The following is a 55,710-nucleotide window of genomic DNA, read 5'->3' on the forward strand; positions in this document are numbered from 1 at the left end:
GATCACGGCCAGCAGCGGCAGCACGCCGACCGTGATCCGGGCCGGCACCGAGCGGAGGACGTCGGGCACGACGGGCAGGCAGCCCGACCCGGGGGCCAGGCACTGCGCCGCGAGCAGGTCGAGCGCGATGGTCGCGAGCTGGGCCATCAGCAGCATCGTCAGCAGCAGGGCGCCGACGCGCAGCAGGCCCCGGCACACGGCGCCCAGCACGCGCGGGAGGCGACGGCCGGGCGGGGCCGGTGGCAGCATCCAGAAGGCCACGTTGGCCAGCGAGAACGGGAACAGCAGCGCCCAGGTCGCCTTCGCGGCGCCGCCGGACGTCATGCCGTGCCACAGGTAGCCTTCGAGGGTCCGCGGGATCGTCCGGCCCAGCGCCGGCAGCACGGGACCCGGCGCCGGGCGCCGCAGCCGGTCCGCCGGCCGGATCACGCGGCCCAGCCCGTCGCCGGCGACGTCGACGGTCGCCACCGCGTCGAGCAGCGTCTCCCCGCTGGTGCCGACGAGCCCGGCGACGCGGATTTCGACTACGCGGGTGTCCGGGCCGGGCATGGGCACGGTAAGGGTCTCCTAACCGTTCTAGGGAAGGTCGAGCGGACAACGGTAGTGTTCCGGTGTCATCGAGTCTTGGAGGAATCGCCACTATGCCCCCCGAAAGCGTTGCGAAGCGGCACGAGACCCGCAACGGCGTCGAGTTCGCCGTCGCCGACCTCGAGGCCGCCGAGTTCGGCCGCAAGGAGATCCGCCTCGCCGAGCACGAGATGCCGGGGCTGATGGCGCTGCGGCGCGAATACGCCGAGGTCTACCCGCTGCGCGGTGCGCGGATCTCCGGTTCGCTGCACATGACCGTGCAGACGGCGGTGCTGATCGAAACCCTGGTCGCGCTGGGCGCGGAAGTGCGCTGGGCCTCCTGCAACATCTTCTCGACGCAGGACCACGCGGCGGCCGCGGTCGTCGTCGGCCCGCACGGCACGCCCGAGGAGCCCAAGGGCGTCCCGGTGTTCGCGTGGAAGGGCGAGTCGCTCGAGGAGTACTGGTGGTGCACCGAGCGGATGCTCACCTGGGACGGCGAGGGTCCCAACATGATCCTCGACGACGGCGGTGACGCCACGATGCTGGTCCACAAGGGCACCGAGTACGAGAAGGCGGGCGTCGTCCCGTCGCCGGACGACAACGACTCCGACGAGTGGAAGGTCTTCCTCGAGCTGCTCCGCAACTCGGTGGCGGCCGACACCGGCAAGTGGACGAAGATCGGCGAGGGCATCCGCGGCGTCACCGAGGAGACGACGACCGGTGTCCTGCGGCTCTACCAGCTCGCGGCGGCCGGTGAGCTGCTGTTCCCGGCGATCAACGTCAACGACGCGGTGACGAAGTCGAAGTTCGACAACCGCTACGGCATCCGCCACTCCCTGATCGACGGCATCAACCGCGGCACCGACGTGCTGATCGGCGGCAAGGTCGCGGTGGTCTGCGGCTACGGCGACGTCGGCAAGGGCGCGGCGGAGTCGCTGCGCGGCCAGGGTGCCCGCGTGATCGTCACGGAGATCGACCCGATCTGCGCCCTCCAGGCGGCGATGGACGGCTACGCGGTCCGCAAGCTCGAGAGCGTCCTGCCCGAGGCCGACATCATCATCACCACGACCGGCAACAAGGACGTCGTGCTGGTCGAGCACATGGCGAAGATGAAGCACCAGGCGATCCTGGGCAACATCGGCCACTTCGACAACGAGCTCGACATGGCGGGCCTGGCGCGGTACCCGGGCATCCGCAAGATCAACATCAAGCCGCAGGTCGACGAGTGGGTCTTCCCGGACGGCAAGAGCATCATCGTGCTGTCCGAGGGCCGGCTGCTCAACCTGGGCAACGCGACCGGGCACCCGTCGTTCGTGATGTCGAACAGCTTCTCCAACCAGGTGATCGCGCAGATCGAGCTGTTCACCAAGCACGAGGAGTACGACAACGAGGTGTTCCGGCTGCCGAAGAAGCTGGACGAGAAGGTGGCCCGCATCCACCTGGAGGCCCTCGGCGGCGAGCTGACGAAGCTGACCAAGGAGCAGGCGGAGTACATCGACGTCGACGTCGAAGGACCGTTCAAGCCGGAGCACTACCGGTACTGAGTTTGTCGGTTTTCGCAGGTCAGGGCCGCCCCGGAAGTGTCGGGGCGGCCCTGCTGTCTTGCGCACGCGATCGACGGCGAGCTGCCCGCCCGGCTCGAGCCCGCAAACGCCGAGCCGCGGCGCGGACTGGCCCGCGCCAAAGCCCGCGCGAAACATCGAGGCCGCCGGAGAGACGGCCGCGGCTCAGTTCCACTCCACCGCGACCCCGGCCAGCCCCGGCCCGGCGTCGCTGAAGAACGCGCTGCTCACCCCGCCCATGTCGCACGCCAGCTCCTCCGCGACCACCGGCAGCGCGTCATCCCGAGCCCGGACCTGACGCGTACACCGGGCCGGCAACGCGTTCCGGTCGAACCGCAGCTGGACGAGATAGCTCGCACACCGGTCCCGTAGCATCCGGTAGTACCCCGGCGACGCCGAGCCCGAGTCGTCGCGGACCTCGAAGCAGAACACGTGGATGTCACCCTCCGCGAGCTTGCGGTCGAACAGCAGCTCCGTCGCCATCGTGTCCGCGTCCGGGTTGCGGCGCATCCGGCCCACCCGGCAGCCCTCGTCGGTGATCAGCTCCACGTCGTCGATGCGGCAGCCCGGGTCGCCGTTGTACACCGTCAGGTAGCGGTCCGGGCCGTGGCGCCGGGCGCGCGTCACCAGCCGCGTGCGCAGGCTGACCTGGCGGTGCTCGGCGTCGAACGTGATCGTGTCGTGCACCGACAGCAGCTCGAGGTCGGCGTTGTAGTGGTTCGACGACGGGTACGCGCCCAGCTCGGCCAGCAGGTCCTCGACGATCGACCCCATGTCGCCGGAGCGCAGGTCGTGGAACGACGCCGCCGGCTGGTGGCCACGGCGGACCAGCCGGGGTCCGATGAGCACCACCAGCGCGTCCGCGGGCAGCTGGAGCACCGACTCCAGGGCCCGCACCGCAGGCAGCGCCTTCGGCACCTCGGGCTGGCGGAGCCCGCGCTGCCAGTAGCTCAGCGTCGACTGTCCGATTTGGACGCCGCGTAACGCCAGGTGGGCGCGCAGGCGAGCCAGCGAGAGGCCGCGGTAGGCGATGGCCAGCCGCAGGGCGTGGTGGAACTCGCCGGTGCGGAGTGCCTCGGTCAGCTCTTTCGGCAGTTCGGCGACCGATGCCCGGGTCGTGCGCGCGCCATCGATGATCAGTGGGAGGTTCCCGTCTTGTGCCACCGCTCGTCCCTTCACCCGACCAGTGTGTGCGCTGGGCGTGAACACCGCGGAACGTTCACGTTAGCAGCGTAGAGTGGCCCTGCCGACCCCCGTTCAGGGTGGTTGGCCTCGTTGTGGTGACTGTTCCGCGTTCCGGCTGTGACCCGGAACGGTCCGTTCCTCCGGATGGCGTTCTTGCTCCGGGTGACCGCGTTGTTCACCGTTGTGACCACCGCTGGTTCGCCCCACTTCTCGGCAGGAGGCCGTCCGTGCTGGTGAAGTCGAGCCAGGCTCACGTCGTCCTGGCCGTGAGCCTGATGTTGTGCCTGGTCGCGCCGGTCACCGCCGGAGCCGCGCCCGGAGTACCGCCGACCTACCGCAACCCGATCGTGTCGCAGCTCCAGCAGAAGAACCAGTGGTGCTGGGCGAGCTCCGGCGCCACCATCGCGGCCTTCCACGGCGCCGCGGTCAGCCAGACGCGCTTCTGCCAGCTCGCGCACGGCGAGAGCGGCCAGGACTGCGCGAACCTGCCCGGAACGCTCGCCGACCCCCAGCGCGCCTTCGCCCGCCTCGGGTTCACCTCGCCCGGCCGCTACCTCGACCGGCGCATCTCCTACGCCGACGTCCGGACGCAGACCGCGGCGGGCCGTCCGGTCGAGACCCGCGTCGGCTACCGCTCGGGCGGCGGCCACACGCACGTCGTCTACGGCTACGACACCAGCGGCGGCTGGGTGTACTGGGCCGATCCCGGGCCCGCCAAGCGCTACAACTGGGCCACCTACGGCTTCTACGCGCAGAACTCGTCGTTCACCTGGACGCACACGCTCACCGGGATCGCCCGATGAGCAGGCGGGCGCTGGTGCTCGCCGTGCTGACCGGCGCGGCGCTGCTGATGACGGCTCCGGTGTCAGGCGCGGCCCAGGCCGCCGGCATCAGCAGCGCCGACGCCGCGGCCGCGCACGCCGCGGCGGTGCGCCTCCAGGACACTCTGGTCGGCTTCTTCGCGCAGGCCCCGGACGCGCGCGGTCCGGTCACGGTCCAGGTTTCACCGGACGCCTACCCCGTGTACGAGCTCTCGCCGGACTTCGTCGGGGGCAAGCCGGGCGCGGCTCCCGGTGACTTCGCTTACTTCGCGGTGCCGGCCCGCGCGTCCGACGGCCGGACCGCGACGCTGTGGTCGGTGCGTGGCGACAACGGCACCTGGCAGGTCGGCAACATCGCTTCGGGCGACGTCGAAGGCGCGTTCGCCCGGCAGCTGCCGCCGGGCGCCCAGCTGCTGCACGAACCGCAGGTCGACGCCTGGTACGCGGTCCGCGACGGCCGGGTCACGCCCCTGTCGGAGGCCAAGCCCGCCGTCGCCGTGGCCGACTACCAGCGAACCGTCGAAGCGCGCTACGCCGACAAGCTCCCCGGTTCCGCGTACGCCCGCGAAGGCGAGGCCGGCGGTTACGACGCGACGTCCCAGGTGATGCCCCGCGGTGACGGCAGCCCGGCGCCGGCCGGCCACGACACGGGCTGGGTGCCGTTGCTGATCCTCGCCGGCGTGCTGGCGGTCAGTGGCGCCGGTTACGTCCTCCACCTGCGGCGGCATCCCGCCTGAGCCGTACCGGTGGGCCCGGTGTCGATCCCTTCCGCCGGGCCCGCCGGTCCACCACCGATAATGGCGCCCGTGGGTCGACTGGTGGTCATCGAAGGGCTCGACGGCGCGGGCAAGCGCACGCTGGCCGACGGGCTGACGGCGCAGCTGCGCGCGAAGGGCGCGAGCGTCGCTTCGCTGGCGTTCCCGCGTTACGGCAAGAGCGTGCACGCCGACCTCGTCCGGGAGGCGCTGCACCGCGGCCACGGCGACCTCGCCGACTCCGTGTACGGCATGGCGGTGCTCTACGCGCTGGACCGCAGCGGCGCCGCCGACGACATCCGCGCGCTGCGGGACACGCACGACGTCGTCCTGCTCGACCGCTATGTCGCGTCCAACGCCGCGTACGCGGCCGCGCGCCTGCGGCAGGACGCGGCGGGCGAAGTCGTGAAGTGGGTGTGGGAGCTGGAGGTCGACCGCTTCGGCCTGCCGCGTCCCGACGCGCACCTGCTGTTGCGCGTCGCGCCCGCGGTGGCCGCCGAACGTGCCGAACGCCGCGCGGAGGCCGAAGCCGGCCGCGACCGCGACAGCTTCGAGACCGACGACGGCCTGCAGCGACGCTGCGCGGCGGTGTACGACGAGCTGGCCGCTTCGGGCTGGCTCGCGCCGTGGCACGTCCTGGACGGCGTCGCGGGCGTCGACCATGAAGCCCTAGCGGCGACATTGCTGGGGTAGCACGAACACGATCCGCGCGATGGCGTGTCCCCTAGTCCCGGAAGTACCCCAGCTGCGCGGAAAGCTCGTCGGCCGCTTCGGTCATCGGCCGCACGATCTGCTTCACCCGCTGCCGGGACAGCCGGTAGGACGGCCCGGAGGCGCTCATCGCGGCGACGACGTCCCCGCCCGGGCCGCGGATCGGCACGGCGACCGCGTGCATGCCGACCTCGAGCTCTTCGTAGCAGGCCGCGTAGCCGTCTTCGAGCACTTGCTTCAGCTCGGCCAGCAGCTCTTCCGGCTCGACCGTCGTCTGCGGCGTGTACCGCTCGAGCTTCCGCTTCAGCACGCGCTTGCGCTCGGACTCGCCCATGTGCGCCAGGAGCACCTTGCCGCTGGAGGTCGCGTGCAACGGAGTCCGCTGGCCCGTCCAGTTCTGCGTCGTGATGGCCGCCGAGCCGCGGGCCTGGCTGATGTTGATGGCGACGCCGTCGTCGGCGATGGCGATGTTCACCGTCTCGCCCAGCTCTTCGGCGAGCGCCAGGCAGGTGGCGCGGCCGAGCTTCGCCAGGTCCATCCGGCCGGTCGCGGCACCGGCCAGCCGCACGACGCCGAACCCGATCGCGTACTTCCCGCGTTCGCCGAGCTGCTCGACCAGGCCTCTGGACTCCAGGACGCTGAGCAGCCGCGACGCCGTGGACTTGTGGACGCCCAGCTCGCCCGCGATCTCGGTGATGCCGGTTTCGCCGTTGCGGGCGAGCAGCTCCAGCACGCTGATGGCCCGGTCGACCGACTGCACCTGGCTCTGAGTTGCGTTGCCCGAGTCCTGGTTCCGCATGGCGCAACACTATCCGGAACGCGGCCTTCGCATCGGCTGAGCGGGCGAATCCCCGGACGGCCGGAGGCGGGGGAACGCCCCGGTACCGGCACCCGGATGGAGCAGGGCGGGTCGCGATCTTGATCTTTCTGGAGGTCAAACACGCGGGTCGTGCGTGCGGGTGCCGGAACTAGTGCGAATATGTGGACATGAAGGCACGTGTTCTCGTGGTCGACGACGACCCCGCCCTCGCGGAGATGCTCACCATCGTGCTCCGTGGGGAGGGGTTCGACACGGCCGTGGTCGCCGACGGTTCGCGCGCGCTGCCCGCGCTGCGCGAGCTGAAGCCCGACCTCGTCCTGCTCGACCTCATGCTGCCCGGGATGAACGGGATCGACGTCTGCAAGGCGATCCGCGCCGAGTCCGGGGTGCCGATCGTCATGCTCACCGCCAAGAGCGACACCGTGGACATCGTCCTCGGCCTGGAGTCCGGCGCGGACGACTACGTCGTGAAGCCGTTCAAGCCGAAGGAGCTGGTGGCGCGGGTCCGGGCGCGGATGCGCCGCACCGAGGCCGAGCCCGCGGAGTCGCTCACGATCGGCGACCTGGCGATCGACGTGCCGGGCCACGAGGTCACGCGCGAGGGCAAGGCCATCCCGCTGACCCCGCTGGAGTTCGACCTGCTGGTGGCGCTGGCGCGCAAGCCGCGCCAGGTGTTCACCCGCGAAGTGCTGCTCGAACAGGTGTGGGGCTACCGGCACGCGGCCGACACCCGGCTGGTGAACGTGCACGTCCAGCGCCTGCGTTCCAAGGTGGAGAAGGACCCGGAGCACCCCGAGGTGGTGTTGACCGTTCGCGGTGTCGGGTACAAGGCCGGCCCGCCGTGATGAGTCGATGAGCACGGAGACCGGCAGACGGCTCCCCGCCTTCGCGCGTTCGACGGCACGCCTGGTGCGGCGTGTCGTCGTTTTCGCGCGCCGCCGCGCGGTCGCGTTCAACGAGCTGTGGAAGCACTCGCTGCAGTTCCGCGTCACCGTGTCGACGCTCGCGCTGTCCTCGGCCGTGGTCTTCGTGCTCGGCATGGTGCTGCAGAACCAGATCACCGAGCGGCTGCTGGACACCAAGCGCGAAGCCGCCATCGCCCAGACCCGCGCGGCCGCCGACACCGCCGCCGGTGAGCTGGTCGGCCTCGGCGGCGAGACGCCGGAAGCGATGGGCAACCGGCTCGAGAACGCGCTGAAGAAGATCGCGATCACGCCGACCAGCCAGGACGCGGCCGGTTCGGCGGCGGGCACGTTCGTCCCGGTGCTCGCCAGCGGCGGGCACGACCAGTCCGGCGACGAGCCCGCGTTCGCCGGCCCGTTCGAGAACGTGCCGCCGCGGCTGCGCCAGTTCGTCGAAGCCGACCAGATGAGCTGGCTCGAGCACACCGTCACCGACGCCTCGGGCGCGCGCACGACGTACCTGATCGTCGGCACGCCGCTCAACACGGTGGCCAGCCCGCTGCAGCTGTACCTGCTGTTCCCGCTGACGACCGAGCAGAACACCGTCTCGACCGTGCAGAACACGTTGCTGGTCGGCGGGCTCGTGCTGCTGTTGTTGCTGGCGGGCATCACGAACCTGGTGACCCGGCAGGTGGTGCGGCCGGTCCGGCAGGCCGCCGCGGCGGCCGAGCAGTTCGCCGGTGGCGATCTCGACCAGCGGCTCGCCGTGCTCGGCGAAGACGACCTGGCGAAGCTCGCCGTCTCCTACAACGAGATGGCCGCGAGCATCCAGCGCCAGATCCGCCAGCTCGAGGAGTTCGGCGGGCTGCAGCGGCGGTTCACCTCCGACGTCTCGCACGAGCTGCGCACGCCGCTGACCACCGTCCGGATGGCCGCGGACGTGCTGCACGCGTCGCGCGAGCAGTTCCCGGCCGGGCTCGCCCGCTCGACCGAGCTGCTGGTCGACGAGCTCGACCGGTTCGAGGCGCTGCTCGGCGACCTGCTGGAGATCAGCAGGCTCGACGCCGGTGTCGAAGAGCTGGCGGCGGAGTTCATCGACGTCCGCCCGATCGCCACCCGCGCGGTCGAGCAGGTGCGGGTGATCGCCGGCAACGCGGGCAGCTCGGTGGAGCTCGTGCTGCCCGACGAAGAGGTGATCGCCGAGGTCGACGCGAGGCGCGTCGAGCGGATCCTGCGCAACCTGCTCGGCAACGCCGTCGACCACAGCGAGGGCAAGCCGGTCGTGCTCACGCTGGCGGCCAACGAGACGGCGGTCGCCGTGACGGTCCGGGACCACGGCGTCGGCCTGCGGCCCGGCGAGGCCGATCTGGTGTTCAACCGGTTCTGGCGCGCCGACCCGTCGCGCAACCGGCGCACCGGCGGCACCGGGCTCGGCCTGGCGATCAGCCAGGAGGACGCGCGCCTGCACGGCGGTGAGCTCGACGCGTGGGGCGAGCCCGGCCAAGGCGCCTGCTTCCGGCTGGTGCTGCCGCGCCGCCAGGAGGTCCCCGCGGGCGAACCGCCGCTGACGCTGCCGCCGCCCGACCACGTCGCGGCCGAGGTACCGCTCGGCCTGCTCGAGGTCACGCCGGCGCCGGAGGCGATCTTCGCCGAACGTGAGGAAATCGGTCAGTGAAACAACGGGCTTTCCGGCTTCTGCTCGCGCTGGTGTGCGTGGGGCTCGTGGCCGGCTGCGCGAACGTCCCGCTGGAGTCCCAGCCGGTCGTCGTCTCCGGCGAACGCCAGGGCCAGGGCTCCGGGGACGTCGTCCCGGAGCCGGAGAAGGACATCGACCCGCTGACCCTCGTGCGCGGGTTCATCGGCGCGACGCTCAAGCCGGGCCAGAACAACGCGGCCGCGCGCGCCTACCTGGACGACCAGAGCCGGGCGGCGTGGCGGCCGAGCCGCAGCCTGACGATCATCCAGAACACGTTCGGCACGGTCTACGACCCGTCGCCGCCGCCCGACCCGAACACGCTGGTCGTGAACGTGCGCGGGCTCGACGTCGGCACGCTCGACCAGAACAGCGCGTTCGTGCCGGACTACAGCCCGGTGGCGCTGAAGGTGAAGGTGCGCAAGCAGGCGAACGGCCAGTGGCGGATCACCGACCCGCTGCCGGACCTGTACGCGACCGAGTCCGACTTCAGCGAGAACTACACCGCGGTGCCGGTGAACTTCTATTCGGAGCAGTCGGCCACCTTCGTCCCGGACCGGCGTTACGTCATCGCGAAGCCGCAGTCGGGGCTGCCGAGCAAGGTGCTGAACCTGCTGGTCAGCGGCCCGTCGGCGAGCCTGGCGGGGTCGGTGCGGAACTTCCTCGCCGAGCCGGTCGAGGTGGACACGAACGTCAAGAGCCTCGACGACGGGACGCTGGTGGTGCCGCTGTCCGGGCTGTCGGGGGCCAGTGACGACACCCGCAACCTGATCGCCGCGCAGATCGTCCTCTCGCTGCAGTACGTCACGTCGGCGCGGATCCGGATCCTCGCCGACGGCGCCTCGCTGGTGGCGAATCACCCGGACTGGCGCCCGAGCGACCTGCCCGCGTACGGCGCGGCGCTGTCACCGAGCCGGGAGCTGCCGGGCCTGATGACGGTCGGCGGCCGGGTGCGGTCCCTGGACGACGGCCAGCCGGTCCCGGGCCCGGCGGGCAACGGCGGCTACAACGTCGTGAGCGCGGCCCAGTCGGTGGACGGCAGGCGCCTGGCGGTGGTCGAGCGCGACGGCGACCGGGTCCGGCTGCGGATCGGCGACCTGGGGCACGACCTCCCGCTGACGTCGTTGTCCGGGGGCAGCACGCTGAGCCGCCCGACGTGGCGCCCGGGCACCGGCGAGGTGTGGACGGTGGTCGACCAGTTCTCGGTCGGCCGGATGGTGCTGGGCCCCAACGGCCAGTGGACGGCGCTGACGGTGAACGCGGCGGACCTGACCCAGCAGGGCGGCATCACGGAGCTGCGCTTTTCCCGCGACGGCGTCCGGGTGGCGGCGGTGGTGAACGGCCAGCTGTGGGTGGCCTCGGTGGTCGGCGGCGGCGATTCGGTGGCGCTGCGCGAGCCGCGGCTGCTGCAGCCCCACGACCTGCGCGACGTGGTGGACGTGGACTGGCTGTCGCAGGACACGCTGGTGGCGGTGACGGCGTCGCCGTCGCAGCCGGTGGTCCGCGTCACGGTGGACGGCCAGCGCATGGACGCGTTCAACAGCTCCAACCTGACCCCGACGGTCCACGGAGTGACGGCGGCGCCGAGCAGGCCGATCGTGGTGGCGGACGCGAGCGGCCTGTGGACGGCGTCGGTGCTGGGCGAGGTCTGGCGGCCGCAGAGCCATTCGATGAAGGACGCGGACCCGTTCTACCCGGGCTGATTCGCCGGTGTGGGTGACGTCAGCGCGTCCGGAACTGTCGGTGGTGGTCGCGACACTGTCCGTATGTTGCTGGATTTGCTGATCCCGAGCCGGTGTGCCGGGTGTGGTGCCCGCGGGAAGCCGTGCTGCGGCGAGTGCGCGGCGGTGTGGCGTGGGGTGGTCGAGGTCGTCCGGGTCCCGACGGCGGGGTTGGTCAGGGTGTTCGCGCTGGCCAGGTACCGCGGCGTGGGGCGGCGGTTGCTGCTCGCGTACAAGGAGCGGGGGAGAAGGGATCTCGCGCCGGCTTTGGGGCGGGCGCTGGCGGAGGCTCTGGCGGTGCTGCCGCTGAGGGCCGCGGTTTCGTCCAGTGCGGGTGCGCCGGCGGGCCCTCCGGACGCCGCAGCGCACCCCGCGGCGGCGCGCTCGTCGGTCCGGCGGCAAGCCGACCCGAACCCGCCACCGGCCAGCTCGCCGTTCGGCGCCGAGCCGACCCTCGCGAGGCCCGGCCGGGCCTCCCGGCCGACCCTCGCGAGGCCCGGCCCGGAGGGCGCCGATGCGTCGGCCGTCTCGCGGATGGAGACCTTCGCGCCGCTGCCCGCGAAAGCCGACCCGATCCGGCCTTCCGTTGGGCCGAACCCGCTATCGATCCAGCGGGAAACCGGTTCCGGCCGGCGGGCGATCTGCCTGGTCCCGGCGCCAAGCCGCCGATCGGCGGCGCGGGTCCGCGGTGGCCCCCACGTCGAGCGCCTGGCCGACGCCGCGGCCCGCTTCCTCGCCGCGCGCGGGTTCGAGGTCACGGTGGCCCCAGCGCTGGAACTGGCCGGCGGAGCCCGCGACGCGGTCGGCCTGAACCACGCCCAGCGAGCGGCGAACCTCGCCGGCCGGCTGCGGTTCCGCCAGGCGGGCCGCCCACCGCCGGACGTCCCGGTGGTGGTCCTGGACGACGTGGTCACCACCGGCGCCACGGCAGCGGCCTGCGTCCGGGCGCTGGCGGCGGAGGGCATCGCGGTCGCCGCCGTCGTCGCCCTGCTCACGGCCGGGTGATTCCCGGCCCGCTGCCACGTACCTCGCCGGTGATGCCGCGCCGCGGCTCTCGGCGGTGGGGGTACCGCGCGAGACGGTGGTCGAACGCCCTGCGGGCGGCAGCTGCCTGCGCTCGCGCGTGTTGCCCCAACCCCGTCGCGACCGCTGCCGAATCTCCTCGCGGAGCGCCCCACTGCTTCGACCGGCGCAGGCCCGCCTGGCTACCGCGGGGCCCACCGTTGCAGGTAGCCCACCACTCCCGGCGCAGGCCGCCTGCTGCAACCCCCGCAGCACGATCGCCAATCGCACCACCGCAACGCCAACCGCCTGACCTCATCCCGAGGAGGTGACCCACCCACCACCCACACGAGTGACATCCGCCGGGAACGCTGCCGAGGCCCCGGCCGTTGACCGGGCATGAGGGTGTCGACCACGACCACTCGGCCGCCACACCACTCCACCGGAGTGGCGGCTGCGCCCGGCCGGGCCGTCACCCTCGGCGTCCACCAGCCGGCAGCGATGCGCCGTCCGTGTGAAACCGAGCTGCGCGGACCGCGTCCGACCAGCGGGTGTTTTCTGCTGTTCACCCTCCGCTCACTGCGCGGGGTGACGGAGTCTCATTCCCCGACATCCCCCGGCTCGGGGGCTGTTGTAACGGGCGTGAGGAAGCTAACGTGCTCCGCAATCAGCAATCCCCGCAGGCAGGGAGGTGACGAGCCCATGTCCCTGGCGCCGGAGGTGCGCTGAGTCCGCGCTCGGGCACCGGCACGAGACGTCGTGAACCGCTCCCGAGTTCTTCTCAGCCCGCGATCCGGGCTTCCGTCCCCGCAATACCGGCGCCGTGTGAAAACACAACAGCTCGCAGTCATCTCAGCGAGGGAGGTCGTGTATGGACATCGTCGTTAAGGGCCGCAACGTGGAGGTGCCCGACCACTATCGGGCACTCGTCAGCGAAAAGCTGGCCCGGCTCGAGCGCTACGACAGGAAAGTCATCCGGTACGACGTGGAGCTGTTCCACGAACCCAACCGGCGCCAGGCCAAGAGCTGCCAGCGCGTCGAAATCACCGGAAAGGGGCGAGGTCCGGCCGTCCGCGCCGAAGCGTGTGCCGCCGACTTCTACGCAGCGCTCGATTCCGCAGTCACCAAGCTGGAAAACCGGCTGCGGAGGACGCACGACCGGAGGCGCGTGCACTACGGGCGCAGCCGCCCGGAATCGGTCGCCGAAGCGACCTCGGTGCTGCCGGGTGGTGGATCCCCGGCCGCAGCCAGTCCCGCCGCGCGTACCGCGGTGTTGGACGCACCCGAAGCCGAGCCGCAGACGAACGGCTTCGCGAGTGCCGAAGAGATCGACCTGCCCCAGCAGCAGAGCTGGGCCGACGACGACCTGGGTCACCAGCCCGGCCGCGTCGTTCGCGAAAAGCAGCACAGCGCGGAACCCATGACGGTGGACCAGGCTCTCTACGAGATGGAGCTGGTCGGCCACGATTTCTACCTCTTCAATGACTCCGAAGCGGGCCGGCCCAGCGTGGTCTACCGGCGGAAAGGCTTCGACTACGGCGTGATCCGGCTCGGCTGAGCCGGCTCGAAGGAGGCCCGACGGATGGCCCGCACGCGGCTCGCGTGCGGGCCATCCGCACGCCCACGTCGTACGGCGTGTGCACACGGCGGCCCAGGTTCCCTACGATGGGGGAGGACGGTGGCGCCGACCACGGCCGCCGCCGCGGGAGAACCTGCCCGGGACCGGCCTGGGCGCGCTCATGATCAGCTAGTGAGGTCGACCGGATGGTGCTGAACCGCCTGCTCCGCGCGGGTGAGGGCAAGATGGTGAAGCGGCTGCGCAACATCGCCGATCACATCAACACCCTCGAAGACGACGTCAAGGACCTGACCGACGCCGAGCTGCGGGCCAAGACCGAGGAGTTCCGCAAGCGGAACGGCGACGGTGAATCCCTCGACGAGCTGCTGCCCGAGGCCTTCGCGGTCGTCCGCGAGGCGGCCAAGCGCGTGCTCGGCCAGCGCCACTTCGACGTCCAGCTGATGGGCGGCGCGGCCCTGCACCTCGGCCAGGTCGCCGAGATGAAGACCGGTGAGGGCAAGACCCTCACCTGCGTGCTGCCCGCCTACCTCAACGCCATCCCCGGCAAGGGCGTGCACGTCGTCACCACGAACGACTACCTGGCCAAGCGCGACGCGGAGTGGATGGGCCGCATCCACCGCTTCCTCGGCCTCGAGGTCGGCGTCATCCTTTCGGAGCAGCAGCCGGACGTCCGGCGCGCCCAGTACAACGCCGACATCACCTACGGCACGAACAACGAGTTCGGCTTCGACTACCTGCGCGACAACATGGCGTGGAGCCTCGACGACTGCGTGCAGCGCGGGCACAACTTCGCCATCGTCGACGAGGTGGACTCGATCCTCATCGACGAGGCCCGCACGCCGCTGATCATCTCCGGCCCGGCGGACCAGTCGTCGCGCTGGTACGTCGAGTTCGCCCGGCTCGCGCCGCTCATGCAGGGCATCGACACCACCACGATGGGTTCGCGGGAGCGCGTCGAGAAGACGAACCTGATCAACTCGAAGTACCACTACGAGGTCGACCAGCGGAAGCGCACCGTCGCCGTCACCGAAAAGGGTGTCCGGTTCGTCGAGGACCAGCTCGGCATCGACAACCTCTACGAGGCCGCGAACACCCCGCTGGTCGGGTACCTGAACAACGCGCTCAAGGTGAAGGAACTCTTCCACCGCGACAAGGACTACATCGTCCGCAACGGCGAAGTCATGATCGTCGACGAGTTCACCGGGCGCATCCTGCACGGCCGCCGCTACAACGAGGGCATGCACCAGGCGATCGAGGCCAAGGAAAAGGTCGAGATCAAGGCCGAGAACCAGACCCTCGCCACGATCACCCTGCAGAACTACTTCCGGCTCTACGACAAGCTGGCCGGCATGACCGGTACGGCCGAGACCGAGGCCGCCGAGTTCCACCAGACCTACAAGCTGGGTGTGGTGCCGATCCCGACGAACCGGCCGATGATCCGCCAGGACCAGCCGGACCTGATCTACAAGACCGAGCAGGCCAAGTTCGAGGCCGTCGCCGAGGACATCGCCGAGCGGCACGAGAAGGGCCAGCCGGTGCTGGTCGGCACGACGAGCGTCGAGAAGTCCGAGCACCTGTCGAAGCTGCTGGTGAAGCTGAGCGTGCCGCACGAGGTGCTGAACGCGAAGCACCACGACCGCGAGGCGCTGATCGTCGCGCGCGCCGGCCAGAAGGGCGCGGTCACGGTCGCCACGAACATGGCGGGCCGCGGTACCGACATCGTGCTCGGCGGCAACCCGGACATCATCGCCGACCAGGTGCTGCGCGAGCAGGGCCTGGACCCGGTCGAGCACTCCGAAGAGTACGAGGCGGCGTGGCCGGCGACCCTCGAGAAGGTCAAGGCGGAGTCCAAGGCCGAGGCCGAGGAGGTCCGCGCGGCGGGCGGGCTGTACGTGCTGGGCACCGAGCGGCACGAGTCGCGCCGCATCGACAACCAGCTGCGCGGCCGGTCGGGCCGTCAGGGCGACCCGGGCGAGTCCCGCTTCTACCTCTCGCTGGGTGACGAGCTCATGCGCCGCTTCAACGCGACGATGGTCGAGCGCGTCATGACCACCATGCGGCTGCCGGACGACGTGCCGATCGAGCACAAGATGGTCTCCAAGGCCATCAAGAGTGCGCAGACCCAGGTCGAGCAGATCAACATGGAGCAGCGCAAGGACGTCCTCAAGTACGACGAGGTCATGAACGAGCAGCGCAAGGTGATCTACGCCGAGCGCCACCGCATCCTCGCCGGCGAGAACCTGCGCGACCAGATCGAGGGCATGCTCGAGGACGTCGTCAACGCCTATGTGGACGGTGCGACGGCCAACGGCTACGCCGAGGACTGGGACCACGAGAAGCTGTGGTCGGCGCTGAAGACGCTGTACCCGGTCGGCATCGAGTGGGACGACCTGATGGAGGACGGCGACCTCGACGCGGACAGCCTGCGCCAGGCGCTGCTCGAGGACGCCCGCCGCGCCTACGACAAACGCGAAGAGGAGATCAACGCGCTCGTCGGCCCGGACGGCATGCGGACCCTGGAGCACCAGGTGATGCTGACGGTCCTCGACCGCAAGTGGCGCGAGCACCTGTACGAGATGGACTACCTCAAGCAGGGCATCGGCATGCGGGCGCTGGCGCAGCGCGACCCGCTGATCGAGTACCAGCGCGAGGGCTTCGACATGTTCCGCGCGATGCTGGACTCGCTGAAGGAGGAAGCGGTCGGCTTCCTGTTCAACCTGCAGGTGGAGCGCGCGGAGGCGCCGCCGGCCGAAGCGGCGGCCGCGGTACCGACGGGCGTGGCCCCGGGCAACGGCCAGGCAACGGAGGGCAGGCACGCCCGCCCAGCACCCCCGCAGCCGCCGACAACGGACTCGGAGTCGGTCCCGGCAGCCCTGCGCGGCAAGGGCCTCGGTGGCGGCCAGCAGTCGGGAATGACGCTGTCGGGCCCGGGCGAGGACGGCGAGGTCGAGTCCCACGCGGACGGCGCCCCGCAGTCGGCGGCGGGTTCGGGCGCGACGCGCCGCGAGCGCCGAGCCGCCCAGCGCGACGCGCAGAAGAAGGGCAAGAAGGGCCCGCGCCGCTGACTTAGGCCAGAGGCCGGGGTGCTCGCGGGCGATCCGCGCGCACCCCGGCCTTTTGCATTCCGCGCAGGTCAGACCCGGCCGAGCCGCCGTGAATGCCACCTTCACGGACACTTGGTCCCTCAATGTGGCATTCACGGAGTTGAGCCGAGCGGTGCCGCGCGCGAGCCTCGGCCGGGCCGCGGGGGCCGAGCGCAAAGTCGCACCGCTTTGGCACAGCCACCCGCGGCGCCGGTCAGCCCACCTCGCGGACGGCCAATTGAGCAACGTTGCACCGCGTTGGCCCGGCCACCCGCGGCGCCGGTCAGCCCACCCAGCGCGTGGCCCAGTTACGGTCGGCAGCGCCGGTCGGCCCACCTCGCGGCGGCCGAGGCGGCAACCTTGCACCGCCTTGGCCCTGCCGCACGCAGCGTCGAGCAACTCGACCGACCGGAGGGCGACCCACGCCGCCGCCGGTGAGGCGGTGCGCGTGCCGGCTGGGTGCGGCTCACGCCGCCGCCGGGCGGTGTGCTCGTGGGGCCGGGCGCTGGGGCTTCAGCAGCGCGAACCGCACGCACTGCCAGCCCGACGGTGTCCGGGTGAAGCGGGCCGCCAGTGCGATCGACCGGCCCTCCACCTCCACCCGGGCGCACGCCTCGATCACGTCCGGCACCGCGGTGCACGTGTGGACCCGGCAGATCCGGTGCCGCGGCCTGGCCAGGCGTGGCCCGCTCAGGCCGGCGAACACCTCCGGGGCCACCAGGCCGCGGATCTGCGGTACCGGGCGCCGTCCGTCGTAGGCCTCCAGCAGCATGCTCAGCAGGCGGCCCACCTCGGCCTTCTCGAGCTGTCTCGGCACCGGCCACCGGCCCTCGCCCCGGCGGTGTTCCTGCGCGGTCACCGTCGGCGGGCGCTCGGCCCGGCGCGGTACTTCGCAGTGGATCAGCGTTCTCACGCGGTGTTCCTCGGTCATTTCCTCCCCTCCCGCGCACGGCATTTCGCCGTCGCCACCGCTTAGAGGCCGGAACCGGTCCGAAAGGCGCTGGGAATCGCCCGATTCGGGAAACAACCGCCGAAACCGTGGATTCACCCGCGCCCGTACGGTAGGCGCGACACCGGCTATGGTGTGCCGGGTGCTGAAGGGGTTATTGGTCGATTTCGCCGGAGTTCTCACCGATCCCGACGCCGGCCGCTTCTACGACTACCTGCTGGCCGCGCGGGAACGAGGCGTCCGCACCGCGCTGCTGTCCAACGCCCCCGGGGCGTCGGACGAGGTCAAGAACACCATGTTCGACTATTTCGACGCGCTGGTGTTTTCCGGTGAGGTCGGCGTCGCCAAACCCGACCCCGCGGTCTACCTCATCGCGGCCGAGCGTCTCGGCCTGCCCGCGACGCGGTGCGCGTTCGTCGACGACTCCGCCGCGAACATCCGCGGCGCCGTCGAGACGGGCATGGTCGGCGTGCACCACCGCTCGGTCGAGGAAACGCTCACCGAGCTCGGCGCGCTGTTCCCGGAACCGTGACCGTCACCGGCCGCGGCGGACCAGTTCGAACGACAGGACCGCCGCCGCTGCCGAGACGTTCAGCGACTCGACGTCACCCGGCATCGGAATCGACACCCACTCCGTGACGAGCTCGCCGACGTCCGCACCGACCCCGGCCGTCTCGCCCCCGAGCACGAACGCGGCGCGCTGCGGCAGCTCGACCTCGAACACCGTGGTGCGCGCCGACGCCCCCAGCGCGAAGAGGCCGTAGCCCGCTTCGGTGAGCAGTTCGGCCGCCTCACGCGCCGAGCCGCAGCGCAGCACCGGCGCGCGAAACGCCACCCCGGCCGACGCCTTGACGACGAGCGGGTCCAGCGCCGCGACGCCGCGGCGCGGCACGATCACGCCGTCGAGCCCCGCGGCCGTCGCCGTGCGCAGGATCATCCCGACGTTCGCGGGCGTGGTGATGCCGTCCAGCAGCAGCACCCGCGACGGCGGGCGCCGGTCGGCCAGCGCGGCGGCGAGCGCGCGCATCCGCGGCGCGACGACGTCGGCGAGCACCCCCTGGTCCTGCTTGCCGTTGCCGGCGAGCACCTTGACCCGGTGGGCGCTCGCACGCTGCACGGGCACGCCGGCGGCCTTCGCCGCGCGCTGGATTTCGGCCGCGCCCGGGCCGCGGGCGGTGTCGGCGAGGATCACCTTGTCCACCCGCAGGCCGTCGTCGGCCAGCGCCTCCAGCACCGGCTTCCGGCCGTACACGGTCAGGAAACGGTCCTTCGGCGAGATTGTCGACTCATCACCCACACCGGGCAGTCTCGCACTGTGCGACGATCGGCTCATGCCCGACCGCCTCTCCGCGCTGGACGCCTCGTTCCTCTACGTCGAGGACCATGCGACACCGATGCACGTCGGCGGGGTGGCGATCTTCGAACGGCCGCGGTCCGGGTTCACCTACGCGCAGCTGCTGGACCTGATCGGGGCGCGGCTGGCGTTCCTGCCGCGCTACCGGCAACGCGTCATGGAGGTGCCGGGCCATCTCGCGCGGCCGGTGTGGGTCGACGACGTCGACTTCGACCTGAGCTACCACGTCCGGCGCTCGGCGCTGCCCCAGCCGGGCAGTGACGAGCAGCTCTTCGACCTGGTCGCGCGGCTGATGTCGCGGCGGCTCGCGCCGGAGCGGCCGTTGTGGGAGGCGTACTTCATCGAAGGACTGGCCGGCGACCGGGTGGCGCTGGTGACCAAGACGCATCAGTCCGTTGTGGACGGTGTCGGCACGATCGAGCTCGGCCAGCTCATCCTCGACCCGGCGCCCGCCGAGCCGGAGCCGTTCGAGGACATCTGGACGCCGCGGCGCGAGCCGAGCCGCACGCAGCTGGTGCTGGACGCGATCAGCGAAGGCGTCCAGCGGCCCGGCGAGGTGGTGGAGAACGTGCGCTCGGCGGCGAACGACGCGGCCGCGGCGGCGGGCAAGCTCGCCGAGACGGTCGGCGGCGTCGCGACGACGCTGCGGACGCTGGTGAACCCGGCGCCGACCGGGCCGTTGAACGTCCGGGTGTCCGGCGGCCGCGTGTTCTCGGTGGTGCGCACGCGGCTGGAGGACTTCCGCAAGATCCGCGCGGCGCACGGCGGTACGGTCAACGACGTCGTCCTCGCGGCCATCACGGGCGCGCTGCGCGAGTGGCTGCTTTCGCGCGAGGAGTCGCTGACGCCGAACGCGACGATCCGCGCGCTGGTGCCGCTGGCGGTCCGCGACGCCGAGACGGCCGAGTACTCGACGCCGGCGCTGATCGGCAACCAGGTGGCCGCGTACCTGGTGGACCTGCCGGTCGGCGAGCCCAACCCGGTGCTGCGGCTGCAGCACGTCGGGCACGCGATGGCCGAGCACCTGGACTCGGGACGTCCGGTGACGGCGCGCGGGCTGCTCAAGGTCGGCGGTTTCGCCCCGGCGACCCTGCACTCGCTCGGCGCGCGGGCGGCGGGGTCGCTGTCGGGGCGGATCTTCAACGTCATGGTGACCAATTCGCCGGGGCCGCAGGTGCCGATGTACGCGGGAGAGGCCAGACTGGTCGAGATGTTCCCGGTGATGCCGCTGATGCGCACCCAGGCGCTGGCGATCGGGGTGACGTCCTACCACGGAGGGGTCTACTTCGGACTGAACGGCGACCGGAAGGCCGCGTTCGACGTGGACCTCCTGGCCGGGATGATCGAAGAGTCCCTGGAAGAGCTGAAGGGTGCGCACTGGTGAGGGTCTATCTGCCTGCGACCATCGCGATGCTTCGCGAGCTGGAATCGACGGGCGAGTTCCGTGCCCGCAGCGGAACGGCGTTCGCGTTGACGCCCGCCTTGCGCGAGGCGTACGTGAGCGGCACGGACGAGGAGCTGGAGTACGCGGCCCTGCTGGACGCGGCGCGCGCCTCGCTGCGGCTGATCGCGGCGGAGGAGAAAGGCGAGCCGCGGCGGGTGGTGGTTTCGGCGGACGTGTCGGGTGTGACGCTGCGCCCGGACCTGGACGCGCCCGTGGTCCGCATCGGAGGCCCGATCCCGCTGTCGGCGGTGGCGGCAATCCACGTGGACGCGCCCGAGGCGGCGGACGCGGTGGCCGCAGCGGCTGCGGTGATCGACGCGGCGGACCTCGGCGACCCGGACGCGGAGTTCGTGCTCGGCGACGCCGAGGACCACGAGCTGGCCTGGTACGCGCCGCAGGAGCTGCCGTTTTTGCTCGAGCTGTTGTGAGCTGAGCGGGGTTGTCCACAGGTGGGTGCGGTTGTGGACAACTTGGGGATGGACGGCTGATCCGGGTTACCCCACCTCGCCAGGCGGCGGTGCCTGGATCTCGACCGGCGCACCCCACTCCGAATACCGCGTGGTGATGCTCGCCTCCCCACGCAAAACCGGCGACAGATCCAGCACGATCTGCAACGGCCGATGCGCGTCGTCCAGCCACACCTGCACCGGGAACTTCCCACTCAGCTTGTCCGCCGAATCCGGCGGGAGGCCCGCCGGCAGGTCGGTTCCCAACCGCGCCAGGTCGAGGTCTATCCGGTAGTGCTCGGCCCGCACTCCGGCCAGCTCCGTGCGTTCCGCCGAGACGATCGTGCCCGCCGCGCGGATCTCCGACAGGCTGTGCGCCGGGTCGTTCTGGGCCGCCAGTTGCGTCAAGCTCGTCCCCAGCACCTGGGAAAACGGGTCGCTTCCGTCGGCCGCCACCGAGACCCATGGCTTGCCCTCGTCCCGGGAACCCTCCGGCACCTTCGCGTACAGCTTGCCCGCCACCTCGCGCAGCTCCATCGGCTCGCCGATGAAGTCCGTCGTCATCACCTGGGCCGTTCCGTCCGGGCCGAACCGGGCCTGGCCCTGGCTCTTCGACCGGACCTGGCCGACCGCGACGTCCGTCGCGAACTTCGCCGAGCCGCCGCTCCTCGTGGCCGCTGTCACGGCGTCCGCCAGCTGCCGCGCGTCGGCGAACGACGGTGGCGGCGGCGGGTCGGAACACGCGGCGAGCAGCAGGACCAGCAGCACCACGGCGGCTTTGCGCATGGCCAACGAAAACACAGCGGCTCCCCCGAACCCGTTCGGGGGAGCCGCCGCCACTCAGCGTCGCCCGGTCAGCGACCGGCCTTCTTCATCAGCTCGCCGAGGTCGACGACCTGGTCGGCGGGCGGGGCCGTCACGTCGACCTGGGTGCCCCAGTCGCTGTACTTCATCGTGAACTTCGACTCGCCCGCCGGCGCGCCCAGCGCCTGCATCATCGGGCCCTGGTCCATCGTGACCTGCACCGGCAGGTTGTCCTTGTCCAGCCACAGCTCGGCGGGCAGCTTGACGTCCTTGCCCTTGAGCATGTCGGTCAGCTTGCCGCGCGCGGCGGCCGGGACCTGGCTGGTGAACTGGTCGATCGCCTTCGCGACGTCCATCTCCACCTTGTAGTGGTTGACCTGCTGGCCGTCCAGCTGCGTCTGGTCGGAGGAGATGATCCGGCCGGTCTTGGAGATCTGCTCCAGGATCTTGCTCGGGTCGCTCTGTTCGGCCGACTGCGACAGCGCGCTGCCCATGGCCTGCGAGATCGGGTCGGTGCCGTCGGCCGAGATCTTGGCCCACGACTTGTCCGTGCCCATCTGCTTCTGGTCCTCGGCGGGCAGCTTGATGTACATGACCTGGTCGACCATGCGCATCTCGGTGGTCTGGCCGGCCGCCGTGGTGGTCATCGAGAACCTGGTGTTGGCTCCGTCGAAGGCCATCGCGCCGGTCGCGCGCAGGGTCTGGCCCGCGGCCGAACCCTCCATGCTGAACTTCGCCGACTTGGACTTCTCGGTGCCCTGCTTGGACGCCGACGCCAGCTGGACCGCGTCGGTGAACGGCGAAGCGAGGCCGGCGGCCTGCGTCTGGCTGCCCGCGGCGGCCGGCTCGGCAGTGCCGGAGTTGCCGCTGCACGCCGTCAGCGTGAGCACCAGCGCGGCGCCCGCGGCGACCAGGGTGGTCTTGCGCATCGAATTCCCCTCGGAGTCGGATGTTCCCCTCGGCATATCGCCCGAACGGGCGAATGGTTACCACTGGGACGATGACGACCCGGCGACGGTTCCCGGTTGTCTCAGGACTCGGTGGCGCGGGTCACGTCGTGGCCGCCGCGCGAGGCCAGCAGCCGCCGCAGGGACGTGAGCCGTTCGGCGCTCGCCCGGCCTTCGGTGACGACGTCGTCGAGCGCGCAGTCCGGGTCTTCGGGCGGACCCAGGTGCCCGCACCCCGACGGGCACTCTTCGGCGGCTTCGGAGAACTCCTCGAAGGCGTCGACGATGTCGTCGGCGGTCACGTGGGCCAGCCCGAACGACCGGACGCCCGGCGTGTCGATCACCCAGCCGCCGTCCGGCAGCGGCAGTGCCACCGCCGCGACGGACGTGTGCCGCCCCTTGCCGACCGCGCTCACCACGCCGGTGGCCAGCTCGGCGTCCGGGACCAGGCGGTTCACCAATGTCGACTTGCCGACCCCGGAGTGCCCGACCAGTGCCGTGACGCGGTCTTTCAGCAGCTCCGCGAGGCCTTCCGGCTCCTCGTCGTAGCGGGTCACGATCGCCGGGATGCCGAGGCCCGCGTAGCTCGCGAGCAGCTCGTCCGGGCTGGCCAGGTCGGCCTTCGTCAGGCACAGCACCGGCTCGACACCGCCCGCGTAGCAGGCGACCAGGCAGCGGTCGATGAAGCCGGTGCGCGGCGGCGGGTCGGCGAGCGCGGTGACGATCAGTAGGCGCTCGGCGTTGGCGACGACCAGCCGTTCGTACGGGTCGGTGTCGTCGGCCGTGCGCATCAGGGAGCTGGTGCGCTCGTCGACGCGGACGATCCGGGCGAGCGTGTCCGGCTTGCCCGAGACGTCGCCGACCACGCCGACGCGGTCGCCGACGACCACCGGCGTGCGGCCCATCTCCCTGGCCCGCATTGCGGTGATCACCCGGGAGGGATCGGCGTCGATCGCGCACGTCCAGCGGCCGCGGTCCTTGCCGATGACCATGGCGCCGACGGCGTCAGCGTGCTCGGGACGGCGCTTGCTGCGGGGGCGGCTGCCCTTGCCGGGACGCACGCGGACGTCGGACTCGTCCAGCCTGCTCCAGTCGCTGCGCGCCAAAGGTGTCCTCCTCCCGTGCGCCGGTGCCACCCGAATGATCCCATGTCGCTCGCCACGGCCCTGGCCTGCGTGTAACGATGGCGTCCCGGACGTCTCCGGTACGAGGAGGTTGGCCATGTGCGGCCGCTACGCCGCCACGAAGGACCCGGCGAAGCTGATCGAGGAGTTCGACGCGGTCGACCTCACCGAAGGCCACGCGCGGACCGACTTCAACGTCGCGCCGACGAAGAACGTGGTCACGGTCGTGCAGCGGCACCCGCGTGACGAGGACGGCCAGGTCCTCGAGGACGAGCCCGCCGAGCGTTCGCTGCGGATGATGAAGTGGGGCCTGGTGCCGTTCTGGGCCAAGGACCCGTCGGTCGGCTCGCGGATGATCAACACGCGCGCCGAGACGGCCGCCGAGAAGCCCGCCTTCCGCCGTGCGCTCGTGTCGCGCCGCTGCCTGGTGCCCGCCGACGGCTGGTTCGAGTGGCGCCGCACCGGCAAGGAGAAGGAGCCGTTCTACATGACGCCGCCGGACGGCTCGTCGATCGCGTTCGGCGGGATCTGGGAGAGCTGGCGGCCGAAGGACGACGACAACGCGCCGCCGCTGATCACGTTCTCGATCATCACGACCGACGCCACCGGGCAGCTCACCGACATCCACCACCGGATGCCGCTGATCGTGCCGCGCTCGCACTGGGACGGCTGGCTCGACCCGGACCGCGAGGACGTCACGGACCTGCTGGTGCCCACGCCAGGCGACATCGTCGAGTCGCTGGAGCTGCGGCCGATCTCGAACCTGGTGAACAACGTCCGCAACAACGGGCCCGAGCTGCTGGAACGGGTCGAGCCCGCGCACGAGGGTGCCCTGTTCGACGTGCCGAAGTCATGACCGCGGTCGAGATCGACACCGAGTACGGCCCGGCGCGGGTCTACCTGCACTGCGCGGAGGAGGGCGTGGCAGTGCTGATGCTCGGCCACGGCGCGGGCGGCGGGCTCGGGGCGAAGGACCTGGTGGCGGTGACGCGCGCGGCCCAGGCGGCGGGCGTGCACGTGGCACTGGTGGAGCAGCCCTACCGGGTGGCGGGCCGTCGCGCGCCGGCCCCGGCGAACCAGCTGGACACGGCGTGGCTGACGGTGGCGGACGAGCTGTCGGCCCGCTTCGACGACCTGCCGTTCGTGTTCGGCGGCCGCTCGTCGGGCGCCCGGGTGGCCTGCCGGACGGCGGCGGCAGGCCAGGCGGTGGCGGTGCTGTGCCTGGCGTTCCCGGAGCACCCGCCGGGCAAGCCGGAGAAGTCGCGCCAGCCGGAGCTGGACGCGGTGGAGGTGCCGGTGCTGGTGGTGCAGGGCGAGCGGGACCCGTTCGGCCGCCCGGCGGCGGGACCGCACCACGAGATCGTGCTGGTGGACGGCGACCACAGCCTGGGCAAGGACCTGGACACGGTGTCCCGCGCGGTGACGGAGTGGCTGTCGCGGGTGCTGCGGCCGCTGACCTAGGTCAGGCGCCGATCGGGGCGACCACCGCGCCGGTCAGCCGGACCAGGTCCGCCGGCGACAGCTCCACCTCGAGCCCGCGCCGGCCCGCTGAGCAGAACACCGTTTCGAACTTCTCCGCCGAGCTGTCGATCACCACCGGCAGGCGGCTGCGATGCCCCAGCGGTGAGATGCCGCCCAGCACGTAGCCCGTCGCCCGCTGCGCCGCCGCCGGGTCCGCCATCTTCGCCTTCTTGCCGCCCGCCGCCGCGGCCAGTGCCTTCAGGTCCAGCTGGCCCGTGACCGGGACCACGCCCACCGTCAGCCGGCCGTCCACCTCCGCCACCAGCGTCTTGAACACCCGGGCGCGGTCCAGGCCCAGCGCCTCCACCGCCTCCAGGCCGTACGACTCCGCCCGCGGGTCGTGGTCGTACGCGTGCAGCGTGTGCGCCACTTTCTGCTTCGTCAGCAACGCCGTCGCCGGGGTGCCCTTGCCAGCCATGGGCCGCAGTCTAGGGAATGCCCGCCCCGCCCGATCGGTTGTACGGGGCGTGACCACGACGCTCGCTACCACACGCTCTCGCAGCCGCCGCCGCCCTGAGGCCCCGGCGAACCGCGGTGTGCCCGGCCCCCGCGTAAACTCGGGTCCGCCGTATGCGCGTACGCGCATCGACGCCGAGCGGGAAGGGAACGGTTTGCCGAGCACGCAGAACTCAGCACCGGAAGAAGCGACCGAGGCGGAGCGCGCCGAGCGCTTCGAGCGGGACGCGATGCCGTTGCTCGACCAGCTGTACTCGGCCGCGATGCGGATGACCCGCAACCCCGCCGATGCCGAGGACCTGGTCCAGGAGACCTACCTGAAGGCCTACGCCGCGTTCGCCTCCTTCAAGGAGGGCACGAACCTCAAGGCGTGGATGTACCGCATCCTCACCAACACCTACATCAACGGCTACCGCAAGCGGCAGCGGCAGCCGGTGCAGCAGCCCACCGAGGAGATCACCGACTGGCAGATCGCCAAGGCGGAGAGCCACACCTCCAGCGGGCTGCGCTCGGCCGAGGTCGAGGCGATGGACAACCTGCCCGACACCGACGTGAAGGCCGCCCTCCAGAAGCTGCCCGAGGAGTTCCGGCTGGCCGTCTACCTGGCCGATGTCGAGGGCTTCGCGTACAAGGAGATCGCCGAGATCATGGACACCCCGATCGGCACCGTGATGTCCCGCCTGCACCGGGGCCGCGCCCAGCTGCGCGACCTGCTCGCCGACGTCGCGCGGGAACGCGGGTTCATCCGGGGTGCCAAGGAGGAGGTGGCCGGGCGATGAACGACATGTGCGAGGGCGCGTCCGACAAGGTCCGCTGCGAAGAGGCGCTGGCCGACATCTACCTGCTCCTCGACCGCGAGTGCAGCCCCGAGCGGGACGCCGCGCTGCGCGCCCACATCGAGGACTGCCCGCCGTGCCTCGAGGAGTACGGCATCGACGAGCACATCAAGCAGCTGCTCGCCCGCAAGTGCGGCGGCGACCACGCGCCGGCGGAACTGAAGAGCCGGCTGCGCGCGTCGATCCGCCAGACCGTCGCCACGCGTGGTGGCGTCACCGTCGAACGCACCGAAATCACCCTCGAGCAGCGTTCCGAATAGCGCCTGAGCACGACGAAGGCCCCCACTCGATCGGGTGGGGGCCTTCGTCATGCCGGACGCCGGATCAGGCGTTGGGCTTCTTGCCGTGGTTCGCGCCGTTCTTCTTCCGGTCGCGACGCTTGCGGGCGCGCTTCGACATGCTCACTCCTCGTCGTCAAAGGTTCCTGCTCAAGTGTGTCATGACGGTCCGTTCTGGTTGGATGGGGTGGTCAGGCCGAGCGTGAGGAGGGTGCCGGTGGCCGAGATCAGGGCCGAAATGGTCGGCACGGTGCTCGAGATCGTGGCCGAACCCGGCGCCGCGCTGGCCGCGGGCGACACCGTGGTCATCCTCGAGTCGATGAAGATGGAGCTGCCGGTGGTCACCGAGGGTGCGGGTACGCTGGCCCGTCTCGCCGTGCGCAAGGGCGACCTCGTCCAGCAGGGCGACCTGCTCGGGGTGGTCGAGTAACGCCGTGTCCACGCTCGCCGAACTGCTCGCCGACAACACCGGCCTCCCCGGAGAGGCGGCGGACCACCTGCAGACCGTCGTCGCCGAGTGGCAGCTGCTGGCCGACCTGTCCTTCGCGGACTTCCTGCTCTGGGTCCCGGTGAGCCGGGAGCTGCAACCCGACGGCGGCGACTTCGTCTGCGTCGCGCACGCGCGCCCGACGACGGCGCCCACCGCGCACCCCGAAGACGTCGTCGGCACCCGGTTCACCGTCGAGGAGCACCCGCAGCTGGCCAAGGCCATGCGCGAGGTGCGGATCTGCCGCGAAGAGGACCCGCACTGGTACCGCGACCTGCCGATGCGCCGCGAGGCCATCCCGGTGCGCTTCCACGACGAGGTCATCGCCGTGCTGAGCCGCGAGACGAACCTGGCCGCGCCGCGCGTGCCCAGCCCGCTGGAGATCGCCTATCTCGGCAGCGCCGGCGACCTGTGCCAGATGATCGTCGACGGCACGTTCCCGCCGAACGGCACCAACGCGACCGACACGCACACGTCACCGCGCGTCGGCGACGGGCTGATCCGGCTCGATTCGAGCGGCACGGTCGTGTTCGCGAGCCCGAACGGGCTGTCCGCCTACCACCGGATGGGACACGAGTCCGACCTGGTCGGCACGCGCTTGGCGCCGCTGACGCGGTCGCTGATCCGCGACCCGTTCGACGCCACCGAGGTGTCCCACCGGATCATCGAGGCCCTCGACGGGAAGCCGTCGAGCCGCACGGAGGCCGATTCGCGCCGCGGTGCCGTGGTGCTGTTCCGCGCGCTGCCGCTGCGGCCGGCCGGGCAGGCGGCGGGCGCGCTGGTGCTGGTGCGCGACGTCACCGAGGTCAAGCGGCGGGACCGCGCGCTGCTGTCGAAGGACGCGACGATCCGGGAGATCCACCACCGGGTGAAGAACAACCTGCAGACGGTGGCGGCGCTGCTGCGCCTGCAGTCCCGGCGGACGTCGTCGGAGGAGGCGCGGCTCGCGCTGGCCGAGTCGGTGCGCCGGGTGACGTCGATCGCGCTGGTGCACGAGGCGCTGTCGATCTCGGTGGACGAGCGCGTCGACCTCGACAAGCTCCTCGACAACGTGCTGCCCATGGTCGGCGAGGTCGCGACGGCGGAGTCGCAGGTCGGGCTGTCGCGCAGGGGCTCGTTCGGGGTGGTCGTCGCGGAGATCGCGACGCCGCTGGTGATGGTGCTGGCCGAGCTGGTGCAGAACGCCGTCGAGCACGCGTTCCCGGCGGGCCGGTCCGGGAAGGTCGAGCTGATCGTCGAGCGTTCGGCGCGCTGGCTGGACGTCGTGATCCGCGACAACGGGCGTGGCCTGCCGTCGGGGTTCTCACTGGAGCGCTCGGACGGGCTCGGGCTGCAGATCGTGCGGACGCTGGTGGAGTCCGAGCTGCGGGGCTCGCTGTCGCTGCGCAAGGTGCGGGTGGAGGCGTCGTCGACCCGGGTGACGGGTACCGAAGCCGCGCTGCGGATCCCGCTTTCGCGGCGGTTGTAGCCGTCGCGTTTGGACCCGGGCGGCCCGGGGCATATCCGCTGCGGCGAACGTGATCGGGTGCGGATCGCGGGAGGATGACACGATGAAGGCCCGGCACCTGGTGACAGGTGCCGGGCCGTTCAGCGCTTCGCGGGAGGCTGGGAAGCCTGTGAGGGTTCACGACACCCGTCGCCGGGTGGTTTCGCCTCACTTGTTAAGCTCGAACCGGGTAGGTATCACCCCAGACGGCGTGAGCACAGAAGTGCCCGCCGGGAGAATTTCCTTCGCGGTCCTGGTGCTGTTGAACTCAGGCGTTGGTACGCGTGCCGATGTGCGTACGGCGGCGCTTGAGCGCGCGTCGCTCGTCCTCGCTCATGCCGCCCCACACGCCGGCGTCCTGCCCGCTGGCCAGAGCCCAGGCCAGGCAGTCGGAAGCGACGGTGCAGCGGTGGCACACGGCCTTCGCCTGCGCTACCTGCGACAGAGCAGGACCGCTGGTTCCCACGGGGAAGAACAGCTCGGGGTCCTCGTCTCGGCAGGCCGCGTCGTGGCGCCAGTCCATGTTCGTGAGCTCCTTCACAGTGGCGCGGGAAGACCGCGCCACAGTCGTCATGGCGGTCGTGTTTTTGGGTGCTTGTGAATGCTTTCACGAAGCACCGCTTTCGACAAGGGTTTCTTGGAGATCGGTGAGTCAGCTCACCCGGCCGAGCGACGCCCCTGACCTGCGGTTTCTCTCCGAAACAGCCGCCGGTAGGGAAGGCTGATGCGCTGAGTGGAGCTTCTGGGTCGACGAACGGCAGCTTGCACTTTGCCGCAGGCGATCAGCGGTCCCGTCATCACACGATTACGCTGAGTGCATCCGGGACGCTGACGAACTCCACTTTGGTCCGCTGGCCGACGAGGTCGCCGTCCACCTGGAAGTTTACCGGTTCAGCAGCGTCGATGCGGATCATCGGCAGGTCATCGTGACGCACGAGACGCCGGCCGCGCTGGTTGCTCTTCGTAGCCAAAGCCTGGCGTACATGCCTGAACACGGTGGGCAATCCCAGACCGTTCAACGCGAACAGGCCCAATCCCGTCTCGAACGAGCAACCCGGGTTGAGGTGGACGGGACGCTCGCCCAGGTAGCTCCACGGATCGGTGTTCGACACGAAAGCGGTCAGCGCCTCGGCCGGTTCCTCGCCCGGGACGTGGATGGTGAGCGCCGGGCGGCCCAGCGGCGGCCGGAAGTAGGAGCGGACGGCCGCCCGCATGTAGAGGCCGGCGGTGGTCTGCTTGCCGCGGCGCTTCGCGACCCGGCCGACGACGTCGGCGTCCCAGCCGAGGCCGGAGTTGAAGGTGAACCAGTGCCCGTCGGCCAGGCCGAGCCCGACGCGGCGCGAGCGGTCGTGCTCCAGCGCGTTGAGCAGCTGGTGGGTGGCCTCGACGGGGTCCGCGGAGATGCCGAGGGCGCGCGCGAACACGTTGGCCGAGCCGCCGGGCACGACACCCAGGGCCGGCACCGGTCCGATCCCGGCCGGGCCTCCCGGTGTCGCGGGGATCCGGGTGGCGGAGCCCCCGGCCCGGGGCGCACCCCCGGATGGCACGGCGTCGGCCAGCAGGCCGTTGACGACCTCGTTGACGGTGCCGTCACCGCCGTGCGCCACGACCAGGTCGATCCCGTCCCGCGCGGCCGAGCGCGCGACGGCCATGGCGTGGCCGCGGTAGTCCGTTTCGACCACGTCGAGCTTGACCTGGCTGGCGAGTGCGTGCGCCAGGACGTCCCGGCCACCGGCGGTGGTCGAGGTGGCCTGAGGGTTCACGATGAGGATTGCGCGCACCACCGCAGGGTAGGTGACTTGCGGGCACCCGAGAACCTCCCGGCGGCGCAAGGTGACGGGAAGCTCAGTGGCGGCACCCCGCTCACGCGCACCGCGACGGACCGGTGACGGCAACCCTCGGGACTGCACCTTCGAGACCCTGTGCCGGGCGGCCCTCCTTTGCGTGCGAGTGTCCGCTCGTCGTGACAAGTGCACCCGGGCCGACCGCCCGCTCATCGACGACACCTGAATTTTCCGGGCCCGGGCGGTCCCGCGAAAACGGCCGACCGGGTGGCATACGATCGAAAGGGATCACGCACGGTGACCCGCCCTGGTCGCGTCCACTGTGCACCCGCAAAGCACCTCCGGAAGGTCCCCGCAGTGAAGCTTTCGCCCGCTCCCCGTGAGGTCCGGCTGGCCGGCGCGGTCACGGCGGTGCCGTCGCTCGCGCTGCTGGTGTTCGGCGTGGTCGTGCTGGTGCAGGGGCTGGGCGCGCCGACCCAGCCCGGGAACAACATCTTCGTGGAGTCCGGCACCTTCGTCGTGGTGGCGCTGGCGTTCCTGGCCGCGTCGGCGGGGCTCGTCCTCGGGCAGACGTGGGCGCGCTCGCCGGGTGTGGTGGTGGCGCTGATCGTGGTCGGGATCGGCTGGTACTTGCTTGGGCCGTCGGGCGAGCCGCTGTGGGGCGTGCCGATCGCGCTGTTCGGTATCGCCGCGCTGGTGCTGCTGTTCCGGCGGCCGTCGCGGGCGTGGGCGCTGGGCCTGCGTGAGGGCGAGACGGAAGAGGAAGCGGCCGAACGCGGGGGCCTGGCCGGCCGTCGCGCCGAGCGCGAAGGCCACGAAGAGGACTGACGAGCGGGTGCGGCGGACCTGTCAGGCTTGGGCGGCCAGTGCGCGCAAGGGCTCGTCGGTCAGGCGGTTGACCGTCCACTCGTCCATCGGGACCGCGCCGAGGGCCTTGTAGAACTCCGTCGCCGGGTTCCAGTCCAGCACCGACCACTCGAGGCGGGCGTAGCCGTTCGCGACGCACTCCGCCGCCAGTGCCGCCAGCAGCGCCTTGCCCAGGCGGGACCCGCGGTGCTCGGGCAGCACGAACAGGTCCTCCAGGTAGATCCCGTGCACGCCGCGCCAGGTCGAGAAGTTCAGGAACCACACCGCGAAGCCCACGACCTCGCCGTCCACTTCGGCCACGTGCCCGAACAGCTTCGGCGACTCGCCGAACAGCGCCTCGCGCAGCTGCGGGGCCGTCAGGTGGCACTCGTCCGGCGCGCGCTCGTAGTCCGCCAGCGCGTAGGCCAGCCGGACCGCCGCCTCGACGTCGTCGGGCCGGATGCGGCGGATGCGGTCGTCGGGCACGTCAGTCCTCCAGTGCGGGCGGCAGGTTGAGGTGTTCGATCTGGGGTTCGCCGCGCTCGTGGCCGAGCACGGCGATGCCGGCCGCGTCGAGTCCGAAGTGGACGCCGGCGGTGGCGGGCAGGCCGAGCCAGCGGGCCACCAGGACCCGGCTGAAGTGCCCGTGCCCGACCAGGATCACGTCGCCGGCTTCGATGTCGCGGCGCGCCCGCGAGAGCACCCGGTCCGCGCGGCCGGAGACCTCGGCGGCGCTTTCGCCACCGGGGATCGGGTGCGTCCACACCGTCCAGCCCGGGACGGTCTCGCGGATCTTCGGCGTGGTGACGCCTTCGTAGTCGCCGTAGTCCCACTCGGCGAGGTCCTCGGTGACCTCGTCGACGCGCAGGCCGGCCAGCGCGGCGGTCCGCAGCGCGCGGGCCCGTGGGCTCGACAGCACCAGCGACGGGCCGCCGACCAGGCTCCGGAGCGTGCCGCCCGCGGCGAGCGCCTGGCCTTCCCCGGCCGGGGTCAGCGGGATGTCCGTGCGGCCGGTGTGCCGCCCGTTCACCGACCACTCGGTCTGGCCGTGCCGGAGGAGGAAGAGACGGTGAGCCACGCGTGCGAACATACCCGGCCGTTTGCGCGGCGGCTGGTCGTCTGCTTAGCTACTGAACGGTAGCTTAGCTCGAGGAGACACCATGTCCGAGACGCCGACGTTCGCGCTGTGGCACAAGCTGGCCGGGAAGCCGGGCGGGAAACAGCTGTTCAGCGCCGCGATGTGCCTGCGCGTGCCGTACTTCCGCACGGTGCTGCCGTCGGTGCGCGAGCTGCGGCCCGGCCACTGCGAGGTGACCGCGCCGAAGTGGTGGGGTGTCCACAACCACATCAAGACGTTCCACGCGATCGCCGCGTGCAACCTCGCCGAGATCGCGATGGGCATGCTCGCCGAAGCCACGGTCCCGACGACGCACCGCTGGCTGCCGAAGGGCATGAGCGTGCAGTACGTCGCGAAGGCCGAGACGGGCCTGCGCGCGGTCGCGTCGCTGCCCGAGCTGCCGGACTTCGGCGACGAAGGCTTCGAGCTGGGTGTCCCGGTGACCATTTCGGGCACGAGCGGCAAGCCGGTGGTCACCGGGACGATCACGATCTGGGTCACGCCGAAGAAGCGTTAGAGCGGCTTGTACCGCACATACGTCGTCTGGTGGAACGTGTTCTCGCCGGACGGCGACGGCAGGCCGAGCCGCCGGTCGACGAGCCGGCCCAGCGGGCCGCAGCCGCTGGTCGCGGGCACCGCGAGATCCGGGTCGACGACTCCGAAGTAGGCCGTCCGCGGGTTCTCGGAGATGATCCGCGGCGGGACGGCCGGGTCGTCGTGGACGACCGTGTGCATGACGCCGATGTGGCAGTCCTTGCGCAGCAAGGGGTGCCGGATCACGGCGTAGACGTCGAGCGCGCCACGCCGCTGCGGGGTGCTCAGGAAGTCCGCGTAGCCGCCGTAGCGCAGTTGGATCGTCGCGCCCGGAATGCCCGGCAGTGGCACGGGCGCGTGCCGGAGGGCGCCGAAGACCTGGGCGTACTGGCCGTTCACCCGGCCCTCGGCGAACGTCATGCGCAGCTCGCCGAACGGGATCTCCCGGTCGTGGACGGTCAGTTTCCCTTGGGACACGAAGGCTTCGCAGTGCCAGGTGCCGGGATCGGCGTTCGCGGGCGGTGCCGGGCAGTCGCTGAAGTCGAACGCCGGCAGTTCGTCCGCGGACGCGGTCCCCGGCGTCAGGACCAGTGCGGCCGCGGCCGCCCCCAGTGCGAGAAGTCTCATGCCGGTCAGCCTGCTCGGGACCGGCCACGCGGGCATCGGGGATCGCCCGGAGTGCGAACCGGAGATTCCCCCGGTCGAGTGAAACGCGTTCCATTAGTTAACACTGTTCACTCGACTGGGTCATGATCGGGCGCATGTCTGCCTTCTCCCGCCGCCGGTTCCTCGGCCTCGCCGCGCTCAACTCCGCCGCCGCACTCGGGCTGACCACGGTCTCGACGCGGCCCGCCGCCGCGGCACCGCTGCCGGACCACTCCCCGGCGGTCGTGATCGGCACCGGCTACGGCGCCGCCGTCACGGCGCTGCGGCTCGGCGAGGCCGGGATTCCGACGCTGATGCTCGAGATGGGCCGGCTGTGGACGACCCCGGGCGCCGACGGCAAAGTCTTCTGCCCGATGCTGCGGCCCGACGAGCGGGCCATGTGGTTCAAGGACCGCACCGAGGCGCCGCTCGCGTCGTTCCTCTGGCTGGACCTGGCCAACCGCGACATCGGGCGCTACGCCGGCGTGCTCGACCGGGTGAACTTCGGCGACATGGCGGTGTACCTGGGCCGCGGCGTCGGCGGCGGCTCGCTGGTCAACGGCGCGATGGCCGTGACGCCGAAGCGGTCCTACTTCGAGGAGATCCTGCCGCGCGTGGACGCCGACGAGATGTACGGCAAGTACTTCCCGCGGGCACGGGCCCAGCTCGGCGTCAACGTCGTCGACCCGGAGTGGTTCGAGACCTGCCGCTCGTACCAGTACGCCCGCGTCTCCCGGAAGGCCGCGCGGAAGGCCGGGTTCGAGACCGTGTTCGTGCCGAGCGTGTACGACATGGACTACCTGCGCCGCGAGGAGGCGGGCGAGGTCCCGCGCTCGGCGGACGCCTCCGAGGTCATCTACGGCAACAACCACGGGAAGCGCTCGCTCGACAAGTCCTACCTCGCCGCCGCGCTCGGCACCGGCCACGTGACCATCGAGACGCTGCAGGAGGTGCGCGAGATCCTGCACCAGCCCGACGGCACATACACGCTCGTCGTGCGCCGGATCGACGAGCGCGGCACGGTCCTGGGCACCCGGCACGTGAACACGAATTACCTCTTCCTCGGCGCGGGCAGCGTCGGCTCGACCGAGTTGCTGGTCCGCGCCCGAGACACCGGGCGGCTGCCGGAACTCGGCGAGGCCGTCGGGCAGGGCTGGGGCACCAACGGCAACGTCATGTGCGGCCGCGCCAACCACGTCTGGGACACCACCAGCAGCCTGCAGTCCGGCATGCCCGCGCTCGGCATCGACAACTGGGCCGACCCGGTGCACCCGGCGTTCGCCGAGATCGCGCCGGTGCCCGCCGGCCTGGAGACGTGGGTCAGCCTGTACCTGGCGATCACGAAGAACCCCGAACGCGGGTACTTCGGCTACGACGCGGCGACCGACTCGGCGAAACTGCACTGGACGGCGTCGCAGGGGCAGCCGTCGATCGACGCCGCGAAGGCCCTGTTCGACAAGATCAACCGGGCCAACGCGACGATCTACCGCTACGACCTGTTCGGCGACACGCGCGTGTTCGAGAACCGCTTCACCTACCACCCGCTGGGCGGCCTGGTGCTCGGTGAGGCGACCGACGGCTACGGCCGCGTGAAGGGCTACCGGAACCTGTACGTCACCGACGGCTCGCTCATCCCGGGCAGTACCGGCGTGAACCCGTTCGTGACGATCACGGCGCTGGCCGAGCGCAACATCGAGCGCGTCATCGCCGAAGACGTCACGGGCTGAGCTTCGCCAGCGAGTCGACGAAGCCGTCGTCGGCGGACGCGAAGAACTCCGCGTCGGCCGCTTCGACGTCCTTCAGCGCCTTCGCGACGAGCTGCAGGCCGGCCGGGGTGACCTCCAGGCGCTTCGCGCGGGCGTCGGCCGGGTCGTCGGCGCGGGCCAGCAGGCCGCGGTCGGCCAGCTTGCGGACCACCTGGCTGGTCATCATCGTGTCCGTGCCGGCCTGCTCGGCCAGTTGCCGCTGGGTCGGTGGCTCACCTGAGCGCGTGAGCCACCACGTCGTCGTGAGCAACACGAACTGGACGTGCGTGAGGTCGTGCGGCGCCAGCGCGGCCCGCATCGCCCGCTGCCACGCCAGCGTGACGCGCCACAGCAGGAAGCCGGGGCTGCGGTCGGGCCCGGGCAGGCGGGACTCCGGGGCGGTCATCCTTCCGCGGCGGCTTTCTCGGCCAGCCGGGCGAGCGCGCGCATGGCGTCCGGGGTGTCGTCGGTGACCTGCGGGCCGAAGCCTCCGGAGCCGTCGATGGTGACGCGGTAGGTGATCCGGGTCTCGCCGCCGTCCTCGGTCAGGACGTGCTCGAACCGCAGGTACGCGTCCGGCAGGCGGGTCTCGTCGGTGAAGCTGCGGCCCTCGGTGACCTCGGTGAGGGTGAAGGGGATCGGCGGCATGCCGTCCATCGTCATGGTGCCGCTCGTGCCGGCGGCGAACGGGCCGTCGAGATCCACCGACCGGACGGCCGTGTCCCACTCCGGCCAGCGGCTCGTGTCGGCCCAGAACGGCCAGATCACGGCGGCGGGAGCGGTGGAGGTCTCGGTGTGCGCGAACTCGTAAGTTGCCATGCGGGCAGACTATATGCGCGCTTACTATCTGCGCAAGGGACTCTTCCGGACGTGCCTCCGGAGACTCAGTTCGCCGAGCGCAGCTTGTCGTAGTAGGCGACGCAGTCCTGGTAGACGGGCAGCAAACCCTGCTCCCGGGCTTCGGCGAGCGTGGGCGCGGTGCGGTCCTTCTCGGACAGGATCGGCTCGATGTCCGCGGGCCAGGGGAGGTCGAGTGCCGGGTCGAGCGGGGTGATGCCGTGCTCGCCCGCCGGGTTGTACGGCTCGGAGCACAGGTAGGCCATCACCGTGTCGTCTTCGAGGGCGACGAAGCCGTGCCCGAGACCTTCGGAGAGGTAGACGGCGTTGTACTTGGCCGAGTCGAGCCGCGCCGCGTCCCAGGTGCCGAAGGTCGGCGAGCCGACGCGCAGGTCGACCACGACGTCGAGCAGCGAGCCGCGCGCGCAGTAGACGTACTTCGCCTGGCCGGGCGGCGTGTCGGCGAAGTGGATGCCGCGGATCGCCCCGCGCCGCGACACGCTGTGGTTGCTCTGGGCGAGCCGCAGCGGGTGCCCGGTCGCCGCGAGCAGCGCCTCCTCCTGGAAGGGGGCGACGAACAGGCCGCGCTCGTCCGGGAACGTCCGGGGGGAGAACTCGTAGGCGTCCGGGACGCTCAGCCGGCGGAATTCCATGCCCGTCACCTTATCGGGCCGCTACAAAACCGAACGGACGTCTTGGGAATTGCCGGAAAACCGGGGTGGTGTGACATCAACCGCACCAAGGGGTCGCCCCCGGGCGGGGACCTGTCACAATGGCTGGACCGCCGCGTCCGCGGCCATCGCCAGACCCACGGCACCGATGGCCGTCGTGACGCCTCGCCGACAGGCCGGCGCTACCGCGCTGGGCTGCCGTGCCGGGACACCCCCACGGTTTCCCCTTCCGCCGTGGTCCCAGCCCGCATGCCCAGGAGAAATTCCAGTGACCCACGTTCGAACCGCGAGTTCCGTCATTCCCACTGGAGGAATGACGGAAACGACGACAGGAATCACCATGGACGACCCCACCGGCGCCGTCGCGCCGGTCACCGACGAAGAGATCTTCACCGGGCACGAGGGCGGCAAGCTCTCGGTGGCGGCCACCCGCCCGATCTCCAGCCCGCGTGACCTTTCGATCGCCTACACCCCCGGGGTGGCGAAGGTGAGCACCGCGATCGCCGAGGACGCGGCCAAGGCCAAGCGGTACACGTGGGCGGACCGGCTCGTCGTCGTGGTGAGCGACGGGACGGCGGTGCTCGGGCTCGGTGACATCGGCGCGAGCGCGTCGCTGCCGGTCATGGAGGGCAAGTCGGTCCTGTTCAAGACCTTCGGCGGGCTCGACTCGATCCCGCTGGTGCTCGACACCACCGACGTCGACGAGATCGTCGAGACGCTGGTGCGGCTGCGGCCGTCCTTCGGCGCGGTCAACCTCGAGGACGTCTCGGCACCGCGGTGCTTCGAGCTGGAGGACAAGCTCAAGGAGGCGCTGGACTGCCCGGTCATGCACGACGACCAGCACGGCACGGCGATCGTCACGCTGGCCGCGCTGCGCGGCGCCAACCTGGTCCTCGACCGGGCGATCGCCGATCAGCGCGTCGTCGTCTCCGGCGCCGGCGCGGCGGGCGTGGCCTGCGCGAAGATCCTGCAGGGAGCGGGCATCGGCGATGTCACGGTCCTCGACTCGCGCGGCATCATCCACGCCGGCCGCGACGGCCTGAACCCGGTCAAGGAACGCCTGGCCGCGACGACGAACAAGGCCGGCCTGCGCGGCGGCCTCGCGGAGGCGCTGGAAGGCGCGGACGTGTTCCTCGGCCTGTCGGGCGCGACGATCGACGAATCCCTCCTCGGCCGGATGGCCGGCGGCGGCATCGTGTTCGCACTGTCCAATCCGGACCCCGAAGTTCACCCGGACGTGGCCGCCCGCTACGCGTCGATCGTGGCCACCGGGCGCAGCGACTTCCCGAACCAGATCAACAACGTGCTGGCGTTCCCCGGCGTCTTCCGCGGCGCGCTGGACTCCGGCGCCCGGGCGATCACCGAGGGCATGAAGCTGGCGGCCGCCGAGGCGATCGTGTCGGTGGCGATGGACGACCTGGGCCCGGACCGGATCGTCCCGAGCCCGCTCGACCCCCGCGTGGCCCCCGAGGTCGCGGCGGCGGTGGCCAAGGCGGCGGAAGCCGACGGCGTCACGGCCTGAGCCCGAGCGCCCCAATGTGGCCTTCGGTGCGTGAGACGCACCGAAGGCCGCCTTGGGTGCGTGTGACGCACCGAAGGCCGCCTTGGGGCGCTTCAGCCCAGGAGTTCGGGCAGGCGGTGGCGGGGGACGTCGACCAGGCGCAGGTTCACCAGGTCCGCCGGGACGTCGAGGGAGACGTTCGCGAGGCGGGCGTGGGCGCGGGTCAGGACTTCGTCGGGGTGCTCGACGGCGTCCGCGACCACCACCGCGTGCCGGTTGTCCGGGGTGCTCCGCAGGTAGCGCAACGCGTACTTGCGCCGGATCAACGCCGAAAGGGCCGTTTGCGAGCGTTCGTCCGCCAGGTCCGGGTGCGCGTTCGGCACCAGCAGCGCCAGCCGCCGGGCGTTCGTGCCCAGCAGGGTCCGGAGCAGCCACGGGCCCGGGTCGGCCGAGAGGTCCATCGCGACCGCGTCGCCTTCGGGACCGGAGATCGACCAGTCCACCGGCCGCGATTCCAGGGAAAGCCCGTCCGCGGCCGCGATTTCCTTCAGTTTCTCCAGCAGCGCCGGTTTCGTCCCGGCCGCCTCGACCGACTGCGGCCCGTGCGTGTAGATCGCCTTGCCGCCGCGGACCTTCTTCGCCTTCGCCGTCGGCTGGCAGACGTACAGATCCGCCGCGCTGCCGATCGCCTGTGCCCCGAAGTAGCGGTTGAAGCCGGGCAGGATCGCTTCGAACGTCAGCCCGAGCGTGGCCAGCGACCGCTGCACCTGCGCGCCCAGCGCCGGGTGCCGGGGGCTGTAGCCGTACGCGAACAGCAGCCGTCCCTCAGTCGGCTCACGCAGCGCCTGCACGCCACGCGCGGCGAACAGGCCCATCCCTTCGGGTGTGTACGGCGGATCGCTGAACACGAGGTCGAAGCCACCGGACAACGCCGGCGGCAGGCCGACGCGCAGGTCCGCGTGCACCACCGCGATCTCCCGCCCGCCACGCTCGTCCAGGTACGCCAGCACGCGCTCGTCGAGGTCGACGACGGTCGGCGACGCCGCCGGGCACACCGCCCGCACCGCCAGCGACGTCAGGTCGTGGTCGCCGAGGAACAGCACCCGGGCCGACGCGAGGTCGTACTGCGCGTCCAGCCACAACGCGCGGCGCAGCACCGTCTCCGGCGTCGCCTGGACGTGGTCGAGCGCGGCCAGCGGCGGCGGCACCTCCGCGACCCACTCGGCGACCTTCGGCAGCAGTTCGTGCCCCGCGACGGCTTCGTCCAGCGGGTCGGCGTAGCGGGGGACGCGGTACCGCGCGTACGCCGCGGCGACGCCGGGCGCGATCCGCAGCCGGTCGCCGCTGCGGTCCAGGTCGTCGCCGAGGGCGGCGAGGACGTCCTCCACGCTGCGCCGCGGGGCCGAGCTCAGCCGCACCAGCTCGCCGAGGTCGTGGTCGCCGGTGCGCAGCAGGTCGATGACCCGGTACAGCGGGCGGACGCCGACGCCGTGCGCGGCGAGGACGTCGTCGAGTGCGCTCACGGGCGTAAAGCCTAGTCACCACCTGTCGGAACGCCGTGCCAACCGCCGCGGACTCGGCTACGGTCGAAGCGACCGGGACATGGGGAGTGGGCAGTGACCATCGAATTCCGCGACGTGACCAAGCAGTATCCGGATGGGACGGTCGCCGTCGACAAGCTGAACCTGACGGTCGAGGACGGCACGATCACGGTGCTCGTCGGCCCGTCCGGCTGCGGGAAGACCACGTCGCTGCGGATGATCAACCGGATGGTCGAGCCGACCTCCGGGCAGGTGCTGCTCGACGGCAAGGACGTCAGCGAAGGCGACCCGGCGCTGCTGCGCCGCGGCATCGGCTACGTCATCCAGCACGCCGGCCTCTTTCCACATAGGACGGTGCTGGACAACATCGCCACCGTGCCGCTGCTCTCGGGCTGGGACAAGGCGAAGGCGCGCAAGCGGGCCGCCGAGCTGCTGGAGACCATCGGCCTGCCGGTCGAGCTGGGCAAGCGGTACCCGGCGCAGCTCTCGGGCGGCCAGCAGCAGCGCGTCGGCGTCGCCAGGGCGCTCGCCGCGGACTCGCCGGTGCTGCTGATGGACGAGCCGTTCTCGGCGGTCGACCCGGTGGTGCGCGAGGGCCTGCAGGACGAGCTGCTGCGGCTGCAGTCGCAGCTGGGCAAGACCATCGTGTTCGTCACCCACGACATCGACGAGGCCGTCCGGCTCGGCGACAAGGTCGCGGTGATGCGCGTCGGCGGCAAGCTCGCCCAGTACGGCACGCCCGCCGACGTCCTGCGTCACCCGGTGGACGACTTCGTCGCCTCCTTCGTCGGCCGCGACCGCGGCTACCGCGGCCTGTCGTTCCTCCCCGCCGACGGCGTCGAGATCAAGGAGCTGGAGCTGGTCGAGATCGGCTCCGCGGTGTCCACAAGCGGCAGCTGGCGGCTCGCGGTCAACGCGGACAAGCAGCCGCGCGGCTGGCTGGCCCCGGACTCCACTGTGGATGGTGCGCTCACCGAGGAAGACCTCGTGGCCGGCGGATCGCTGTGGGTGCGCGGGACGCCGATCCGCGGCGCGCTGGACGCGGCCCTGTCCTCGCCGGCCAGCCTCGGCGTCGTCGTCGACGAAGAACACCGGGTCCTGGGCGGCGTCGTCGCCCGGCAGGTGCTGGAAGTGATCGAGGCCACGCCGCAGGCGTCATGAGCTTTTTCGACGAGCTCGGCCGGTACCTGAGCAGCGCGAACAGCCGCCTGCAGATCCTCGGGGATCTCGGCGAGCACGTCTACCTGGCGCTGCTGCCGCTGGTGCTCGGCATCGTGCTCGCGATCGCCGCGGGCTGGCTCGGCTGCCGCTGGGCACCGGCCCGGCAGGTGCTCATGGTGCTGGCGAACCTGCTGTACACGATCCCGTCGCTCGCGCTGTTCGTGGTCATCCCCGGCCTGATCGGATCGAAGATCCTCGACAGCGTCAACGTCGTCGTCGCGCTGACGATCTACACGACGGCGCTGCTGGTCCGCCCGGTGCTCGACGCGCTGGACGCCGTGCCGCCGCCGGTGATCGCCGCCGCGACCGCCGTCGGGTACAAGCCGCTGCGCCGGTTCTTCGCCGTCGAGCTGCCGCTGGCCGTGCCGGTGCTCGCGGCCGGCGTGCGGGTCGCGTCGGTCAGCAACATCAGCCTGGTCAGCGTCGGCGCGCTGATCGGCACCGGCGGCCTCGGCGTGCTGTTCACCGACGGCTTCCAGCGCGAGTACTTCTCGCCGATCGTCGTCGGGATCGTGCTGACGCTGCTGCTCGCGCTGGCCGTCGACCTGGTCCTGGTGGGCCTGCGCGCGCTGCTGACGCCGTGGACCCGGGTGGGAGCCGCATGATCACCGACGTCTTCCGCTGGTTCGGCGACCCGGCGCACTGGACCGGCCCGGACGGCATCCCGCAACGGCTGCTGGAGCACCTCGGCTACACGTTCCTGGCGCTGGCGATCGCGCTGGTCGTCGCCGTCCCCGTGGGACTGTTCGTCGGGCACACCGGACGCGGCGGGGTCGTCCTGGTCGGCGCGGGCAACGTGATCCGCGCGCTGCCGACGCTGGGGCTGGTGACGTTCCTGTTCCTGCTCTTCACCGAGAGCGTCACCTCGACGGTCATCGGGCTGGTCGTGCTGGCCGTGCCGCCGATCCTGGCGGGCACGTACGCCGGGCTGCAGGCGACCGACCACGGCGTGGTCGACGCCGCGGAGGGCGTCGGGATGACCGGCTGGCAGCGGCTCTGGCAGGTCGAGGTGCCGATCTCGCTGCCGCTGGTGCTCGGCGGGGTCCGCAACGCCGTGCTGCAGCTCGTCGCGACCGCCGCCGTGGCCGCGTACGTCGGGCTCGGCGGCCTGGGCCGGTTCCTGCTCGACGGACTGGCCATTTTGGACTATTCCGAGGTCATCGCCGGCGCGGTGCTGACGACGTTGCTGGCCATCGTCCTGGACCTGCTGTTCGCGGCGCTGAACCGCGCGATCGTGCCCCGGGGCGTGCGGCTCGCCGCGGCCGGGAAGAAGGTGGCGGCGTGAAACGGCTGGCGGCGATCGTCGTCCTGTTCCTGCTGGCCGGGTGCGGCAACCCGCTGGCCGGCGGCGGCGAGGGCGGCCCTTCGGGTGGCATCATCATCGGCGCGTCCGACGTCGGCGAAAGCCTGCTCCTGGCCGAGATCTACGCCGGGGCGCTCCGGAAAGCCGGTGCCGCGAACGTGACCGTGCGGCCTCCGGTGGGCAGCCGCGAGGTCGTCGTCAAGGCGCTGCAGGACAAGTCGCTGTCGGTGGTGCCGGACTACAGCGGGAACCTGTTGCGGTACTTCGACAAGGACACGTCCGCGACGACGTCGCAGGAGGTCTACGCGCAGCTTCGCCGGAAGCTGCCGCCCGGGTTCGAGGTGCTGGACCAGGCGCCGGCGGAGGACAAGGACCTGCTCGTCGTCGGGCCGCGGCTGGCGGCCGCCGGCGTGAAGACGTTCTCCGACCTCGGGCCGCGGTGCCGTGATCTCGTGTTCGGCGGGCCGGGCCAGTGGAGCAGCCGCTGGAAGGACAAGATCAAGGCGTTGTACGGCTGCGAGTTCAAGGAGATCCGCACGACGGACACGGGCGGCCCGGTGACGGTGGCGGCGCTGAAGTCCGGGGACGTCCAGGTGGCGGACCTGTTCAGCACGTCGGCGACGATCGCGGCGAACGGGTTCGTGCCGCTGGCCGACGACAAGCACATGTTCCCGGCGCAGAACATCGTGCCGCTGGTGGCGCGGGGCACGCTTTCCCCGGCGGAGGTGGCGGCGCTGAACCGCGTTTCGGCGGCGTTGACGACCGAGCGGCTGACCCGGCTGAACGTCGAATTCACCGCGGAAAAGCGGAATCCCCTGGATATCGCCGAAGAATTCCTCGCCGGCTAGTCGAGGGCCAGTTTCACGCCGAGGCCGATGAAGATGCCGCCGGTGGCCACCTCGATGCGCCGCTGGTTCCGCTTGCGCCGCACCCACGCGCCGACGCGGCCGGCGAGGACGCCGACGGCGCCGTCGACGAGGAACTCGAACCCGATCATGATCGCGCCGAGGACCGCGAACTGCAGCCGGACGTGGCCGCGCGCCGGGTCGACGAACTGCGGGAGGAACGCGATGGTGAAGGTGACCATCTTCGGGTTGAGCAGGTTGGTGAGCAGGCCGCTGAGGTAGGCGCGGTCGCTGTTGCGCTCGACGAGCGGCTTGCGGTTGCGGATCGCCTGGACGCCGAGGTGGATGAGGTAGGCGGCGCCCGCCACGCGGACCACGGTGAACGCGACGGGCACGGCGGCGAAGAGCGCCGCCAGGCCCGCCGCGGCCACGGCGACGTGGATGGCTTCGCTGGTGGCGACCCCGGCGGTGGCGAGCAGCCCGGCTTTCGGGCCGCCGCGCATGCCGCAGCCCAGGACGAACAGCATGTCCGGGCCCGGCGTGACCATCGCGATCACGGTGGTGACGACGAACGCCACGAGGAGGTGCGGATCGACCGGCATGGGCCGATCCTGGCACGCCGGCCGGCGGGGGCGAACTGCTTTCCGGGCCGGTCAGCGCGGCTGGAAGAACGCGAGCAGCCGCTCGGCGGCGTCCGGCGCCATCAGCATCTCCTGCATGCGGGCGGACATCCGGGCGGCCGCGCCGGTCCGTTCGAACATCTCGGTCTCGTACTCCTTGACGGCGGTGGCGAAGTCCTGCGGGTGGGCGGCCAGCGCCCGGCCGAGCACGGCGCCGTCGAGCAGGGCCTGGTTGGCGCCTTCGCCCACCGCGGGCATCAGGTGCGCGGCGTCGCCGACCAGCGTGACGCCCGGATTCGACGGCCAGGTCAGGCCGACCGGGAGCGTGGTGAGCGACCGCGGCACGATCGTGTCGTCACAGGCCGCGATCAGCGCGGTGAACCGGGCGTCCCAGCCGGCGAACAGCTCCAGCAGCCGGGCCCGGGCGGCGGCCGGGTCGTCGAACGGGATGCCGCTGGTGGCGAACCAGTCTTCGCCGGTGTGGTAGAAGCTGAGGCCGATGCGGACGCGGCCGTCGCCGTTGCGCTGCGCGGACAGGGACTTCCCGTCGCCGAGCACCCAGTAGTTGCCGCGCCCGACCATGGCCGCGAGCTCCGGGTGGGTGCGGTCGATGTCGGGGATGCCGATCTCGACGGCGTTCTGGCCGAGGTGCTCCGGACGGGCGTCGGTGAGCAGGGCCCGGACCCGGGAGTTCGCGCCGTCGGCGCCGACCAGCAGGTCGTACGGCGCGCTGCGGCCGTCGGCGAAGTGCAGCACCCCGTCGGCGGCGGACTCGTACGCGTGACCCCAGCGCACGGTGCCGCCGGGCAGGGAGTCCAGCAGCAGGGCGCGCAGGTCGGCGCGGTCGACCTCGGGGCGCAGCATCGGGGCGTCGTCGGGCGTGTCCTCCTGCAGCAGCAGCGTGCCGTCCGGCTCCAGCAGCCGCATGTCCTGGCCCTCGCGGCGGGCGATGGTGAGGAACCGGTCGAACAGGCCGGCCTCGCGGAGCGCCTGCTGCCCGGAGTGGATGTCGAGCATGCCGCCCTGACCGCGTGCGTCGCGGGACGGCTCCCGTTCGTACACCACGGCGTGGAGGCCGTGCAGGTGCAGTGTCCGGGCGAGCATCAGGCCGCCCATGCCGGCTCCGACGATGGCGATGGTCATGGCCGCCCTCTCGATACGATGTATCTATCAATACACTGTATCGATCGGGGCGTTGTATTGTCCACGCATGGTGGTGTGGGAGCGGCCGGAGCCGCCGGAACGGCCGGCGCCGGCCCCGCTGAGCCGCGAGCGGATCGTGCGCGCGGCCATCCGCCTGGCCGACGCGGACGGGCTCGAAGCGGTGTCGCTGCGCAAGGTCGCCGCCGCGCTCGACGCCGGGCCGATGCGGCTGTACGGCTACATCGCCACCAAGGAAGAGCTGCTCGACCTGATGGTCGACGCGGTCTACGCCGAGATGAAGCCGGTCGGCGACGGGTGGCGTGCAGTGCTGCGCTCGCTGGCCGAAACCACCCGGCGGGCGGTGCACCGGCACGAATGGCTGGCCGACCTGATCGGCGGCCGTCCCGCGCTCGGGCCGAACGCGCTGGCCAGGGGAGAGGCCGTGGTGGCAGGCATGGGCGACGTCGGCGTCGACCGCGTCATGCCGGTGGTCGACGCCGTGCAGGCGTACGCGATCGGCGCCGTCCGCCGGGAGATCACCGAGCGGCGCGCCGAACGGGCCACCGGCATGGACAAGCAGCAGTGGCAGGTCAGCTTCGGGCCCTACCTGCAGCGGACCTTCGCCACCGGCTGCTATCCCGCGCTGGCCACGGTCATCCGCGACGCGGCCCATTTCGACGCCGACGAGACGTTCCGGATGGGCCTCGACTTCCTGCTCGACGGCATCGCGGCGCACCTCGGGCGCTGACCGCCGGCCTGATGTTCGCGGTCACCTGCTCAGGTGCGCACCGCGGCCGCGACCTTTCCGGCGTCCTCGATGCCCCGTTCCGGCGGCTCGTCCGGCAGCGGCAGCAGCACGACCGAGCCGCTGCCGGCGCCGTGCAGTTCGCGGACCGCCGCGGCACAGGTGTCCAGATCACCGCAGACGGCCAGGCGGTCGATCCACTCCGGACGCAGGGCCGCCGCCAGTTCGTCCACAGTGGACGCCGAGTCGACCAGGGCCAGCAGCTCGGCGGCGAACGGCAGGCCCTCCACCTGCACGCGCGCGCCGGGTGTCAGCGACTCCGCGACGGTCCGGCGGCCCCGTTCACGGTCGCCCAGCGCCAGCCAGTTGTACGTCACGAGCGCGTGGTGCGGTGGCGCGCCGTCCCGGGCCCGGCCGGGGGCGATGCCCGCCAGCGCCGTCCGCACGTACTCGGGTGGGGACGGCTCGGCCAGGATCGTCCCGTCCGCCGAGGCACCGGCCACGGCCAGCGACTTCGGGCGGCGGACCCCGGCCAGCACGGGCGGTACCGAGGACGGCGGGAACACCAGCTCGACCTCGTCCAGGTCGACGTGCCGGCCCGCGGCGGTGACCCGGTCGCCGGCGAGCAGCCTGCGGACCGCCACGAGCGTCTCGTCCAGCGCCGCCAGCGGCGAGGCCGGGTACGCGCCGATCTGCCGCATCCACGACGGCACGCCGTGCCCGAACCCGGCGATCAGGCGTCCGGGGTGCAGTTCCGCGAGCGCCGCCAGCTCCATCGCCGCGATCGCCGGGTTGCGCGCGACGGCGGGCAGGACGCCGATGCCGACCTTGATCGTCGACGTCACGGCCAGCGCCGTCGCGACGGTCGCGATCCCGGCGGCCCAGAAGCAGTCCTCGACGAGCCAGACCTCGTCGAGTCCGGCGTCTTCGGCCCGGCGGGCCAGCTCGACCAGCCGCGACGGCGGTTGCTCGCGGTTGATCCGGACCCCGACCGACGAGCTCGGCAGGTACATGGGAAGCCTCCTCAGAGCCGGGAGAACGCCGGCGCGTATTCGAACGCGCCCGCCTGCGTGGATGTGTAGCCGGTCAGCGTCCGGGCCTGGAAGTACCGGCCCCAGCCCGGGTCGGGTGCGGTGATGGAGAGCGTCGACGCGGCGACGAAGCCGAAGCGCGAGTAGAAGGCGGGCTCGCCGAGCAGGACGACGAGGCCGTAGCCGAGCGCGTCGGCCGCGCCGAGCACGGCGTGCATCAGGGCGGAGCCGACGCCGTGGGCCTGGTGCGCGGGCAGCACACCGACGGGCCCGAGCCCGACGGCGGAGGTGGTGTCCTCCCCGACGCGCGCCCGGCTGCCGCAGAGGTGCCCGACGAGGTCGCCTTCCCGGACGGCCACCAGCGACAACGCGTCGACGAGATCGCCATCGGCGCGCAGATCGTCGACGAGCGGAGCTTCGACCGGCGTGACGCCGGGTTCGCGCCGGAAGGCCTCGCGGTGGATCGCGTGGATGGTCGCCCGGTCGGCGGACGTCGCACGGCGGATCAGCATGCCCGCCACCTTGCCCGGTACGGGCGAGCGGCGAAAGCCGATTTCGGGGCTCGCGGCGGCTGAAACGGCGAAGGCCTCCTCACCGGAGAAACCGGGAGGAGGCCTTCGCCGTGGTCAAGCGATCAGTCGAACGCCTTCGCGATCAGCGCCTTCTGCTCCACCTCGTGCACCTTCGACGAGCCGGCCGACGGCGCGGCCATCGGGCGCCGCGACACGACCTGCAGGCCCGAGAGCAGCTCCGGGAACTTCCGCGGCAGGTTGAGCCCGAAGAACGGCCACGCGCCCTGGTTCTCCGGCTCCTCCTGGACCCAGGTCACCTGCTGCGCGTTCGTGTACCGCTCCAGCGCCGCCACCAGCTTCTTCTTCGGCAGCGGGTAGTACTGCTCGATCCGCACGATCGCGACGTCGTGCGCCTCGCGCTTCGTCCGCTCCGCGACCAGCTCCCAGTACAGCTTCCCGGAGGTCAGCAGCACCTTGCGGATCTTCGACGGGTCCGGCGTCGTGTCGTCGATGACGGACATGAAGCGGCTCTCGCCGGTGAAGTCCTCGACCGGCGACGTCGCGGCCTTGTTGCGCAGCATCGACTTCGGCGTGAAGACGATCAGCGGACGCTGGATGCCGTCGAGGGCGTGGCGGCGCAGCAGGTGGAAGTAGTTCGCCGGGGTCGACGGGACCGCCACTGTCATCGAGCCCTCCGCGCACAGCGAGAGGAACCGCTCGATGCGGCCGGACGTGTGGTCCGGGCCCTGGCCCTCGTGGCCGTGCGGCAGCAGCAGCACGACGTCCGAGCGCTGGCCCCACTTGGCTTCACCCGAAGAGATGTACTCGTCGATGACGGTCTGCGCGCCGTTGACGAAGTCACCGAACTGCGCTTCCCACATCACCAGCGCCTCGGAGTTCGCCACCGAGTAGCCGTACTCGAAGCCGACGGCCGCGTACTCCGACAGCGCCGAGTCGTAGATCATCACGCGGCCCTGGCCGTCGGCCAGGTTCTGCAGCGGCGCGTACTCCTGGCCGGTCTTGCGGTCGATGAACACCGAGTGCCGCTGGGTGAACGTGCCGCGTCGCGAGTCCTGGCCGGACAGCCGCACGAGACGGCCTTCCATCGCCAGCGACCCGAAGGCGAGCAGCTCGCCGAACGCCCAGTCGATGTCGCCTTCGCGCGACATCTTGTGCCGCCGCTCCATGACCGGCTTGACGCGCGGGTGCGGGGTGAAGCCCTCGGGGATGTTCACGAACGCGTCGCCGATGCGCTCGATGACCTCGCGGTCGACCGACGTCTTCACCTTCGCCGGCACCTGCTGCTCCTCCTCGACGGAGGGGCTGGCCTTCGCCGGGTGCTTCTCCAGCTCGCGGACCTCGTTGAAGACGTGCTCCAGCTGGCTCGAGAAGTCGCGCAGCGCGGCCTCGGCCTCTTCGACGGAGATGTCGCCACGGCCGATCAGCGACTCGGTGTAGGTCTTCCGGACCGAGCGCTTCGTGTCGATGATGTCGTACATCGCCGGCTGCGTCATCGACGGGTCGTCGCCCTCGTTGTGGCCGCGGCGGCGGTAGCAGATGAGGTCGATGACGACGTCCTTGTGGAACGCCTGCCGGTAGTCGACGGCCAGCTTGGCCACCCAGTGCGCGGCCTCCGGGTCGTCGCCGTTGACGTGGAAGATCGGCGAGCCGATCATCTTCGCGACGTCGGTGGCGTACTGCGACGAACGCGAGTGCTCCGGCGCGGTCGTGAAGCCGACCTGGTTGTTGACGATGACGTGCACGGTGCCGCCGGTGCGGTACCCGCGCAGCAGCGCCAGGTTCAGCGTCTCGGCCACGACGCCCTGGCCCGCGAAGGCCGCGTCGCCGTGCATCAGGACCGGCAGGACGGTGTAGCCCTCGCCGCCCTTGTCGAGGATGTCCTGCTTCGCGCGGACGATGCCCTCGAGCACCGGGTCGACCGTCTCCAGGTGGGACGGATTCGCGGTCAGCGACACCTTCGTCTCGCCGTCGCCGAACATGCGGAAGTACTTGCCCTCGGCGCCGAGGTGGTACTTCACGTCGCCGGAGCCGTGCGCCTGGCCCGGGTCGAGGTTGCCCTCGAACTCCTGGAAGATCTGGCTGATCGGCTTGCCGACGATGTTGGCCAGCACGTTGAGGCGGCCGCGGTGCGGCATGCCGATGACGACCTCGTCCAGCTCGTGCTCGGCGGCCTTGTCGAGGATCGTGTCGAGCAGCGGGATCGCCGTCTCGCCGCCCTCCAGCGAGAACCGCTTCTGGCCGACGTACTTGGTCTGCAGGAACGTCTCGAACGCTTCGGCGGCGTTCAGCTTCGAGAGCACGTACTTCTGGACCGCGGGGTCCGGCTTCTCGTGCGGGATCTCGACGCGCTCCTGGATCCAGCGCCGCTCCTCGGGGTCGAGGATGTGCGTGTACTCGATGCCGACCGTGCGGCAGTAGGAGTTGCGCAGCACGCCCAGGATGTCGCGCAGCTTCATCCGCTCCTGGCCGGCGAAGCCGCCGACCGGGAACTCGCGGTCGAGGTCCCAGAGCGTCAGGCCGTGGGACAGCACGTCCAGGTCGGCGTGGCTGCGCTGGCGGTAGTTCAGCGGGTCCGTGTCGGCCATCAGGTGGCCGCGCATCCGGAACGCGTCGATCAGCTCGATGACGCGGGCGGTCTTGTCGACCGGGCCCTCGGGGATGTCGGCGACCCAGCGGATCGGCTCGTACGGCAGGCGCAGGCTGGTGAAGACGTCGTCGTAGAAGCCGTCTTCGCCGAGCAGCAGCTCGTGGATGCGCTTGAGGAACTCGCCCGACTCCGCACCCTGGATGATGCGGTGGTCGTAGGTCGAGGTCAGCGTCATGATCTTGCTGATGCCGAGGTCGACCAGGGTTTTCTCGCTGGTGCCCTCGAACGCGGCCGGGTACTGCATGGCGCCGACGCCGATGATGGCGCCCTGGCCGGCCTGCAGCCGCGGCACCGAGTGGTTGGTGCCGATGCCGCCCGGGTTGGTCAGCGAGATCGTGGTGCCGGAGAAGTCGTCGGCGGTGAGCTTGTTGTTGCGGGCCTTCTTGACGATGTCCTCGTACGCCTGCCAGAACTGCAGGAACGTCATGTCCTCGACGCCCTTGATCGAGGCGACGACGAGGTTGCGCGAGCCGTCCTTGCCCTTCATGTCGATCGCGAGCCCGAAGTTGACGTGCTCCGGCGTGACCGCGAACGGCTTCCCGTCGATCAGCTGGTAGTGCCGGTTCATGTTCGGGAAGTCCTTCAGCGCCCGCACCATGGCGTAGCCGATGAGGTGCGTGAAGGAGATCTTGCCGCCGCGGGTGCGCTTGAGGTGGTTGTTGATGACGATGCGGTTGTCGGCCATCAGCTTGGCCGGGACCGCGCGCACGCTCGTCGCGGTGGGGACGCTCAGCGAGGCGTCCATGTTCTTGGCGATGGCCGCCGCGGCGCCGCGCAGCTGCTTCGACTCCGGCTCTTCCTTCTTCGCTTCGGCCTTCGGCTCGGCCTTGGCCGCCGGCTTCGGCGCGGGCTTCGGCTCCGGCTTGGCGGCCGGCTTCGGCTCCGGCTTCGCGGCCGGGGCCGACTGCTTGGCCGCCGACTCCGCGTTCTGGACGGCCTTGGCCGAGGGCTGGGCCGCCTGGCCGTTCGTGGCCGGCTTGGCTTCGGCCTGCTGCCGGGCGTTGTCCGCCTTGGCCTGCGCGTTCTGCGTCGGCTTGAAGTCCGCGAAGAAGTCGTGCCATGCGGCATCGACTGAGGAAGGGTCGGCGAGGAACTGGTCGTACATCTCTTCGACCAGCCACTCGTTGGGGCCGAACTGTGACGCAGGGCTGCTGCTGGACACGGCTTGGGCTCGCCTCTATCCGTCTCGATCTCGATCATGAATCCGCTGATGCGCCTACCAGGCTAACCCCCTCGGTGACGCCGTTGTGATGGAACCGGCCTGTGTGAGGCGTGGCGCACTAGGGGATCGGTCACTGACTCGATCAAGATGTGCTAAGGGAACCTTAAGCGCTGGACCCGGTACAGGGTTCGCGGGCTCTTGCCTCCCGGTTCGCCGACGGGCCGCCGGGCGTTCACCGCGGCGCGGTCCCCTGGGAGGATGTGGCTGGTCGAATGTCCTTCCTTCTGGGACCAGGGCCTGGTACGGCCGCTGGTCACCGAGTCGGGCGCGGTCGTGCTGCGGTGCGACTCGTGCTTCGCGGTGTGGCCGACACTGGCCGACTTCGAAGAGATGGAGTGGGTCGAGCCCGACGAGCCGGACTGGCTGGTCGGCGCCGGCGTGCACGTCCGGCCGGGGACCGTCCGGTGGGCGTCGCGGTCCGACGTCGAGGCGGCGGGGCTGGGATCGCTGAAGTGGCGGGCGCTGCCCTAGCCGGCAGGAAGCTCGTATGGCGGCTCGTACGGCACGAGTTTGACCGCCAGATGGAGCTGGTCGGTGGCCAGGAGCCCGGCGATGTCCCGGATGACCGGGGTGACGTCGGTGATGGCGGTGATCCATTCGCCGAGCAGCTCGCTGCCGAGCCGGATCGCCTGGAAGTTCAGCGCCGTGTGGTCGAGATCTCGCTCCGGGACCCACTCGGCACGCTGCTTGAGCGCTCGCTCGAAGCCGTCGCGGGTGAGGTCGACCGCCAGGACGCGTTCGTGGCCGGGTTTGCTCCCGTTGCCGCTCGCGTAGGCCGCTAGGCGGAACGACGGCGTGATCCACACCGTTTCGTCCCGGCTGCCGAAGGCCTGCTGCTCGAGCGCGGCGTCGGCGACCGCGGGCGAGCAGGCCTGGTAGACCCGGACGGTCGTCTCGGTTTGCGCCGCCCGGACCTGCCGGTCGGGGACCCGCTTCTCTTCGAACATGCCCGGAATGCTCCCAGCGCCCCGGCCGCCCGGCCACGGACTTTCGGTGGTCAGCCCAGAGCCCACAGCCGGGCGTAGTGGCCGTCGGCGGCCAACAGCTCCTCGTGGGTCCCGGTCTCCGCGATCCGGCCGTGGTCGAGGACCACGATGCGGTCCGCCTTCGCCGCCGTCGCCAATCGGTGGGCGACCACGAACGTCGTGCGGCGGCGGGCCACCGTCTCCGTCGCGCGCAGGACCGCTGCTTCCGTCGACGGGTCGAGGGCCGCCGTCGCCTCGTCCAGCAGCAGGACGTCCGGGTCCACCAGCTCCGCGCGGGCCAGCGCCACCAGCTGCCGCTGCCCGGCCGACAGCGACCGGCCGCGCTCACCCACCGGCTGCAGGAAGCCCGCCGGCAGGGCCGCGACGCCGTCCAGCGCGCCCACCGCCCGGACCGCCGCCTCGACCTCCGCGTCGGACGCCGACGGACGCCCGTAGCGGACGTTGTCCGCGACCGTGCCCGAGAACAGGTGCGCCTCCTGCGGCACCACGCCCATCCGGCGCCGCAGCCCGGCCAGCTCGTACTCGCGCACGTCCGTGCCGTCGATGCGGACCTCGCCGCCGGTAGCGTCGTAGTAGCGGGCCACCAGCTTCACCGCCGTCGACTTGCCGGCCCCGGTCGCGCCGACCAGCGCGACGGTCTCCCCGGCCGCGACGTCGAGCGAGAACTGCTCCAGCGCCTTCGCCTCGGCGCCGGTGTAGGAGAAGTCGACCTCCTTGAACGACACCTCGCCGCGCAGCCGCGCCGGCACCGCCACCGGGTGCTCCGCCGCCGGCACCGACGTCGGCGTCCGCAGCAGGTCGCCGATCCGGTTGAGGCCGACGCGGGCCTGCTGGTAGCCGTCGAACACCGACGACAGCTGCTGGATCGGTGAGAAGAACTGCTGCAGGTACAGCAGGAACGCCAGCAGCACGCCGGCCGACAGCGTGCCCGCCGAGACGCGGTTCGCGCCCGCCACCAGCACCGTCGTCGTCGCCAGGTCGGACAGCAACGCCACCAGCGGGAAGTACGTCGCGACATACCGCTGTGCGCGCAGCCGCGAGCGGCGGTACTCGTCGCTGCGCGACGCGAACGCCTCCGCGGAGCGGTCTTCGCGCGTGTACGCCTGGGCGACCCGCAGCCCGCTGACGTTCTCCTGCATGTCCGCGTTGACGACGCTGACCCGCTCGCGGGCCTCGTTGTACGCCTTCGACGCCGCCCGCCGGAAGATCACCGTGGCCACCGCCAGCACCGGCACCATCGCCAGCGCGTACAGCGCCAGCCCGGCGTCGGTGACCAGCAGCGCGGCCGTGATCCCCGCCAGCGTCAGCGCGCTGACGACCGCGGTGGCCAGGCCGGTCTGCAGGAACGTCGAGAGCGCGTCGACGTCCGTCGTCATCCGGGTCATGATCTTCCCGGACAGCTCCCGCTCGTAGTAGTCGAGCCCGAGCCGCTGCAGGTGCGCGTAGCTGCGGACGCGCAACGAGTACAGCACCGTCTCGCCCACCCGCGAAGTCAGCCGGGTCTGCGCGAACACGACCAGCCAGTCGGCCGCGATCACCGCGGCGCCGATCCCGGCGGCCAGCCAGATCAGCCACTCGACACCCGGCCGGACGCCGTGGTCGACGCCGAACTGGTACAGCGCCGGCAGCGCGATCGACGCCAGCGCGTCGGCCGCCACCAGCCCGATCACCACGGCCAGCGGCCAGCGCACCGGCCGCAGCAGCCGGGCCAGCCGGAAGCCGGGGTCCGGCGCGGTCACGTCCACATCGGGCAGCCGCGGTTCGTCCGTCGCCGCGGGCAGCTTGCGCACGCCTTCGATCAGCTCCGGGGTCGGCGGCACGTCGAGGCCGCCGCCCCCGCCGACGAACCCGCTGCTGTTCACGTCACCGCTGCGGCGGCGGGCGGCGTCGGCCAGTTCGTCGACCTCGTCCCGGCTTTCGTCGCGCGGCCACAGCGCCGGCGTGACGCCGTCCTGGCCGCGGTCGAGGCCTTCGCAGCGGTGCTTCTCTTCGACGTCGTCACCCGGGCCCGCGACCAGCTCGCGGAACAGCGGGCACCGCGCCATCAGCTCGGCCTCGGTGCCGACGTCGACGACGCGGCCCTCGTCGAGCACCGCGATCCGGTCGGCGAGCGCCAGCGTCGAGCGCCGGTGCGCGATCAGCAGGGTCGTGCGGCTCGCGGTCACCGAGCGCAGGGTCTCGTGGATCGCCGCCTCGGTGACGGTGTCGATGGCCGAGGTCGCGTCGTCGAGGATCAGGATCCGCGGGTCGGTGATCAGCGCCCTGGCCAGGCCGAGCCGCTGCCGCTGACCGCCGGAGAGGGTCAGCCCGCGCTCGCCGACCAGCGTGTCGTAGCCCTCCGGCAGGGCGCGGATGAACTCGTCGGCCTCCGCCGCGCGGGCGGCCGCGACGATCTCCTCGTCGCTCGCGTCCGGGCGGCCGTACGCGAGGTTGTCCCGGATCGAGGAGGAGAACAGGAACGCCTCCTCGAACACCACGCCGATCGCCTGCCGCAGCTGCCGCAGCGGGACGTCACGCACGTCGAGGCCGCCGACCCGGACCGCGCCCGCGTGCACGTCGTAGAACCGGGGCAGCAGCAGGGAGATCGTCGACTTCCCGGACCCGGCGGTGCCGACCAGTGCGAGGGTCTCGCCCGGGTTCGCGGTCACCGACAGCCCGTCCAGGACCGGCTCGGTGCGCGTGTAGCCGAAGCGGACCTCCGCCAGCTCCACGCCGAGCGGCCCCGGAGGCAGCGGCCGCGCGCCGGGGGAGTCGACGACCTCGGGCTGCGCGTCGATCAGCTCGTACACGCGCTCGGCGCCGGCGCGGGTCAGCTGCGCTTGCACGACCAGGCCGGACAGCATCCGGGCCGGCCCGATCAGCGTCGCCAGGTAGGTCGCGAACGCGAGGAAGGTGCCGAGGCTGATCGAGCCGTTCAGCGCCAGGACACCGCCGATGCCGAGCACGGCGACCTGGCCGGCGGCGGGCAGGGCCGCGGTCGTCGCCGTCGGCACCGCGGACAGCTTCGCCGCGCGAAGCCGCTCCCCGAACAGCCTGCGCGCGGTCCGCTCGAGCTTCGAGACCTCCCGCGACTCCTGCCCGAAGCCCTTGACCACCCGGACGCCGGTGACGGTCTCCTCGACCTGCTGCGCCACGTCCGCCGCGCGCTGCTGCGCCGACCACGTCGCCGGGAACAGGCGCTTGCGGCTGCGCGCCACGATGATGCCGACCGCGGGCGTGACGACCAGCGCGATCAGCGTCAGCACCGGCGACATCCACAGCATCGCCGCGAACGACAGCAGCGCGAAGATCACCGAGCCGAACGACAGCGGCACCTGCATCAGGATCCCGGTGACCAGCTGCAGGTCCGAGATCGCGCGGGAGACGACCTGGCCGGTGCGCAGCGCGTCCTGCTTGCCGCCGTCCAGCCGCGACACCGCGTTGAAGACCCGCTGCCGCAGGTCGTGCTGCACGTCGAGGGCCAGCTTCCCGCCCAGGTACCGGCGCAGGAACGCGGTGCCGAACGCGACCAGCTGCAACGCGACCAGGAAGGCGGCGATCCCGCCCAGCGCCGCCGTCCGCCCCCCCACCGCGTCGTCGACCGCCGAGCGCACCAGCAACGGGCTGGCGGCCTGTACGCCGACGCTGAACACGGCGGCCAGCAGCGACAGCACGACG

Annotated in this window: 55 protein-coding genes (2 of these 55 cut by a window edge); 29 read left to right on the plus strand and 26 right to left on the minus strand. The window is 71.5% G+C overall.

What is annotated here, in order from left to right; all coding sequences use genetic code 11:
* Nucleotides 1-549, minus strand: partial view of a hypothetical protein gene (locus BT341_RS12605; protein ID WP_072476473.1) — the 5' portion only. 1,710 nt of this gene lie to the left of the window's left edge; 549 of the gene's 2,259 nt are visible here — the first part of the coding sequence; it begins with the start codon at nt 547-549; its stop codon lies off the left edge, out of view.
* A 92-nt stretch (nt 550-641) separates the two neighbouring features.
* Between BT341_RS12605 and ahcY the strand changes: the two genes are divergently transcribed.
* Entirely contained in the window at nt 642-2,114 is a 1,473-nt protein-coding gene (gene ahcY / locus BT341_RS12610) for an adenosylhomocysteinase (RefSeq protein ID WP_072476474.1), read from the plus strand.
* Between the two features lie 183 nt (nt 2,115-2,297).
* Here ahcY and BT341_RS12615 read toward each other — a convergent pair whose 3' ends face one another.
* A complete protein-coding gene (locus BT341_RS12615) occupies nt 2,298-3,296 on the minus strand; it encodes a hypothetical protein (RefSeq protein WP_003085563.1) in 999 nt (332 codons plus the stop codon).
* Nucleotides 3,297-3,544: 248 nt separating this feature from the next.
* On the opposite strand from BT341_RS12615, the gene BT341_RS12620 reads away from it, so the two are divergent.
* The 3 genes from BT341_RS12620 to BT341_RS12630 are packed head-to-tail and all read left to right on the plus strand — an operon-like array spanning nt 3,545 to nt 5,586.
* Nucleotides 3,545-4,120, plus strand: a complete 576-nt coding sequence (locus BT341_RS12620; protein WP_072476475.1) for a papain-like cysteine protease family protein — start codon at nt 3,545-3,547, stop codon at nt 4,118-4,120.
* Nucleotides 4,117-4,875: a hypothetical protein gene (locus BT341_RS12625; RefSeq protein WP_072476476.1), complete on the plus strand. Its 759-nt coding sequence runs from the start codon at nt 4,117-4,119 to the stop codon at nt 4,873-4,875. Before BT341_RS12620 ends, BT341_RS12625 begins: the two co-directional genes overlap by 4 nt.
* 60 nt (nt 4,876-4,935) lie before the next feature.
* Nucleotides 4,936-5,586 (plus strand): dTMP kinase, encoded by a 651-nt coding sequence (locus BT341_RS12630; protein ID WP_072476477.1) that lies wholly within the window; start codon nt 4,936-4,938, stop codon nt 5,584-5,586.
* 31 nt (nt 5,587-5,617) lie between these two features.
* Here the strand turns inward: BT341_RS12630 and BT341_RS12635 are convergent, their stop codons facing one another.
* Nucleotides 5,618-6,403: an IclR family transcriptional regulator gene (locus BT341_RS12635; protein ID WP_072476478.1), complete on the minus strand. Its 786-nt coding sequence runs from the start codon at nt 6,401-6,403 to the stop codon at nt 5,618-5,620.
* Nucleotides 6,404-6,591: 188 nt separating this feature from the next.
* Here BT341_RS12635 and mtrA point away from each other — a divergent pair, with 188 nt between their 5' ends.
* From mtrA to secA, 6 genes are all read left to right on the plus strand, one after another.
* Complete coding sequence (gene mtrA / locus BT341_RS12640; protein WP_005150760.1) at nt 6,592-7,269, plus strand: MtrAB system response regulator MtrA; 678 nt, start codon at nt 6,592-6,594, stop codon at nt 7,267-7,269.
* Between the two features lie 7 nt (nt 7,270-7,276).
* Nucleotides 7,277-9,001, plus strand: a complete 1,725-nt coding sequence (mtrB, locus tag BT341_RS12645) for an MtrAB system histidine kinase MtrB (RefSeq protein WP_072476479.1) — start codon at nt 7,277-7,279, stop codon at nt 8,999-9,001.
* The gene (locus BT341_RS12650) at nt 8,998-10,722 is read left to right on the plus strand and encodes an LpqB family beta-propeller domain-containing protein (RefSeq protein ID WP_072476480.1); all 1,725 of its coding nucleotides are present in this window, start codon (nt 8,998-9,000) and stop codon (nt 10,720-10,722) included. The genes mtrB and BT341_RS12650 overlap by 4 nt, the downstream gene beginning before the upstream one ends.
* A 63-nt stretch (nt 10,723-10,785) precedes the next feature.
* Entirely contained in the window at nt 10,786-11,745 is a 960-nt protein-coding gene (locus BT341_RS47835; protein WP_425426348.1) for a ComF family protein, read from the plus strand.
* Nucleotides 11,746-12,613: 868 nt separating this feature from the next.
* Entirely contained in the window at nt 12,614-13,300 is a 687-nt protein-coding gene (hpf, locus tag BT341_RS12660) for a ribosome hibernation-promoting factor, HPF/YfiA family (protein ID WP_072476482.1), read from the plus strand.
* A 206-nt stretch (nt 13,301-13,506) separates the two neighbouring features.
* The gene (gene secA, locus BT341_RS12665; RefSeq protein WP_072476483.1) at nt 13,507-16,386 is read left to right on the plus strand and encodes a preprotein translocase subunit SecA; all 2,880 of its coding nucleotides are present in this window, start codon (nt 13,507-13,509) and stop codon (nt 16,384-16,386) included.
* A 484-nt stretch (nt 16,387-16,870) separates the two neighbouring features.
* Here secA and BT341_RS44220 read toward each other — a convergent pair whose 3' ends face one another.
* Nucleotides 16,871-17,335 carry an Rv3235 family protein gene (locus BT341_RS44220; protein WP_072476484.1) on the minus strand — a complete coding sequence of 155 codons (465 nt, stop codon included), beginning with the start codon at nt 17,333-17,335 and terminating at the stop codon, nt 16,871-16,873.
* A 175-nt stretch (nt 17,336-17,510) separates the two neighbouring features.
* Between BT341_RS44220 and BT341_RS12675 the strand changes: the two genes are divergently transcribed.
* On the plus strand, nt 17,511-17,885 hold the full coding sequence (locus tag BT341_RS12675) for an HAD-IA family hydrolase (RefSeq protein ID WP_072476485.1): 375 nt from the start codon (nt 17,511-17,513) through the stop codon (nt 17,883-17,885).
* Between the two features lie 3 nt (nt 17,886-17,888).
* Here the strand turns inward: BT341_RS12675 and BT341_RS12680 are convergent, their stop codons facing one another.
* Nucleotides 17,889-18,650, minus strand: coding sequence for a TrmH family RNA methyltransferase (locus tag BT341_RS12680; protein ID WP_072476486.1), 762 nt, complete (start codon nt 18,648-18,650; stop codon nt 17,889-17,891).
* A gap of 34 nt (nt 18,651-18,684) precedes the next feature.
* On the opposite strand from BT341_RS12680, the gene BT341_RS12685 reads away from it, so the two are divergent.
* Nucleotides 18,685-20,091 carry a WS/DGAT/MGAT family O-acyltransferase gene (locus BT341_RS12685; RefSeq protein ID WP_072476487.1) on the plus strand — a complete coding sequence of 469 codons (1,407 nt, stop codon included), beginning with the start codon at nt 18,685-18,687 and terminating at the stop codon, nt 20,089-20,091.
* Nucleotides 20,088-20,579, plus strand: a complete 492-nt coding sequence (locus BT341_RS12690; RefSeq protein WP_143168541.1) for a DUF6912 family protein — start codon at nt 20,088-20,090, stop codon at nt 20,577-20,579. The genes BT341_RS12685 and BT341_RS12690 overlap by 4 nt, the downstream gene beginning before the upstream one ends.
* Before the next feature lie 66 nt (nt 20,580-20,645).
* On the opposite strand, the gene BT341_RS12695 is transcribed toward BT341_RS12690, so the two are convergent.
* The 3 genes from BT341_RS12695 to rsgA all read right to left on the minus strand — a co-directional run bounded on the left by BT341_RS12695 (nt 20,646) and on the right by rsgA (nt 23,454).
* A complete protein-coding gene (locus tag BT341_RS12695; protein WP_072476488.1) occupies nt 20,646-21,383 on the minus strand; it encodes an SCO4651 family lipoprotein in 738 nt (245 codons plus the stop codon).
* Nucleotides 21,384-21,451: 68 nt separating this feature from the next.
* A complete protein-coding gene (locus tag BT341_RS12700; protein ID WP_072476489.1) occupies nt 21,452-22,330 on the minus strand; it encodes an SCO4651 family lipoprotein in 879 nt (292 codons plus the stop codon).
* A 101-nt stretch (nt 22,331-22,431) separates the two neighbouring features.
* Nucleotides 22,432-23,454, minus strand: a complete 1,023-nt coding sequence (gene rsgA, locus BT341_RS12705) for a ribosome small subunit-dependent GTPase A (RefSeq protein ID WP_072476490.1) — start codon at nt 23,452-23,454, stop codon at nt 22,432-22,434.
* Nucleotides 23,455-23,569: 115 nt separating this feature from the next.
* Between rsgA and BT341_RS12710 the strand changes: the two genes are divergently transcribed.
* Both BT341_RS12710 and BT341_RS12715 read left to right on the plus strand, forming a co-directional pair.
* Nucleotides 23,570-24,328, plus strand: a complete 759-nt coding sequence (locus tag BT341_RS12710) for an SOS response-associated peptidase (RefSeq protein WP_072476491.1) — start codon at nt 23,570-23,572, stop codon at nt 24,326-24,328.
* A complete protein-coding gene (locus BT341_RS12715; RefSeq protein ID WP_072476492.1) occupies nt 24,325-24,933 on the plus strand; it encodes an alpha/beta hydrolase family protein in 609 nt (202 codons plus the stop codon). Before BT341_RS12710 ends, BT341_RS12715 begins: the two co-directional genes overlap by 4 nt.
* Before the next feature lies 1 nt (nt 24,934).
* Here the strand turns inward: BT341_RS12715 and ybaK are convergent, their stop codons facing one another.
* On the minus strand, nt 24,935-25,411 hold the full coding sequence (ybaK, locus tag BT341_RS12720; RefSeq protein ID WP_072476493.1) for a Cys-tRNA(Pro) deacylase: 477 nt from the start codon (nt 25,409-25,411) through the stop codon (nt 24,935-24,937).
* A 193-nt stretch (nt 25,412-25,604) separates the two neighbouring features.
* On the opposite strand from ybaK, the gene BT341_RS12725 reads away from it, so the two are divergent.
* Nucleotides 25,605-26,228: a sigma-70 family RNA polymerase sigma factor gene (locus tag BT341_RS12725; RefSeq protein ID WP_072476494.1), complete on the plus strand. Its 624-nt coding sequence runs from the start codon at nt 25,605-25,607 to the stop codon at nt 26,226-26,228.
* Complete coding sequence (gene rsrA / locus BT341_RS12730; RefSeq protein WP_003059781.1) at nt 26,225-26,545, plus strand: mycothiol system anti-sigma-R factor; 321 nt, start codon at nt 26,225-26,227, stop codon at nt 26,543-26,545. The genes BT341_RS12725 and rsrA overlap by 4 nt, the downstream gene beginning before the upstream one ends.
* 64 nt (nt 26,546-26,609) lie before the next feature.
* Here the strand turns inward: rsrA and BT341_RS47840 are convergent, their stop codons facing one another.
* Nucleotides 26,610-26,684 (minus strand): 50S ribosomal protein bL37, encoded by a 75-nt coding sequence (locus BT341_RS47840; RefSeq protein ID WP_098515123.1) that lies wholly within the window; start codon nt 26,682-26,684, stop codon nt 26,610-26,612.
* Nucleotides 26,685-26,780: 96 nt separating this feature from the next.
* Between BT341_RS47840 and BT341_RS46360 the strand changes: the two genes are divergently transcribed.
* Together BT341_RS46360 and BT341_RS12740 are read left to right on the plus strand one after the other, a co-directional pair.
* On the plus strand, nt 26,781-26,993 hold the full coding sequence (locus tag BT341_RS46360) for a biotin/lipoyl-binding carrier protein (protein WP_177328792.1): 213 nt from the start codon (nt 26,781-26,783) through the stop codon (nt 26,991-26,993).
* A 4-nt stretch (nt 26,994-26,997) separates the two neighbouring features.
* Nucleotides 26,998-28,518, plus strand: a complete 1,521-nt coding sequence (locus BT341_RS12740) for a sensor histidine kinase (protein WP_072476495.1) — start codon at nt 26,998-27,000, stop codon at nt 28,516-28,518.
* 286 nt (nt 28,519-28,804) lie between these two features.
* On the opposite strand, the gene BT341_RS12745 is transcribed toward BT341_RS12740, so the two are convergent.
* A complete protein-coding gene (locus tag BT341_RS12745) occupies nt 28,805-29,059 on the minus strand; it encodes a WhiB family transcriptional regulator (protein WP_072481920.1) in 255 nt (84 codons plus the stop codon).
* Nucleotides 29,060-29,333: 274 nt separating this feature from the next.
* Entirely contained in the window at nt 29,334-30,317 is a 984-nt protein-coding gene (locus BT341_RS12750; RefSeq protein ID WP_072481921.1) for a diacylglycerol/lipid kinase family protein, read from the minus strand.
* A 360-nt stretch (nt 30,318-30,677) separates the two neighbouring features.
* Here BT341_RS12750 and BT341_RS12755 point away from each other — a divergent pair, with 360 nt between their 5' ends.
* A complete protein-coding gene (locus tag BT341_RS12755; RefSeq protein ID WP_072476496.1) occupies nt 30,678-31,148 on the plus strand; it encodes a hypothetical protein in 471 nt (156 codons plus the stop codon).
* Between the two features lie 21 nt (nt 31,149-31,169).
* Here BT341_RS12755 and BT341_RS12760 read toward each other — a convergent pair whose 3' ends face one another.
* Together BT341_RS12760 and BT341_RS12765 are read right to left on the minus strand one after the other, a co-directional pair.
* Entirely contained in the window at nt 31,170-31,652 is a 483-nt protein-coding gene (locus tag BT341_RS12760) for a GNAT family N-acetyltransferase (protein WP_072476497.1), read from the minus strand.
* A gap of 1 nt (nt 31,653) precedes the next feature.
* Entirely contained in the window at nt 31,654-32,244 is a 591-nt protein-coding gene (locus BT341_RS12765; RefSeq protein WP_072481922.1) for an acid phosphatase, read from the minus strand.
* Nucleotides 32,245-32,326: 82 nt separating this feature from the next.
* Here BT341_RS12765 and BT341_RS12770 point away from each other — a divergent pair, with 82 nt between their 5' ends.
* Nucleotides 32,327-32,800, plus strand: coding sequence for a hotdog fold domain-containing protein (locus BT341_RS12770; RefSeq protein WP_072476498.1), 474 nt, complete (start codon nt 32,327-32,329; stop codon nt 32,798-32,800).
* On the opposite strand, the gene BT341_RS12775 is transcribed toward BT341_RS12770, so the two are convergent.
* The gene (locus tag BT341_RS12775) at nt 32,797-33,444 is read right to left on the minus strand and encodes a hypothetical protein (protein WP_072481923.1); all 648 of its coding nucleotides are present in this window, start codon (nt 33,442-33,444) and stop codon (nt 32,797-32,799) included. The two genes, BT341_RS12770 and BT341_RS12775, sit on opposite strands and share 4 nt — an antisense overlap.
* A 134-nt stretch (nt 33,445-33,578) precedes the next feature.
* Here BT341_RS12775 and BT341_RS12780 point away from each other — a divergent pair, with 134 nt between their 5' ends.
* Complete coding sequence (locus tag BT341_RS12780) at nt 33,579-35,189, plus strand: GMC oxidoreductase (RefSeq protein ID WP_072481924.1); 1,611 nt, start codon at nt 33,579-33,581, stop codon at nt 35,187-35,189.
* Here BT341_RS12780 and BT341_RS12785 read toward each other — a convergent pair.
* The 3 genes from BT341_RS12785 to BT341_RS12795 form a co-directional block, all read right to left on the minus strand.
* The gene (locus BT341_RS12785) at nt 35,179-35,613 is read right to left on the minus strand and encodes a MarR family winged helix-turn-helix transcriptional regulator (RefSeq protein WP_072476499.1); all 435 of its coding nucleotides are present in this window, start codon (nt 35,611-35,613) and stop codon (nt 35,179-35,181) included. The two genes, BT341_RS12780 and BT341_RS12785, sit on opposite strands and share 11 nt — an antisense overlap.
* Complete coding sequence (locus BT341_RS12790; RefSeq protein ID WP_072476500.1) at nt 35,610-36,026, minus strand: SRPBCC family protein; 417 nt, start codon at nt 36,024-36,026, stop codon at nt 35,610-35,612. Before BT341_RS12790 ends, BT341_RS12785 begins: the two co-directional genes overlap by 4 nt.
* A gap of 65 nt (nt 36,027-36,091) precedes the next feature.
* A complete protein-coding gene (locus tag BT341_RS12795) occupies nt 36,092-36,697 on the minus strand; it encodes a dTDP-4-dehydrorhamnose 3,5-epimerase family protein (RefSeq protein ID WP_072476501.1) in 606 nt (201 codons plus the stop codon).
* Between the two features lie 358 nt (nt 36,698-37,055).
* Between BT341_RS12795 and BT341_RS12800 the strand changes: the two genes are divergently transcribed.
* Nucleotides 37,056-38,237, plus strand: coding sequence for an NAD(P)-dependent malic enzyme (locus tag BT341_RS12800; RefSeq protein WP_072476502.1), 1,182 nt, complete (start codon nt 37,056-37,058; stop codon nt 38,235-38,237).
* Nucleotides 38,238-38,329: 92 nt separating this feature from the next.
* Here the strand turns inward: BT341_RS12800 and BT341_RS12805 are convergent, their stop codons facing one another.
* Complete coding sequence (locus BT341_RS12805) at nt 38,330-39,739, minus strand: bis-aminopropyl spermidine synthase family protein (RefSeq protein ID WP_072476503.1); 1,410 nt, start codon at nt 39,737-39,739, stop codon at nt 38,330-38,332.
* Nucleotides 39,740-39,832: 93 nt separating this feature from the next.
* Between BT341_RS12805 and BT341_RS12810 the strand changes: the two genes are divergently transcribed.
* Genes BT341_RS12810 through BT341_RS12825 form a run of 4 tightly spaced genes read left to right on the plus strand, consistent with a single transcriptional unit; the run spans nt 39,833 to nt 43,129 of the window.
* Nucleotides 39,833-40,918, plus strand: coding sequence for an ABC transporter ATP-binding protein (locus tag BT341_RS12810; RefSeq protein WP_072476504.1), 1,086 nt, complete (start codon nt 39,833-39,835; stop codon nt 40,916-40,918).
* Nucleotides 40,915-41,583 carry an ABC transporter permease gene (locus BT341_RS12815; protein WP_072476505.1) on the plus strand — a complete coding sequence of 223 codons (669 nt, stop codon included), beginning with the start codon at nt 40,915-40,917 and terminating at the stop codon, nt 41,581-41,583. The genes BT341_RS12810 and BT341_RS12815 overlap by 4 nt, the downstream gene beginning before the upstream one ends.
* Nucleotides 41,580-42,263, plus strand: coding sequence for an ABC transporter permease (locus BT341_RS12820; RefSeq protein WP_072476506.1), 684 nt, complete (start codon nt 41,580-41,582; stop codon nt 42,261-42,263). The genes BT341_RS12815 and BT341_RS12820 overlap by 4 nt, the downstream gene beginning before the upstream one ends.
* Nucleotides 42,260-43,129, plus strand: a complete 870-nt coding sequence (locus tag BT341_RS12825; protein WP_072476507.1) for an ABC transporter substrate-binding protein — start codon at nt 42,260-42,262, stop codon at nt 43,127-43,129. Before BT341_RS12820 ends, BT341_RS12825 begins: the two co-directional genes overlap by 4 nt.
* Here BT341_RS12825 and BT341_RS12830 read toward each other — a convergent pair.
* Together BT341_RS12830 and BT341_RS12835 are read right to left on the minus strand one after the other, a co-directional pair.
* Nucleotides 43,126-43,728 (minus strand): LysE family translocator, encoded by a 603-nt coding sequence (locus tag BT341_RS12830; protein ID WP_072476508.1) that lies wholly within the window; start codon nt 43,726-43,728, stop codon nt 43,126-43,128. The genes BT341_RS12825 and BT341_RS12830 overlap by 4 nt on opposite strands.
* Before the next feature lie 51 nt (nt 43,729-43,779).
* Nucleotides 43,780-44,889: an FAD-dependent oxidoreductase gene (locus BT341_RS12835; RefSeq protein WP_072476509.1), complete on the minus strand. Its 1,110-nt coding sequence runs from the start codon at nt 44,887-44,889 to the stop codon at nt 43,780-43,782.
* Between the two features lie 67 nt (nt 44,890-44,956).
* On the opposite strand from BT341_RS12835, the gene BT341_RS12840 reads away from it, so the two are divergent.
* Nucleotides 44,957-45,637, plus strand: coding sequence for a TetR/AcrR family transcriptional regulator (locus BT341_RS12840; protein WP_072476510.1), 681 nt, complete (start codon nt 44,957-44,959; stop codon nt 45,635-45,637).
* A 29-nt stretch (nt 45,638-45,666) separates the two neighbouring features.
* On the opposite strand, the gene BT341_RS12845 is transcribed toward BT341_RS12840, so the two are convergent.
* The 3 genes from BT341_RS12845 to BT341_RS12855 form a co-directional block, all read right to left on the minus strand.
* The gene (locus tag BT341_RS12845) at nt 45,667-46,647 is read right to left on the minus strand and encodes an LLM class flavin-dependent oxidoreductase (protein ID WP_072476511.1); all 981 of its coding nucleotides are present in this window, start codon (nt 46,645-46,647) and stop codon (nt 45,667-45,669) included.
* Nucleotides 46,648-46,658: 11 nt separating this feature from the next.
* Nucleotides 46,659-47,177, minus strand: coding sequence for a GNAT family N-acetyltransferase (locus BT341_RS12850; RefSeq protein ID WP_072476512.1), 519 nt, complete (start codon nt 47,175-47,177; stop codon nt 46,659-46,661).
* Between the two features lie 122 nt (nt 47,178-47,299).
* Nucleotides 47,300-51,007 carry a multifunctional oxoglutarate decarboxylase/oxoglutarate dehydrogenase thiamine pyrophosphate-binding subunit/dihydrolipoyllysine-residue succinyltransferase subunit gene (locus BT341_RS12855; protein ID WP_072476513.1) on the minus strand — a complete coding sequence of 1,236 codons (3,708 nt, stop codon included), beginning with the start codon at nt 51,005-51,007 and terminating at the stop codon, nt 47,300-47,302.
* Nucleotides 51,008-51,265: 258 nt separating this feature from the next.
* Between BT341_RS12855 and BT341_RS12860 the strand changes: the two genes are divergently transcribed.
* A complete protein-coding gene (locus BT341_RS12860) occupies nt 51,266-51,538 on the plus strand; it encodes a hypothetical protein (protein ID WP_072476514.1) in 273 nt (90 codons plus the stop codon).
* On the opposite strand, the gene BT341_RS12865 is transcribed toward BT341_RS12860, so the two are convergent.
* Nucleotides 51,535-52,014: a DUF4291 family protein gene (locus tag BT341_RS12865; protein WP_072476515.1), complete on the minus strand. Its 480-nt coding sequence runs from the start codon at nt 52,012-52,014 to the stop codon at nt 51,535-51,537. The two genes, BT341_RS12860 and BT341_RS12865, sit on opposite strands and share 4 nt — an antisense overlap.
* Nucleotides 52,015-52,064: 50 nt before the next feature.
* Nucleotides 52,065-55,710, minus strand: the 3' portion of a protein-coding gene (locus BT341_RS12870; protein ID WP_072476516.1) for an ABC transporter ATP-binding protein. It continues 104 nt past the right edge of the window; 3,646 of the gene's 3,750 nt are visible here — the last part of the coding sequence; its start codon lies off the right edge, out of view; the stop codon is at nt 52,065-52,067.

Origin of the sequence: Amycolatopsis australiensis (assembly GCF_900119165.1) — a bacterium.
Classification (GTDB): domain Bacteria; phylum Actinomycetota; class Actinomycetes; order Mycobacteriales; family Pseudonocardiaceae; genus Amycolatopsis; species Amycolatopsis australiensis.

Bases quoted from the DNA above. Each gene is read 5' to 3' on its own strand.
- ahcY (WP_072476474.1), top strand. From the start codon at position 642: ATGCCCCCCGAAAGCGTTGCGAAGCGGCACGAGACCCGCAACGGCGTC.
- BT341_RS12625 (WP_072476476.1), top strand. From the start codon at position 4,117: ATGAGCAGGCGGGCGCTGGTGCTCGCCGTGCTGACCGGCGCGGCGCTG.
- BT341_RS12630 (WP_072476477.1), top strand. From the start codon at position 4,936: ATGGCGCCCGTGGGTCGACTGGTGGTCATCGAAGGGCTCGACGGCGCG.
- BT341_RS12635 (WP_072476478.1), bottom strand. From the start codon at position 6,403: ATGCGGAACCAGGACTCGGGCAACGCAACTCAGAGCCAGGTGCAGTCG.
- mtrA (WP_005150760.1), top strand. From the start codon at position 6,592: ATGAAGGCACGTGTTCTCGTGGTCGACGACGACCCCGCCCTCGCGGAG.
- mtrB (WP_072476479.1), top strand. From the start codon at position 7,277: ATGAGCACGGAGACCGGCAGACGGCTCCCCGCCTTCGCGCGTTCGACG.
- BT341_RS47835 (WP_425426348.1), top strand. From the start codon at position 10,786: ATGTTGCTGGATTTGCTGATCCCGAGCCGGTGTGCCGGGTGTGGTGCC.
- hpf (WP_072476482.1), top strand. From the start codon at position 12,614: ATGGACATCGTCGTTAAGGGCCGCAACGTGGAGGTGCCCGACCACTAT.
- secA (WP_072476483.1), top strand. From the start codon at position 13,507: ATGGTGCTGAACCGCCTGCTCCGCGCGGGTGAGGGCAAGATGGTGAAG.
- BT341_RS44220 (WP_072476484.1), bottom strand. From the start codon at position 17,335: ATGACCGAGGAACACCGCGTGAGAACGCTGATCCACTGCGAAGTACCG.
- BT341_RS12685 (WP_072476487.1), top strand. From the start codon at position 18,685: ATGCCCGACCGCCTCTCCGCGCTGGACGCCTCGTTCCTCTACGTCGAG.
- BT341_RS12695 (WP_072476488.1), bottom strand. From the start codon at position 21,383: ATGCGCAAAGCCGCCGTGGTGCTGCTGGTCCTGCTGCTCGCCGCGTGT.
- BT341_RS12700 (WP_072476489.1), bottom strand. From the start codon at position 22,330: ATGCGCAAGACCACCCTGGTCGCCGCGGGCGCCGCGCTGGTGCTCACG.
- BT341_RS12710 (WP_072476491.1), top strand. From the start codon at position 23,570: ATGTGCGGCCGCTACGCCGCCACGAAGGACCCGGCGAAGCTGATCGAG.
- BT341_RS12715 (WP_072476492.1), top strand. From the start codon at position 24,325: ATGACCGCGGTCGAGATCGACACCGAGTACGGCCCGGCGCGGGTCTAC.
- ybaK (WP_072476493.1), bottom strand. From the start codon at position 25,411: ATGGCTGGCAAGGGCACCCCGGCGACGGCGTTGCTGACGAAGCAGAAA.
- rsrA (WP_003059781.1), top strand. From the start codon at position 26,225: ATGAACGACATGTGCGAGGGCGCGTCCGACAAGGTCCGCTGCGAAGAG.
- BT341_RS12745 (WP_072481920.1), bottom strand. From the start codon at position 29,059: ATGGACTGGCGCCACGACGCGGCCTGCCGAGACGAGGACCCCGAGCTG.
- BT341_RS12770 (WP_072476498.1), top strand. From the start codon at position 32,327: ATGTCCGAGACGCCGACGTTCGCGCTGTGGCACAAGCTGGCCGGGAAG.
- BT341_RS12775 (WP_072481923.1), bottom strand. From the start codon at position 33,444: ATGAGACTTCTCGCACTGGGGGCGGCCGCGGCCGCACTGGTCCTGACG.
- BT341_RS12780 (WP_072481924.1), top strand. From the start codon at position 33,579: ATGTCTGCCTTCTCCCGCCGCCGGTTCCTCGGCCTCGCCGCGCTCAAC.
- BT341_RS12785 (WP_072476499.1), bottom strand. From the start codon at position 35,613: ATGACCGCCCCGGAGTCCCGCCTGCCCGGGCCCGACCGCAGCCCCGGC.
- BT341_RS12790 (WP_072476500.1), bottom strand. From the start codon at position 36,026: ATGGCAACTTACGAGTTCGCGCACACCGAGACCTCCACCGCTCCCGCC.
- BT341_RS12795 (WP_072476501.1), bottom strand. From the start codon at position 36,697: ATGGAATTCCGCCGGCTGAGCGTCCCGGACGCCTACGAGTTCTCCCCC.
- BT341_RS12800 (WP_072476502.1), top strand. From the start codon at position 37,056: ATGGACGACCCCACCGGCGCCGTCGCGCCGGTCACCGACGAAGAGATC.
- BT341_RS12815 (WP_072476505.1), top strand. From the start codon at position 40,915: ATGAGCTTTTTCGACGAGCTCGGCCGGTACCTGAGCAGCGCGAACAGC.
- BT341_RS12820 (WP_072476506.1), top strand. From the start codon at position 41,580: ATGATCACCGACGTCTTCCGCTGGTTCGGCGACCCGGCGCACTGGACC.
- BT341_RS12830 (WP_072476508.1), bottom strand. From the start codon at position 43,728: ATGCCGGTCGATCCGCACCTCCTCGTGGCGTTCGTCGTCACCACCGTG.
- BT341_RS12835 (WP_072476509.1), bottom strand. From the start codon at position 44,889: ATGACCATCGCCATCGTCGGAGCCGGCATGGGCGGCCTGATGCTCGCC.
- BT341_RS12840 (WP_072476510.1), top strand. From the start codon at position 44,957: ATGGTGGTGTGGGAGCGGCCGGAGCCGCCGGAACGGCCGGCGCCGGCC.
- BT341_RS12845 (WP_072476511.1), bottom strand. From the start codon at position 46,647: ATGTACCTGCCGAGCTCGTCGGTCGGGGTCCGGATCAACCGCGAGCAA.
- BT341_RS12850 (WP_072476512.1), bottom strand. From the start codon at position 47,177: ATGCTGATCCGCCGTGCGACGTCCGCCGACCGGGCGACCATCCACGCG.
- BT341_RS12860 (WP_072476514.1), top strand. From the start codon at position 51,266: ATGTGGCTGGTCGAATGTCCTTCCTTCTGGGACCAGGGCCTGGTACGG.
- BT341_RS12865 (WP_072476515.1), bottom strand. From the start codon at position 52,014: ATGTTCGAAGAGAAGCGGGTCCCCGACCGGCAGGTCCGGGCGGCGCAA.